Annotated in this window: 49 protein-coding genes, 1 tRNA gene, 1 pseudogene and 1 riboswitch (1 of these 52 running past the window's edge); of the genes and pseudogenes, 10 read left to right on the top strand and 41 right to left on the bottom strand. The window is 73.2% G+C overall.

What is annotated here, in order from left to right:
• Nucleotides 1–534, top strand: the end of a protein-coding gene (locus tag IO29_RS26330; protein ID WP_030380242.1) for a catalase. Its footprint begins 1740 nt before the window's first position; only the last 534 of its 2274 coding nucleotides appear in the window; its start codon lies beyond the left edge, outside the window; its stop codon occupies nt 532–534.
• A gap of 88 nt (nt 535–622) precedes the next feature.
• Here IO29_RS26330 and IO29_RS26325 read toward each other — a convergent pair whose 3' ends face one another.
• The 16 genes from IO29_RS26325 to IO29_RS40405 form a co-directional block, all read right to left on the bottom strand.
• Nucleotides 623–1891, bottom strand: coding sequence for a multidrug effflux MFS transporter (locus IO29_RS26325; RefSeq protein ID WP_030994059.1), 1269 nt, complete (start codon nt 1889–1891; stop codon nt 623–625).
• Between the two features lie 4 nt (nt 1892–1895).
• Nucleotides 1896–2753, bottom strand: a complete 858-nt coding sequence (locus IO29_RS26320) for an NAD(P)H-binding protein (protein WP_234307539.1) — start codon at nt 2751–2753, stop codon at nt 1896–1898.
• 110 nt (nt 2754–2863) lie between these two features.
• Nucleotides 2864–3499 (bottom strand): ANTAR domain-containing protein, encoded by a 636-nt coding sequence (locus IO29_RS26315; RefSeq protein WP_051707907.1) that lies wholly within the window; start codon nt 3497–3499, stop codon nt 2864–2866.
• Between the two features lie 227 nt (nt 3500–3726).
• On the bottom strand, nt 3727–3909 hold the full coding sequence (locus IO29_RS26310; RefSeq protein WP_033226444.1) for a hypothetical protein: 183 nt from the start codon (nt 3907–3909) through the stop codon (nt 3727–3729).
• Between the two features lie 89 nt (nt 3910–3998).
• Complete coding sequence (locus IO29_RS26305; RefSeq protein ID WP_030380246.1) at nt 3999–5528, bottom strand: FAD-dependent oxidoreductase; 1530 nt, start codon at nt 5526–5528, stop codon at nt 3999–4001.
• A gap of 59 nt (nt 5529–5587) precedes the next feature.
• On the bottom strand, nt 5588–7477 hold the full coding sequence (locus IO29_RS26300; RefSeq protein ID WP_030380247.1) for an ABC transporter ATP-binding protein: 1890 nt from the start codon (nt 7475–7477) through the stop codon (nt 5588–5590).
• A gap of 268 nt (nt 7478–7745) precedes the next feature.
• Nucleotides 7746–7819 (bottom strand) — tRNA-Pro (locus IO29_RS26295).
• A gap of 167 nt (nt 7820–7986) precedes the next feature.
• Nucleotides 7987–8346, bottom strand: coding sequence for an MmcQ/YjbR family DNA-binding protein (locus tag IO29_RS26290; RefSeq protein WP_030380248.1), 360 nt, complete (start codon nt 8344–8346; stop codon nt 7987–7989).
• A gap of 79 nt (nt 8347–8425) precedes the next feature.
• Complete coding sequence (locus tag IO29_RS26285) at nt 8426–9331, bottom strand: LysR family transcriptional regulator (RefSeq protein WP_030380249.1); 906 nt, start codon at nt 9329–9331, stop codon at nt 8426–8428.
• 171 nt (nt 9332–9502) lie between these two features.
• Complete coding sequence (locus IO29_RS26280; protein ID WP_030380250.1) at nt 9503–10696, bottom strand: glycine C-acetyltransferase; 1194 nt, start codon at nt 10694–10696, stop codon at nt 9503–9505.
• Between the two features lie 37 nt (nt 10697–10733).
• Nucleotides 10734–11762, bottom strand: a complete 1029-nt coding sequence (tdh, locus tag IO29_RS26275) for an L-threonine 3-dehydrogenase (protein WP_030380251.1) — start codon at nt 11760–11762, stop codon at nt 10734–10736.
• A 128-nt stretch (nt 11763–11890) separates the two neighbouring features.
• A complete protein-coding gene (locus IO29_RS26270; RefSeq protein ID WP_051707908.1) occupies nt 11891–12517 on the bottom strand; it encodes a GAF domain-containing protein in 627 nt (208 codons plus the stop codon).
• Complete coding sequence (locus IO29_RS26265; RefSeq protein ID WP_030380253.1) at nt 12514–13116, bottom strand: GTP-binding protein; 603 nt, start codon at nt 13114–13116, stop codon at nt 12514–12516. Before IO29_RS26265 ends, IO29_RS26270 begins: the two co-directional genes overlap by 4 nt.
• Complete coding sequence (locus IO29_RS26260; protein WP_030380254.1) at nt 13094–13471, bottom strand: DUF742 domain-containing protein; 378 nt, start codon at nt 13469–13471, stop codon at nt 13094–13096. The genes IO29_RS26265 and IO29_RS26260 overlap by 23 nt, the downstream gene beginning before the upstream one ends.
• Complete coding sequence (locus tag IO29_RS26255; protein ID WP_030380255.1) at nt 13468–13902, bottom strand: roadblock/LC7 domain-containing protein; 435 nt, start codon at nt 13900–13902, stop codon at nt 13468–13470. The genes IO29_RS26260 and IO29_RS26255 overlap by 4 nt, the downstream gene beginning before the upstream one ends.
• Before the next feature lie 62 nt (nt 13903–13964).
• Nucleotides 13965–17282 carry an ATP-binding protein gene (locus IO29_RS40405; RefSeq protein ID WP_234316392.1) on the bottom strand — a complete coding sequence of 1106 codons (3318 nt, stop codon included), beginning with the start codon at nt 17280–17282 and terminating at the stop codon, nt 13965–13967.
• A 621-nt stretch (nt 17283–17903) separates the two neighbouring features.
• Between IO29_RS40405 and IO29_RS26245 the strand changes: the two genes are divergently transcribed.
• Nucleotides 17904–20192 carry a SpoIIE family protein phosphatase gene (locus IO29_RS26245; RefSeq protein WP_051707909.1) on the top strand — a complete coding sequence of 763 codons (2289 nt, stop codon included), beginning with the start codon at nt 17904–17906 and terminating at the stop codon, nt 20190–20192.
• Between the two features lie 60 nt (nt 20193–20252).
• On the opposite strand, the gene IO29_RS26240 is transcribed toward IO29_RS26245, so the two are convergent.
• From IO29_RS26240 to IO29_RS26225, 4 genes are all read right to left on the bottom strand, one after another.
• On the bottom strand, nt 20253–21134 hold the full coding sequence (locus IO29_RS26240) for an SGNH/GDSL hydrolase family protein (RefSeq protein ID WP_030994054.1): 882 nt from the start codon (nt 21132–21134) through the stop codon (nt 20253–20255).
• Nucleotides 21135–21442: 308 nt separating this feature from the next.
• Complete coding sequence (locus IO29_RS26235; protein WP_030380259.1) at nt 21443–22636, bottom strand: MBL fold metallo-hydrolase; 1194 nt, start codon at nt 22634–22636, stop codon at nt 21443–21445.
• Nucleotides 22637–22932: 296 nt separating this feature from the next.
• Complete coding sequence (locus tag IO29_RS26230; RefSeq protein WP_030380260.1) at nt 22933–23718, bottom strand: SGNH/GDSL hydrolase family protein; 786 nt, start codon at nt 23716–23718, stop codon at nt 22933–22935.
• Between the two features lie 222 nt (nt 23719–23940).
• Nucleotides 23941–24879, bottom strand: a complete 939-nt coding sequence (locus tag IO29_RS26225) for a M23 family metallopeptidase (protein ID WP_030380261.1) — start codon at nt 24877–24879, stop codon at nt 23941–23943.
• A gap of 4 nt (nt 24880–24883) precedes the next feature.
• Nucleotides 24884–25046: riboswitch (cyclic di-AMP (ydaO/yuaA leader) on the bottom strand.
• A 478-nt stretch (nt 25047–25524) separates the two neighbouring features.
• Between IO29_RS26225 and IO29_RS26220 the strand changes: the two genes are divergently transcribed.
• The gene (locus IO29_RS26220) at nt 25525–26322 is read left to right on the top strand and encodes a tyrosine-protein phosphatase (protein WP_030380262.1); all 798 of its coding nucleotides are present in this window, start codon (nt 25525–25527) and stop codon (nt 26320–26322) included.
• 18 nt (nt 26323–26340) lie between these two features.
• Here IO29_RS26220 and IO29_RS26215 read toward each other — a convergent pair whose 3' ends face one another.
• The 20 genes and pseudogenes from IO29_RS26215 to IO29_RS26120 all read right to left on the bottom strand — a co-directional run bounded on the left by IO29_RS26215 (nt 26341) and on the right by IO29_RS26120 (nt 47973).
• A complete protein-coding gene (locus IO29_RS26215; protein WP_033226447.1) occupies nt 26341–26460 on the bottom strand; it encodes a DUF6126 family protein in 120 nt (39 codons plus the stop codon).
• Nucleotides 26457–27080 (bottom strand): helix-turn-helix domain-containing protein, encoded by a 624-nt coding sequence (locus IO29_RS26210; protein WP_030380263.1) that lies wholly within the window; start codon nt 27078–27080, stop codon nt 26457–26459. Before IO29_RS26210 ends, IO29_RS26215 begins: the two co-directional genes overlap by 4 nt.
• Before the next feature lie 260 nt (nt 27081–27340).
• Entirely contained in the window at nt 27341–28762 is a 1422-nt protein-coding gene (locus IO29_RS26205; protein WP_030380264.1) for an aspartate aminotransferase family protein, read from the bottom strand.
• Nucleotides 28759–30702, bottom strand: coding sequence for a 1-deoxy-D-xylulose-5-phosphate synthase (dxs, locus tag IO29_RS26200; RefSeq protein ID WP_030380265.1), 1944 nt, complete (start codon nt 30700–30702; stop codon nt 28759–28761). Before dxs ends, IO29_RS26205 begins: the two co-directional genes overlap by 4 nt.
• Before the next feature lie 28 nt (nt 30703–30730).
• Nucleotides 30731–31827 (bottom strand): annotated as a pseudogene (ispG, locus tag IO29_RS26195) (flavodoxin-dependent (E)-4-hydroxy-3-methylbut-2-enyl-diphosphate synthase).
• Between the two features lie 4 nt (nt 31828–31831).
• Nucleotides 31832–32881, bottom strand: a complete 1050-nt coding sequence (hpnH, locus tag IO29_RS26190; RefSeq protein WP_030382740.1) for an adenosyl-hopene transferase HpnH — start codon at nt 32879–32881, stop codon at nt 31832–31834.
• A gap of 5 nt (nt 32882–32886) precedes the next feature.
• The gene (locus IO29_RS26185) at nt 32887–33546 is read right to left on the bottom strand and encodes a 5'-methylthioadenosine/S-adenosylhomocysteine nucleosidase family protein (RefSeq protein ID WP_030382741.1); all 660 of its coding nucleotides are present in this window, start codon (nt 33544–33546) and stop codon (nt 32887–32889) included.
• Nucleotides 33543–35651, bottom strand: a complete 2109-nt coding sequence (gene shc, locus IO29_RS26180; RefSeq protein ID WP_030382742.1) for a squalene--hopene cyclase — start codon at nt 35649–35651, stop codon at nt 33543–33545. The genes IO29_RS26185 and shc overlap by 4 nt, the downstream gene beginning before the upstream one ends.
• A 102-nt stretch (nt 35652–35753) precedes the next feature.
• Entirely contained in the window at nt 35754–36890 is a 1137-nt protein-coding gene (locus IO29_RS26175; RefSeq protein WP_030382743.1) for a polyprenyl synthetase family protein, read from the bottom strand.
• Complete coding sequence (hpnE, locus tag IO29_RS26170; RefSeq protein ID WP_030382744.1) at nt 36887–38320, bottom strand: hydroxysqualene dehydroxylase HpnE; 1434 nt, start codon at nt 38318–38320, stop codon at nt 36887–36889. The genes IO29_RS26175 and hpnE overlap by 4 nt, the downstream gene beginning before the upstream one ends.
• Entirely contained in the window at nt 38317–38673 is a 357-nt protein-coding gene (locus IO29_RS26165) for a DUF6380 family protein (protein WP_030382745.1), read from the bottom strand. The genes hpnE and IO29_RS26165 overlap by 4 nt, the downstream gene beginning before the upstream one ends.
• On the bottom strand, nt 38670–39620 hold the full coding sequence (gene hpnD / locus IO29_RS26160; protein WP_030382746.1) for a presqualene diphosphate synthase HpnD: 951 nt from the start codon (nt 39618–39620) through the stop codon (nt 38670–38672). Before hpnD ends, IO29_RS26165 begins: the two co-directional genes overlap by 4 nt.
• A complete protein-coding gene (hpnC, locus tag IO29_RS26155; RefSeq protein ID WP_199806954.1) occupies nt 39617–40549 on the bottom strand; it encodes a squalene synthase HpnC in 933 nt (310 codons plus the stop codon). Before hpnC ends, hpnD begins: the two co-directional genes overlap by 4 nt.
• Before the next feature lie 347 nt (nt 40550–40896).
• Nucleotides 40897–41667 (bottom strand): ABC transporter ATP-binding protein, encoded by a 771-nt coding sequence (locus tag IO29_RS26150; RefSeq protein WP_030382748.1) that lies wholly within the window; start codon nt 41665–41667, stop codon nt 40897–40899.
• Nucleotides 41660–42589: an ABC transporter permease gene (locus IO29_RS26145; RefSeq protein WP_030382749.1), complete on the bottom strand. Its 930-nt coding sequence runs from the start codon at nt 42587–42589 to the stop codon at nt 41660–41662. Before IO29_RS26145 ends, IO29_RS26150 begins: the two co-directional genes overlap by 8 nt.
• A 97-nt stretch (nt 42590–42686) precedes the next feature.
• Nucleotides 42687–43532 (bottom strand): glycosyltransferase family 2 protein, encoded by an 846-nt coding sequence (locus IO29_RS26140; protein WP_051707912.1) that lies wholly within the window; start codon nt 43530–43532, stop codon nt 42687–42689.
• 53 nt (nt 43533–43585) lie between these two features.
• Nucleotides 43586–44365, bottom strand: a complete 780-nt coding sequence (locus IO29_RS26135; protein ID WP_078618522.1) for a CDP-alcohol phosphatidyltransferase family protein — start codon at nt 44363–44365, stop codon at nt 43586–43588.
• Complete coding sequence (locus tag IO29_RS26130) at nt 44343–45404, bottom strand: iron-containing alcohol dehydrogenase family protein (protein ID WP_030382752.1); 1062 nt, start codon at nt 45402–45404, stop codon at nt 44343–44345. Before IO29_RS26130 ends, IO29_RS26135 begins: the two co-directional genes overlap by 23 nt.
• A complete protein-coding gene (locus IO29_RS26125; protein ID WP_030382753.1) occupies nt 45392–46144 on the bottom strand; it encodes a phosphocholine cytidylyltransferase family protein in 753 nt (250 codons plus the stop codon). The genes IO29_RS26130 and IO29_RS26125 overlap by 13 nt, the downstream gene beginning before the upstream one ends.
• Nucleotides 46141–47973: a DUF5941 domain-containing protein gene (locus IO29_RS26120; RefSeq protein WP_030382754.1), complete on the bottom strand. Its 1833-nt coding sequence runs from the start codon at nt 47971–47973 to the stop codon at nt 46141–46143. The genes IO29_RS26125 and IO29_RS26120 overlap by 4 nt, the downstream gene beginning before the upstream one ends.
• Nucleotides 47974–48583: 610 nt before the next feature.
• Between IO29_RS26120 and galE the strand changes: the two genes are divergently transcribed.
• Together galE and idi are read left to right on the top strand one after the other, a co-directional pair.
• Entirely contained in the window at nt 48584–49567 is a 984-nt protein-coding gene (galE, locus tag IO29_RS26115) for a UDP-glucose 4-epimerase GalE (RefSeq protein WP_030382755.1), read from the top strand.
• Nucleotides 49568–49797: 230 nt separating this feature from the next.
• Nucleotides 49798–50391: an isopentenyl-diphosphate Delta-isomerase gene (gene idi, locus IO29_RS26110; protein ID WP_030382756.1), complete on the top strand. Its 594-nt coding sequence runs from the start codon at nt 49798–49800 to the stop codon at nt 50389–50391.
• 11 nt (nt 50392–50402) lie between these two features.
• On the opposite strand, the gene IO29_RS26105 is transcribed toward idi, so the two are convergent.
• Nucleotides 50403–50906 (bottom strand): ATP-binding protein, encoded by a 504-nt coding sequence (locus IO29_RS26105; RefSeq protein ID WP_030382757.1) that lies wholly within the window; start codon nt 50904–50906, stop codon nt 50403–50405.
• Between the two features lie 189 nt (nt 50907–51095).
• On the opposite strand from IO29_RS26105, the gene IO29_RS26100 reads away from it, so the two are divergent.
• The 5 genes from IO29_RS26100 (at nt 51096) to IO29_RS26085 (ending at nt 57519) form a co-directional block, all read left to right on the top strand.
• On the top strand, nt 51096–51881 hold the full coding sequence (locus IO29_RS26100; protein ID WP_030994049.1) for an enoyl-CoA hydratase/isomerase family protein: 786 nt from the start codon (nt 51096–51098) through the stop codon (nt 51879–51881).
• 296 nt (nt 51882–52177) lie between these two features.
• Nucleotides 52178–53044, top strand: a complete 867-nt coding sequence (locus tag IO29_RS26095; RefSeq protein WP_030382759.1) for an SCO6745 family protein — start codon at nt 52178–52180, stop codon at nt 53042–53044.
• Nucleotides 53045–53098: 54 nt separating this feature from the next.
• Complete coding sequence (locus IO29_RS40100) at nt 53099–53224, top strand: LPFR motif small protein (RefSeq protein WP_259297165.1); 126 nt, start codon at nt 53099–53101, stop codon at nt 53222–53224.
• Nucleotides 53225–53463: 239 nt separating this feature from the next.
• A complete protein-coding gene (locus tag IO29_RS26090; RefSeq protein WP_030382760.1) occupies nt 53464–55830 on the top strand; it encodes a Tex family protein in 2367 nt (788 codons plus the stop codon).
• Between the two features lie 210 nt (nt 55831–56040).
• Nucleotides 56041–57519, top strand: a complete 1479-nt coding sequence (locus IO29_RS26085) for a M1 family metallopeptidase (RefSeq protein WP_030382761.1) — start codon at nt 56041–56043, stop codon at nt 57517–57519.
• The last annotated feature ends 152 nt before the right edge of the window (nt 57520–57671 follow it).

Genomic DNA, 57671 nt, shown 5'->3' with positions numbered 1-57671 from the left:
GCCCTGTCCCAGGTGGGGCGGAGCTGGCCGACGGACGGCCGGATGATCGCCGTCGTCACCGACGGGCAGGGCGACCTGGACGGTGTGCGCGCGGTGCGGCAGGCCGTGCTCGACGGCGGCATGGTGCCGCTGGTCGTCGCCCCGGCGGGCGGCAGGCTGGACGCCGGGGGCGCCGAACCGGTCACCGTGCAGCGCACGTTCGCCACGGCGCGGTCGATCGAGTTCGACGCGGTGCTGGTGGCCGGGGTGCCGGGGGTGGGCGCCGACGCCTTCGGCGCCCGGGACGCGAAGGCGGCGGAGCCGGCCGCCGGGGCGGCGACGGATCCCCGGGTGCTGCTGTTGCTGGACGAGGCGTTCCGGCACGGGAAGGCGATCGCCGTCTGGGGCGGCGGGCAGGCCGTGCTGGAGGCGGCGGGCATCCCCGCCGGGGCGGCCGGCGTGGTGACGGCCGCCGACGGCCCCGCGGCCCTCGCCGAGGTGACGCGACTCCTGGCCACCCACCGCGTCTGGGACCGCTTCGCGGTCGCGGAGTAGGTCCGCGGAACAGGTTCGCGGAGCAAGTCCGCGGAACAGGTCCGCGGAACAGGTCCGTGCAGGAGGTCTCTCCGCCCCCGCCGCCCCTTCAGGGCAGGTCGCCGCTCGTCCCGATGAGCGGCTCTGTCGTGGCGGCGGGGGTCACGGTGACGAACACGGTCAGGGCGGCCAGGGCGAGGACGGCCATGACCGTGGCCATGGGGACGGCGTCGTGCGCGTCCGAGAGCCCCACGAGCGGTGCGGCGAGTCCGCCGAACAGGAACTGGCCGCAGCCGAGGAGCGCCGCCGCCGCTCCGGCGTGGGAGCCGCGCTGCCGCAGCACCAGCGCTGGCGCGTTCGGCAGCACCAGTCCGACGTGGGCGATCGTGACGAACAGCGCCGCGAGGACCGGCCACAGCCCCGCGCCGGCGAGCGCGAGGACCAGCAGGACGACGCTCGCGGCGGCCGAACCGGTCACCCCGGCACGCAGCAGGGACCGGGCACCGAGGCGGCCGACGAGGACGCCGCTCACCCCCGCGGCGGCGACGAGCCCGCACGCGTTCACCGCGAACACCAGGCTGTACTGCCGGGCACCGAGTCCGTACAGGCTCTCCAGGACGAACGGGGAGCCCGCGATGTAGGCGAACATCACCGCGAACGACAGGGCGTTGGCGAGCACGGGGCCCAGCAGGGAACGGTCGCGCAGCAGGCGGCCGTAGACCGGGCCCGCCCGGCGCCAGGCCCGCTCCTGGCGCAGGTGCGGCGGGTGGCTCTCCGGCAGCGCCCCCGCACCCGCGGCGAGCACGACGGCGCTGAGCACGGAGGTCGCCACGAACACCGCCCGCCAGCCCCACGCCTGGAGGAGCTGCGCCCCGGCGAGCGGGGCGAGCACCGGGGCCAGGCCGGTGACGAGCGTCAGCAGGGAGAAGTAGCGCGCCGCCGCCTTCCCCTCGTGCAGATCGCTGACGTACGCGTAGGCGATCACCAGGGCGAAGGCCCCGCCGAGCCCCTGCGCCGCGCGCAGCACGACGAGGAGCCAGACCGTCGGGGCGAGGCCGCACAGCAGTCCGGCCCCGGTGTAGAGGCTCAGCCCCCACAGCAGGGGCCGCCGCCGGCCCAGCGCGTCGCTCAGCGGACCGGCCACCAACTGGCCGACGGCCAGGCCCGCCAGGCATGCGGTGACGGTGAGCTGGACCGCCCATGCCGGACTGTGCAGCGTCTCGGCGAGCCGGGGCAGACCGGGGATGTACGCGTCGATGGAGACCGGGCCGAGGGCACTGAGGCTCGCGAGGATCACCAGCACCCGGACCCTGTGCCCCGCCCCGCCTCCGCCCCCGCCGCCGCCGGTCCGGTGGACCACCGCGTTCTCCGTCGTCATCGGGTCAGGCGCTCCGGGCCTGGCGCACCACGTCCGCGAGGGAGCGCGGCTCGCGGCCGGTCACGTCGGCCGCCACCCCGCTGACCCCGGCGAGGAACCCGCCGCGCGTGGCCGCGCCGAACGAGGTCACGAGCTCCGCGACCGGCTCGGGCAGGCCCGCTTCTTCCAGCGCGGCGGCGAACGTGTGGTCGTCGACGTTCACGAGTTCGACGTCACGGCCGCCGAGGTCACGGGCGAGACGCAGCAGATCGGGGGCGCCGACCGGCTCGGGGCCGGTGACGTCCACGGCCTCGTTCTCGTACCCGCCCCGGGTGAGGATCCCGGCGGCCACCGCCGCGCAGTCCTCCCGGGTGACGTACGCCGCCGCGCCGCTGCCGCTGTTGGTCGTCAGGCGGCCCGTGGCGGCGGCCTGTTCGACGACGGAGACCTGCATGTGCGCGTACAGGTTGTTGCGCAGGGCGGTCCAGCGCAGTCCGCTCTCCCGCAGCGCCCGCTCCGTTCCGGCGTGGTCGGCCACCACCACCGCGGGGTTGGCGGGCACCGGCTCGGGCACGGAGGTGTAGGCGACGTACGAGACCCCGGCCCCGGCCGCCGCCGCGAGGGCGGCCCGCTGCTGGTCGAGGCGGGAGCCCACCGCGTCGGTGGAGATGAGCAGCAGCCGTTCGACGCCGGCGAACGCGGCCTCGAGAGTGCGCGGGTCGCCGAAATCGGCCGGCCGCACCTGCGCCCCGCGGGCGGCGAGGTCGGCGAGCGCCTGTGGCGTGCGCGTGGTGAGGACCACCTCGCGGGGGTCGACGGTACGCAGCACCAGCTCGGCGGTGGCACGTCCGAGGGGACCGGACGCACCCGTGATGCCGATCATGATCACACCAATCTGTAGCAATGATGATTACAGTGAAGGACTGTAATCACCACGACTACGAATTGGCAAGGCGCTCCCGGTGAGCAACAGGAACATCCGGGATCAACACGTCATTTCCGGCGGTGCCGCAGCAGCGCGCACCGCAGGGCCGACAGCACCGGCTCCTCCGGCGGAGGGCCGTCCACGCTGTCGACCACCGCCCGCGCCACCAGCCGCAGCTTCACGTTCGCCCGCTGCGAGGTCTCGCGCAGGATCTCCCACGCCTGCTCCGCCGTGCACACCTCCGCCGCCATCAGCACCCCCGTCGCCCGGTCGATCAACGGCCGTGACACCAGGGCCTGTCGCAGCTGATCGACCTCTTCCTCCAGCCGCCGGGCAAGCTCTTCCCGCTCCCTGGCGGCCGCCGACGGTCCGGGCGCCGGCGCCTCGTCGCCGTCGAGCGCGGTGAACTCCAGCACTCTGCGTGGCTGGCCGCTCCAGTGGACGGTCCGTACCGGGATGCCCGTACGCCGCTGGAAGTCGCCGACGGCCCGGAGGAAGGCGAGGCCGGCGGAGTCCATGTAGGTGACACCGGCCATGTCGAGCGTCACGCCCCCGGCGCCGGCGGAGACGCGCGCCAGGACGTCGGTCAGCGGCTCGACGGTTCCGTGGACGATCTCCCCGCGCAGGGTGAGCAGCACACCGCCGTCACCACGCCCTTCGTCGACGACGATGCCCACGGGTATGTCCGTGCCGGTGCGCAGCATCTCCCAACCCCCGACGGGATCTCTCGGCGGCCCTTGGGATCACCCCTGCCCGGGGCGGGGCGTTCCACGCGTGCGGCACCCCGCGCAGTCGGCAAGAGGCCGGTAAAGGGACGGGATCCGGGGGGCGGCGCACGCACCGAGGGGCCGGAGTGACGGTCCGCCAACCGTCGCTCCGGCCCCTCCACCTACCCCTGTTTCCGGTAGTGGTCTCTGCCCCCGTGGCTGTCTCAGTCCTCGCCCCGGACGATGTTGCCCTCGGAGTCCCGCACCGCTTCCGTCCCGCGCAGTTCGCCGCGCTCCTCGACCGCCGGCACGCAGGTGCGTACGCCCTTCCCCCGGGCCTGCCTGGCCTTGGCCCAGCCGGTCTCCGGTCGGTCGGCGACGCAGGTGTCAGGTATGTGCGCGGTCACAGCGAGTCATCTTCCTTCTTCATCCTGGAGAATCGGGACGTTCCGGTGCCCGCAGCTCCGGGTGCCCAGCGGCCCACGGCCGAAACACCTCACAGCTCCCGGGGTTCCAGCGGCCGCAGGGCCGGGCCCTGGACGACCGCGCCGTCCGGGTCGAAGCGGGAGCCGTGGCACGGGCACTCCCAGGCGCGTTCGGCGCGGTTGAAGGCGACCAGACAGCCCAGGTGGGTGCAGCGCGCGGAGACGGCGTGCAGGGCTCCGGCCTCGTCGCGGTGGACGGCGGTGCGCTTGCCGTCGACGTGGACGATCGCGCCGTCGCCCGGGGCGATCTCGTCGACGCCGGGGCCACTCATCGAGGTGAGCCGGTCGCCGACGAAGTGCTTGGCGACCTTGGCCTGGTTCTTGAGGAACTCCCCGCCCTCGCGGACGACCGAGCCGAGCCGCCGGGGGTCGTACAGTCCGCTCCACTCGGGCGTGCGCCCGCCGATCAGATCGGCGAGCAGCCTGCCCGCCATGATGCCGCCGCTCAGCCCCCAGCCGCCGAACCCGGTGGCCACATAGGCGTGACGGCTGCCCTGGTGCAGGGGGCCGACGAGCGGGACGGTGTCCGTGGAGTCGTTGTCCTGGGTGGCCCAGCGGTGGCTGAGGCGAAGGTCGCCGAAGTGGCGTCCGGCCCATTCGGTGAGCCGGCCGAACCGCTCCTCGACGTCCTCCCCGGCGCCCGGGGTGAAGTGCTCGCCGGTGATGACGAGGAGCCGTTTGCCGTCCGTGTACGGGGCCGTCCGCACCGAACGGGTGTTCTCGTCGGGCGTGATGTACATGCCGCGCGGGGCGGCCTCGGCCTCGATGGGCGCGGCGATCACGAGTTCGCGGCGCGGGGAGAGCCGGGTGAACAGCAGCGCGCGGTCGAAGACGGGGTAGTGCGTGGCGACGACGACCGCCCCCGCCTTCACCTCCGTCCCCGCCTCCGTGGTGAGCACGCAGGGCTCGCCCTCGGTGAGTCCGGTGACGCGGGTGTTCTCGTGCAGGGTGCCGCCCCGGCGGCGGATGTCCTCGGCGAGCGCCCTGAGGTACTTGACGGGGTGGAACTGTGCCTGGTCGGTGACCTTGACGGCGCCCGCGACGGGGAAGGGCAGGTCGGTGTCGGTGGTGAACTCGGCGGGCAGCCCGGCCTCGCGGGCGGCCTCGGCCTCGGCGCGCAGCTCGTCGACGCGGCCGGCCTTCCGCGTGAAGGTGTAGGCCGCGCTCTCCTCCCACTCGCACTCGATGCCGAGCTCGGCGGCGATCTCCCCGGCGTGCCGGACGGCCTCGTACTGGGAGCGGGCGTACAGCCGGGCGGCCTCGGCGTCGCGGGTGCGGCGCAGCTTGTCGTAGATCAGGGTGTGCTGGGCGGTCAGCTTCGCCGTGGTGTAGCCGGTGACCCCGGCGGCGAGCCGGCCTGCCTCCAGGACGGCGACGCGGTGGCCGTCGCGGGCCAGTTCCCAGGCGGTGCTGAGCCCGGCGATGCCGCCGCCGACGACGGCGACGTCCACGGTGAGGCCGTCGGCCGGGGGCGGTCCGGGTTCCCCCGCGGGGGCCGTCTCGAGCCAGTACGACCGGTGAAGTGCTGCCTGCTCGTCCATGTGGCCCCGGGTTCCCCCGGGGCCCGGGGCCACACCGTGCGACCGCTCGCGTCGCGCGTTCAGACCAGGTCGGCCCCCAGGACGGGGCGGCCCAGGGCGCGGCCACCGGCACCGGCGTCCCCTCCGCCGTCGCCGTCGGCCGCGTCGACGTCGTCGAGGAAGCCGCCCGACTGGTGCTGCCACAGCTTGGCGTAGGCCCCCTCGGAGGCGAGGAGCTGCTGGTGGGTGCCCTGCTCGATGATCCGGCCGCGGTCGAGGACGACGAGCCGGTCCATGCCGGCGACCGTGCTCAGCCGGTGGGCGACGACGAGCGCCGTGCGCCCCTCCATGAGCCGCCACAGCGCCTCCTGGATCAGCACCTCGCTCTCGGAGTCCAGGGCGCTGGTCGCCTCGTCGAGCAGCAGGATCGGCGCGTCGCGCAGGATCGCGCGGGCGAGGGCGACCCGCTGGCGCTGGCCGCCGGAGAGCTTGACTCCGCGCTCGCCGACCATGGTGTCGAAGCCGTCCGGCAGCCCGTCGGCGAACTCGGTGACGTGCGCCGCCTCGGCCGCGCGGCGGATCTCGGCCTCGGTGGCGTCCGGCCGGGCGAACGCGATGTTCTCGCGCAGGGTGCGGTGGAACATCGCCGGGTCCTGCGGCACGTACGCCATCAGGCTGCGCAGGTCGGCCTGGCGGAGCCGGGTGATGTCCTGGCCGCCGACCAGGATGCGGCCGGCGTCGATGTCCGTCATCCGCAGCAGCAGCCGGGTGAGGGTGGTCTTGCCGCCGCCGGAGCGCCCGACCAGGCCGATCTTCGCCCCGTCGGGCACGGTCAGCTCCAGGCCCCGGAAGAGCGGTGTGCCGCCGCCGTGGGCGAAGGTCACCCGCTCGAAGCGGATGCCGGCGGGCCCGGGCCGCAGCGGCTCGGGGGACGGCGGGTCCAGCACGGTCGGCGGCCGCAACAGCAGGTCGGTGAATTGCGCGGCCTCCGTCATCGCGCTCTCCAGCCGCCGGTAGATCTGGTTGAACTCGAACATGATGCGGGTGGCGTTGCCGTAGTAGGTGAACGCCACCACGATCGCCTCCACGCCGTGCGCGCCGCCGCCGAGGACGACGGCGAGCAGCAGGCCGAGCGCGTTGGTCAGCACCGACATCGGTGCGACGAAGGTGTCGATGCGCAGGTTGCCGTAGTCCCACGAGCGCAGCGTCAGCCGCCGGGAGTGGGCGACGCGGTCGCGGTGTTCGGCGGCCTCGCGCTCCTCGGCGGCGAACGCGCGGACGGTGTCCATGTTCATCAGACTGTCGGCGACGTGCCCCGCGACCCGGGCGATGGCCTCCTCACGCCGGCGCACCAGGGCCTGCCTGCGCCGGATGAGGGGCGCCACGCAAACCGTCGTGGTCAGGAGCATCGCCAGCAGGCCGACGACGAGCAGCGGCTCGTAGCGCCACAGCACCACCGCCCCGAAGGCCAGGGGCACGATCCGGCCGATGACCTGGAACGTCATCGTGTCGACGCAGTCCTCGAAGCGGGAGGCGAAGCTGAGGACCCGTTTGGTCAGCGCCCCGGCGAAGTTGTCGTGGAAGAACGCGGCGTCCTTCGCGAACAGTTCGTCCATCCCGGTGATGTACAGGCGTTCGATGCCGCGGGCGGCGAGGCGGTTGAGGCAGTGCAGACCGAGGCGCCAGAGCAACTCTGCGAGGAGCAGGACCCCGGCGAAGCCGAGGACGTACGGCAGCGAGCTGCCGAGGCGGAGATCGGCGTGGTCGGCGATACGGCCGACGAGCTTGGCGACGACCAGCGGGGCGATGTAGTTGATGCCGATGTTGCCCAGTGCGGGCAGCAGCATCGCGCCCGCGGTCAGCCACTTGCGCCGGGCGAGTTCCCGGCCGTAGTGGCGCAGCGCGAGGAGGACGGGGCCGGTGCGTTTGGAGCGGCCCGGCGGGGAATCGTGCACCTGTTGTGACGACATGGAAACCCTCCGTAGTCATGAGGGGGCGCACCGCACGGCGGTCGTGTGTGAGGGGCCCGGTGGAAGAGGGCAGTTTCCCGCGCGGGGACCGGCGCGGTCCAAGAGTTTTCTCGCCGGCCGTACGGTGTGCGAACAGGTTCGGCCACGGGCCCGCGCACGTCCGGGAATTCCGTGCACGCGGGAAATCGGGAATTCCGTGGACGCGGGAATGACGAAGGCCGGTTTCGGATGCCTTCCGAAACCGGCCCTGAACGGCGACTCTCACGAGTCGGGACGACAGGATTTGAACCTGCGACCCCTTGACCCCCAGTCAAGTGCGCTACCAAGCTGCGCCACGTCCCGTTGCCCGTCTGACCTGGGGTTTCCCCCGGGTGAACGCGCACGGAAACCATACCGCACTCCGGGCGGTCGCCGCGCACGGCTTTCCGCGCGGTGCCCGGGCCGACGGGGCGCCGGTGGCCGGTCAGCCGGTGGCCGGGGCGCCGGTCAGCCGGTGGCCGGGGCGCCGGTCAGCCGGTGGCCGGGAGGCCGAGCGTCGGGTGGGCCTCCAGGAGGCGGGGCGGGGCCGCCTGCCGCCAGGAGTCGGCGAGGATGTCGCGCAGTTCCGCCTCGTCCTCCAGGGCCGCGAGCCGTGCGCGCACCCAGGCGAAGGACGCCTCGTGGCCCGCGATCCAGAACTTGTCGGGCTCGGCGAGCACGAGTTCGTCGCGCTCCACCTTCGGGCAGCGCACGGCGAGGGACGTCTCGTCCTCGGGCAGGGTGGCGAACATCTTTCCCGCGACGCGGAACGTGGGCATGCTCCAGGCGGTCTTCTCCGCCGTGTCCGGCAGGGAGAGGGCGATACGGCGTACGTCTTCGGCATCCGGCATGCCCGCACGCTAACCAACGCCACTGACACCGGGGCGCCGGCGTCGGGGTGCCGGCGCCGGGGCACACGCCGGGGCGCTCTCAGTGCGCCGTCGCGGCCCCGGTCAGCGCGTCCAGTACGGGGCGGATCAGCGGGTGCTCCTCCGCGCCCCGGCGTACCGCCGCGAACACCCGGCGCGTGGGGGCCACGCCGTCCACCGGCCGGACCACGACCCCGCTGAGGTCCATTCCGCGCAGCGCCGAGCGCGGCACGAGCGCCACGCCGACCCCGGCGGACGCCAGCGAGATGACGGCGCTGAAGTCGTCGGAGGAGTGTTCGAGACGGGGCTGGAAGCCGGCGTGCTCGCAGGCCAGGACGACCACGTCGTGGCAGGGGTTGCCCGGGTAGGGGCCGATCCACGGGTCCTTGGCGAGCTCGGCGAGCGGCACGACCTCCGCCCCGGCCAGCCGGTGGGCGACGGGGACGACCGCCTCGAACGGTTCGGCGTACAGCGCGATGTGGGTGAGCCGGGGGTCGTCGGCGCCCGGGGCGCCCCGGTACTCGACGGCGACCGCCACGTCCACCTGCCGGTCCAGGACCATCGGCAGGCTGGCGTCGCCCTCGGCGTCCTGGACGCGGACGCGGATGCCGGGTGCGGTACGGGCCAGGGTGGCCAGTGCGGGGGCGACGACCAGGCCGATTCCGGTGGCGAACGCGGCGAGCGTGACCGTGCCGGCCGAGCCCCCGCTGTATGCCGCGAGCTCGGCCTCCGCACGCTCCAGCTGGGCGAGGACGGCGTGGGTGTGGCCGAGCAGGATCTCCCCGGCCGCCGTCAGCCGCACGCCCCTGGCGCCGCGCTCCACGAGGCGGTGCCCGGTCTCCTGCTCCAGTGCGGCCAGCTGCTGCGAGACGGCGGAGGGCGTGAGATACAACGCGGCAGCGGCCGCGGTCACCGTGCGGTGATCCGCCACCGCACGAAGGATGTGCAACCGCCGTGCCTCAATCACACGCCCGATTATCGCAGGCCAGGGTTGTGCCCCCGCCGCGCCTGCCCTTCCCGTCCCTTCACGGGGCTTGAAAAGCTGGGGGGCGCCCCCCAACCTTTCAGGGGCGCGGGGAACTGCGCGACCAGCCACATCCGGCCCGCACCCGCCGACGCACCCCGCCCGCCCGAGTTCTCAGGCGCCCAGCTCGGCTCGCGCCGCGACGAACGCCGCCACCGCCCGCTCCACGTCCTCCGTCGAGTGCGCGGCGGACAGCTGGACCCGGATGCGCGCCGCGCCCTCCGGCACCACCGGGTACGAGAACCCGATCACGTACACGCCCCGCTCCAGCAGCAGCTCGGCCATCCGGCCCGCCTCCGCCGCGTCGCCGATCATCACCGGGGCGATCGCGTGGTCGCCGGGGAGGACGTCGAACCCCTCCTCCCCCATCCGCCGCCGGAACAGCTCCGTGTTGGCGGCCAGCCGCTCCCGCAGCTCCCCCGCCGACTCCAGCAGATCCAGCACCTTCAGCGACGCCGCCGCGATCACCGGCGCGAGCGTGTTGGAGAACAGGTACGGCCGCGACCGCTGCCGCAGCAGCGCGACGATCTCGGCGCGCGCGGCGACGTACCCGCCCGACGCGCCCCCGAGCGCCTTGCCCAGCGTGCCGGTGAGGATGTCGACCCGGTCCATGACGCCGTGCAGCTCGGGCGTGCCCCGGCCGCCGGGGCCGACGAAGCCGACGGCGTGCGAGTCGTCGACCATGACCATGGCGTCGTACCGGTCGGCGAGGTCGCAGATCTCGGCGAGCGGCGCCACGTAGCCGTCCATCGAGAAGACGCCGTCGGTGACGATCAGCCTGCGCCGGGCGTCCCCGGCCGCCTTGAGCTGCGCCTCCAGGTCGGCCATGTCCCGGTTGGCGTAGCGGAAGCGGCGGGCCTTGGACAGCCGGATGCCGTCGATGATCGAGGCGTGGTTCAGCGCGTCGGAGATCACCGCGTCCTCGGTGCCGAGCAGCGTCTCGAAGACGCCGCCGTTGGCGTCGAAGCAGGAGGAGTACAGGATCGTGTCCTCCTGGCCGAGGAAGGCGGAGAGCCGGGCCTCCAGCTCCTTGTGCACCTCCTGCGTGCCGCAGATGAAACGGACGGAGGCCATGCCGTAGCCCCAGCGGTCCAGCGCCTCGTGGGCGGCGGCGACCACCTCGGGGTGGTCGGCGAGACCGAGGTAGTTGTTGGCGCAGAAGTTGAGGACCTCGCCGGGCCGGCCGCCGGCGGTGACGGCGACGGTCGCGGACTGCGGGGTGCCGAGGACGCGCTCGGGCTTGTGCAGCCCGGCGGCGCGGATCTCGTCGAGGGTGGCGCGAAGGTCGTCGCGTACGGAGGCGAACATGTCAGAAACTCCTGGGGATACGGGAGAGGAGGGTGGCTCACGCGGTCCAGTCGAGGATGACCTTGCCGCCCCGGCCGCTCGCGGCGTCGGCGAACGCGGCCTCGTACTCGGCGTAGCCGTACCGGCCGGTGATGACGGGGGCGAGGTCGAGACCGCCCTCCAGCAGGACGGACATCGCGTACCAGGTCTCGAACATCTCCCGGCCGTAGATGCCCTTGAGGGTGAGCATCGACGTGACGATCCGGGCGAAGTCGACGGGGAACTCCTCGGCGGGCAGGCCGAGCATGGCGATCCGGCCGCCGTGCGTCATGTTGGCGATCATGTCGCGCAGTGCCTCGGGGCGGCCGGACATCTCCAGGCCGACGTCGAAGCCCTCGCGCAGCCCCAGCTCGCGCTGTCCGTCGGCGATCGTGGCGGCGGAGACGTCGAGGGCCAGGCTGACGCCGATCTTGCGGGCCAGCTCGAGGCGCTCCTCGCTCACGTCGGTGACGACGACATGGCGGGCGCCGGCGTGCCGGGCCACGGCGGCGGCCATCAGGCCGATGGGTCCGGCGCCGGTGATCAGCACGTCCTCGCCGACCAGCGGGAAGGACAGCGCGGTGTGCACGGCGTTGCCGAACGGGTCGAAGATGGCGGCCACGTCGAGATCGACGGGAACGCGGTGCACCCACACGTTGGACGCGGGCAGGGCGACGTACTCGGCGAACGCGCCGTCGCGCCCGACGCCGAGGCCGACGGTGGCCCGGCACAGGTGGCGGCGCCCGGCCAGGCAGTTGCGGCACGTGCCGCACACCAGGTGGCCCTCGCCGCTGACCCGGTCGCCCGCCTTGATCTCGGTGACGTCGCGGCCGGTGTCGACGACCTCGCCGACGAACTCGTGCCCGAGCACCAGCGGGGTGGTGATGGTCTGCCGCGCCCACCCGTCCCAGGAGCGGATGTGCAGATCGGTGCCGCAGATCCCGGTGCGCAGCACCTTGATCAGTACATCACCGGGGCCGATGGTCGGTTCGGGTACGTCCCGGAGCCACAGACCGGGCTCCGCCTTCTGCTTGACCAGCGCTTTCACGCGTACGGCTCCTGTGGTTCGACGGCTCTACGGCTCGGTCCCCCGGTGGGGAGATCCCGGAAGGAATCTGCCGTACGGCCGGGCCGGCGGTCCATCGAGACTTTCTTAAGCGCGCCCGCAGCTTTCCTTCACGCGCTGTCGCGGTGGGGGTCGCGCCGGCCGCCGTCCTCGTCCGTCCCGGGCGCCTCACGGCTCTCGTGCCCCTCGCGCCCCACGAGCCGTTCGGTCAGCTCCGCGGCGAGCCCCTTGATGGTCTCCAGCCCCTCCCGGCCCCAGCGGCGCGGGATGACGTCGGCGACGCAGACCGTGCCGAGCGCGATGCCGGAGGGGTCGGGCAGCGGGGCGCCGAGGTAGGCGTGGACGCCGGTCTCGTCGACGATCGGGTTGCCGGCGAAGCGGGGGTAGTCGCGGACGTCCTCCAGGGCGAGCGCCCGGCGGCGGACCACGACGTGTGGGCAGAAGCCGTGGTCGCGGGCGAGCAGCCGGGCCCGTCCGGTGCCGTCCGCGCCGGTGGCCGCGGGCAGCGGGAGGCCGCCCGGGGTGTGCAGTCCGGCGAGGAACTGCCGTTGCTCACCGACGAAGTTGACCATCGCGTACGGCGCCGCCAGCACCTGGGCGAGCCGGTCCGCGAAGGCGTCCAGGGCGGGGTCGGCGCACTCCTGCGGGCCGAGGGCGAGGCCGAGGGCGCGCAGCCGTCGTACGCGGGCGGGGGCGTCCTCGTCCTGGGGCGTCAGCAGCAGTCGGCGGGGGCTCATGTGCGGGCTCCGTGGTGCGGCGCCGGGGCGGCCGGGGTGTGGGCGAGGAGATGGGTGACGAGGGCGAGCAGGGTCTGCACGCCGGAGCTGGAGATGCGGGCGTCGCAGCGGACGACGGGGACGCGGCGGTCGAGGTCGAGGGCGGCGCGCACCTCCTCGGGGTCGTAGCGGTGGGCGCCGTCGAACTCGTTGATCGCGACGATGAAGCCGAGGCCGCGTTCCTCGAAGAAGTCGACGGCGGCGAAGCACTCCTGGAGCCGGCGGGTGTCGGCGAGGATCACCGCGCCGAGGGCGCCCTCGGACAGTTCGTCCCACATGAACCAGAACCGTTCCTGGCCGGGTGTGCCGAACAGGTAGAGGACGTGGCGCGGGTCGAGGGTGATCCGGCCGAAGTCCATCGCCACGGTCGTCTCGACTTTGTTCTCGATGCCGTCGAGGTTGTCGGTGGCGGCGCTGACCGTGGTGAGGAGTTCCTCCGTGCTGAGCGGCGCGATCTCGCTGACCGCGCCCACGAAGGTGGTCTTGCCGACTCCGAATCCGCCCGCCACGAGGATCTTCAGGGCGGTGGGGAAGGGGTCAGAGCTGTCGTCGTAGTCCATCGAGCACTGCCTCCAGAAGGGACCGGTCCGTGGGGTTGTGGTGGTAGGCCGGGGGCCTGGTGGTGAGCGCCCCGCTGTCGACGAGGTCGGACAGCAGCACCTTGGCGACCGCGACCGGCAGCCGGAGCTGTCCGGCGACCTCGGCGACGGAGACCGGGCCCCGGCAGAGGTCGAGCGCCTGGGCGTACTCGGGGGCGAGGTGGCCTAGGGGGGTGGCCCCGGTGGCTCTCACCTGGGTGAGCAGGTCGAACGCGGCGGTCGGCCGGGTCCGCCCGTTGCTGACCTGGTAGGGGCGGACCAGCCGGCCGGCCGCGTCGTCGAGCCAGGGTCCGTCGCCGGCGGTGGCCGCGCTCAAGGCCTGAGCGCCGGGGGCCGGCCGGCGGGCTGCCGGGGCGCGGTGACCAGGTACGGGCGGACGCTCTTGACCAGCATCGCCATCTCGTAGCCGAGCACGGCGGCGTCGGCCTCGCGGTCGGCGAGGACGGCGAGGCAGGTGCCGGAGCCGGCGGTGGAGACGAACAGCAGCGAGGAGTCGAGTTCGACGACGACCTGGCGGACGTCGCCGCCGCCCCCGAACCGGACGCCGGCGCTGCGGCCGAGCGAGTACAGCCCGGAGGCGAGTGCGGCCATGTGGTCGGCGCTGTCCTTCTCCAGCCCGTGGACGGACTTGACCAGCCCGTCGCAGGAGAGCAGCACCGCGCTCCTGGTGTGCGGCACGCGCTGCACGAGACCGCTCATCAGCCAGTCGAGGTCGGACGCGTGCCCGGTCGGCGCTTCACTCGCCATGGTGGATCGACTCCTTGGTGTACGGGGGGTGGGGGTAGTGGGGTTGCTGCGAGACGTCCTGCTCACCCGGCGGAAGCACTCCCGTCACGCCACCCGGCGCCCTCGGAAGCGGCTCGCCCGCCGGCTATGGCGTCGCCACCGGTGCCGACGGAGCCATGCGGCTCGGCAGCCGGAGCGGGGGCCGCGTGCGACGGTTCGTCCGGCGCGCCGGACGCCGGGCGGTGCGGCTCCGCGGGCACGCCGACCGGGTGAAGGGTGGGGGCCGGGTGCGACGGCTCGCCCGGCAGGGCGGAAGCGGGAGGCGAGGGCTCGACGAGTCCGCCGACCGCCGGGCGGAGCGGCTCGACCGGCCCACCGACCACCAGGTGGAACGGCTCGCCCGACCCCGTGGGCGCCTGGCGTGGCGGCTCACCCGACCCCGTGGGCGCCTGGCGTGGCAGCTCGCCCGGCAGGGCGGAGGCCGGACGCGACGGCCCGGCGAGTCCGCCGACCGCCGGGCGGAGCGGCTCAGCCGACCCACCGACCGCCCGACGGGACGGCTCGCTCCACTCGGGAGGAGCCTGGCGCGACGACTCACCCAGCGCGGCGGACGCGGGACGCGACGGCTCGACGAGTCCGCCGGACGCCGGGTAGAACGGCTCGCCTGACCCGGTGGGGATCTGGTGCAACGGCTCGCCCGGCGCGGCGGACACGGGACGCGACGACTCGGCAGATCCGCCGAGCACCGGGTAGAACGGCTCGCCTGACCCGGTGGGGACCTGGGGCAACGGCTCACCCAGCGCGGCGGACGCAGGACGCGACAACTCGGCAGGTCCGCCGGACGCCGGGTGGAACGACTCGCCTGCCCCCGTGGGGGCCTGGGGCAACGGCTCACCCAGCGCGGCGGACGCAGGACGCGACAACTCGGCAGGTCCGCCGGACGCCGGGCGGAGCGGCTCAGCCGACCCACCGACCGCCCGACGGGACGGCTCGCTCCACTCGGGAGGAGCCTGGCGCGACGACTCACCCGGCACGGCGGACGCCGGACGCGACGACTCGACGAGCCCACCGGACGCCAGGTCGAACGGCTCGCCCGGCGCGGGAGGAGCCTGATGTGGCGGCTCGGCCGGCAGGGCGGGCGCCGGACGCGACGACTCGACGAGCCCACCGGACGCCAGGTCGAACGGCTCGCCCGGCGCGGGAGGAGCCTGATGTGGCGGTTCGGCCGGCAGGGCGGACGCCGGGTGCGAGGGCTCGGCGGGTCCGCCGGGCGTCGGGCGGGGCGGCTCGGCCGGACGCGGCGGCTCCAGCGGCTCCGACGGCTCCGTGGATGGCGCTTGGGCCTCGGCGAGGCCGATGCCGCGTTGGAACGCGGCCATCAGGCCGGGGTCGTGCTCGGCGTACTCCCCGGTGTCCTCGCGGGGCCCGGGTACGGGGCCGCCGCGGAGCTGGGGTGCGAGGTGCTCCTGGGCACGGCGGCGGGGCAGTTTCGGCTTGCCCATGGTGCCGCGGACGGGGCCGACGCGGGGGGTGGGCAGCACCGTGTTCTCCGCGAGCAGCCGTCGGTGCCCGGCGCCGATGCCGGGCTGCGCGTCGGCGGGGTTCGGCCGCGCGGCGCGCTGCCCCCGCACGGGCAGCGGCGGCGCCGCCCCGAGCGGAGTGCCGGGCCCGGCGTGGGACACGTCGGCACCGGCGCCCATGGGTGTCGCGCCGGGGGCGGATCCGTGGCTCCCGGTCACGCCCGGCTCCGGGGCGCCGAAGCCGGGGGCGTCGGGGCGGAACGCGGACGGCGCCGGCATCCCGCGTCCGCCCGAGCCGGATGCGTCGACGGGCGGCCCCTCGTCCGGGGTGCCCGGTGCGGGTGCCCCCGTACCGACGGCTCCGGGTCCCGGCGGGGTCCCGCCGACGCCGGGCACGCCGGCGTCCGGACCGTCCGGTTCCACGGCCCGCCGTCCGGCCGGCGGAGCCGCCGTCGGCGCCGGTTCCCCCGGATGCGTCGGCTCCGTGGACCCCTGGCCCGCCCAGCCCTCCGGACGCGCCGCACCCGGCACCCGGCCGGACGCCCCGCCCGGCGCGGGCATCCCGTCGGGCGACGGCGCCCCACCCGAGTCCCCGGCCTCGACGGAGCCGGGCGCCCCGCCCACCGCCGGTGCCGCCGGCTGCGCCGTCGGCGACAGCTCCGGCCGAGGTGCGCCCAGCACCTCCGCGGGCAGGACCAGGACCGCCTGGACGCCGCCGTAGATGTTGGTGCCCAGACGCACCTGGATGCCGTGCCTGCGGGCCAGTTGGGAGACGACGTACAGGCCGATCCGGCCGTCCTGCAACAGGCTGGCGACGTTCACCTGGTCGGGGTCGGCGAGCAGCGCGTTCATCCGGTGCTGCTCGGCGAGCGGCATGCCCAGGCCCCGGTCCTCGACCTCGACCGCGAGCCCGGCGGTGACCAGGTTGGCGCGGAGCAGCACCTGGGTGTGCGGCGCGGAGAACACCGTCGCGTTCTCGACGAGTTCGGCCAGCAGATGGATGACGTCGGCGACGGCGTGCCCGCGCAGCCGGCCGTCGACCGGCGGCACCAGCCGCACCCGCGAGTACTGCTCGACCTCCGCGATGGCCGAGCGCAGCACCTCGGTCATCTCCACCGGGTTGCTCCACTGCCGGCGGGAGACCGCGCCGCCGAGCACCGCCAGATTCTCCGCGTGGCGGCGGATCCGGGTGGAGAGGTGGTCGACGTGGAAGAGGCCCTTGAGGAGGTCGGGGTCCTCGATCTCGTTCTCCAGCTCGTCCAGGGTGGAGATCTCCCGGTGGACGAGGGACTGCAACCGCCGGGCCAGGTTGAGGAAGACCTCGAGCTTCTGCTCGATGCCGGCCCGGCTGGAGAGCTGCGCGGCCCGCACGACCGCCGCGACCGCCCCGTCGCGCGCCCGGGCGAGGTCGGCGGCGAGGAGCTCGAAGTCGTCGGCCCCGGAGGTGTCGGCCGCGGGCCGCCCCCGCCCGCCCCGCTTCGGCACGGTCTCGCCGCGCCGCAGCGCCTCGACGAGGGCGCGCAGCTCGGCCTCGCCGCGGGTGGCCGTGCGCCGCAGCGTGTCCACCCGCTCCTTGACGGAGTCCGCCGCGCGGCCCGCGGCCACCGCCGCGGTCAGCACACCCGCGACGGCCACCCCGAGCGCGCCGGCGAGCACACCCCACAGCGTCGGCGTGGGCAGCGTGCCGGTGGAGCGGACGGTGAAGAGCACGGCGGCGCAGCCGGCGAGCGCCACCGCGACGGGGGGCAGCACCGCCAGCCGCAGCAGCTGCGGCCGCAGGGGCGTCTCGGCCGGGGTGGAGGCGGTGCGGGGGGCCGGTCGCCCGTGCCGCCCGCCCTCACGGCGGTCCGCACGGGCGGCCGGTGCGCGTAGGTGAGACATCGGTGTCCTCGTACCTGGGGGCCTGGGGGCCTCGGGAACACGGGGCTCCCGCGGTCGGCGCGACGTGGACGTGCGCCCTCGCTGTGCCGGCCGGGAGGCCCGCGAAATGCGGTCCCGCGCCGTCCGGCGGCCACTCACAGTAGTCGGGGTGAAGTCGTGCGTGGTGGGCAGTTGGCAAAGTCCTCCGGGGAGCATCCCGCTCTGGTATGAGGCGTCGTACGACAGACCGATAACCGTCTCGAACGCATGGTCCCTCGATCGGGTGAACCGATCAGAGCTGGTCAGAACCGGTCACGAGTGGGCGACGGGTGGGGCGGGGCCGAGCCCCGGCCTCTCGCCGCCGGCCCGCTCTCGTGCCCCGCCGGCCGGTCCCCGGGGATCCTGCGGGGTCCCGGCGGCCCACCCCGTCGTCTCCCTCCGACGTCACGGGGCGTGTCCGCCCCGGCCGTGGGCCCGCCGCGTCCCCGATCGGCCCGGAAAGGCGTCAGGAACTACTGTTGACAGCAGCGGGCCCCACGGGTCCAGCGGTGGCACGGCCCCTGGCCTCCGGGCCCGGGGCGTCCGGGACGCCACCGCGCGGCCCCGGCCGCGGCCCGACGCGCGAGGCAAGCGGGAGGCGACGTGGCGGCTGAGGGTGCCGCCGGCGGTGCCGGACACGGGCACCCGGCCGGCGAGCCGGACGGCCCCGGCCGCCCCGGGGAAGTCGACCGCCCGGCCGGAGCCGACGGCCGCGGCGGCCCCGGCCGCTACGGCGTCCCCGGCGCCCCGGCGGAGGAACACGACGCCCGCACCGGCACCGGCACCCCCGCCCAGGCCACTCCCCCGGAGAGCCTCGCCCCCCACGCCGCTCCCCCAGAGACCCCCGCTCCTGAAGCCACTCCCCACCACACCCCCCGCCACACCGTCCTCCACGCCCTCTCCGACATGAGCGAAGGCTTCCTCGCCCTCGACGACGCCTGGCGGATCTCCTTCGCCAACCGGGAGGCCGTCCGCATCCTGGGCGCCGAGCGGGTCCGGCCGGGCACCAGCCTCTGGGACGTGGCCGCGCTCGGTGTGCCCGGCCTGGAGGGCCAGTGCCGCCGCGCCGCCGCCGAGGGCCGGCCGATCGGCTTCGACCTCACCCACCCGATCGGCGGACGCCTGTACCTCCTCCGTCTGGTCCCCGTCCCGGACGGCGGCCTCGGCATCTCCTTCGTCGACGTCACCGAGCGCCGCCTGCGGGAGGCCGGCCACGCCCCCGGCGAACCGGCCGGCGAGCGTGCCGCACGCATGTCCGAACTGACCCTGGCCCTCGCCGAGGCCGTCACCTCCAAGGACGTCGTACGGGCCGTCGCCGAACACGTACTGCCTCCCGTCGGCGCCGACGGACTGGTCGTGGAGACCCTGGAGGCCGGCCGGATCCGCGTCGTGGACTCCGTGGGGTACGACCAGCGGTTCCTGGACCGGATCGACGGCATCCCGCTCGCCGACCACATGGCCGTCGCCGACGTGCTCCGCGACCGCACACCCCTGTTCGTCGGATCGGCCGCCGAGTTCGTGGGGCTGTACCCGAAGCTGGAGTACCTGTCGGACAACTCGCCGTCCAAGGCCTGGGCCTTTCTGCCGCTGATCGTGTCCGGCCGGGCCACCGGCTCCTTCGTCATCTCCTTCTCCGAACCGCGCACCTTCAGCGAGGACGACCGCACCCTGCTCACCGCGCTCAGCGGCCTGGTCGCCCAGGCGCTGGAGCGGGCCCGGCTGTTCGACGTCGAGCACACCCGCGCACAGGGCCTCCAGCGCGGCCTGCTCCCCCGTACGCTGCCGTCACTGCCCGCGGTCTCGGCGGCGGCGCGGTATCTGCCGGCCGGCCGGGGCGACGAGGTGGGCGGGGACTGGTACGACGTCATCCCGCTCTCCGGCGACCGGGTCGCCATGGTGATCGGCGACGTCATGGGACACGGCATCACCGAGGCCGCCACCATGGGCCGGCTGCGCACGGCCGTGCGCACCCTGGCCGACCTGGACATGGACCCGGACGAGCTGCTGACCCACCTCAGCGAGATCGTCGGCGACCTCGGCTACGACTACTACGCGACCTGTCTGTACGCGGTGTTCGACCCGGTCACCCGGATCTGCTCGTACGCGCTCGCCGGTCATCTGCCGCCGGTGCTGGTCCATCCCGACGGCACGGTCCACTCCCCCGACGTCGACATCGACCCGCCGCTGGGCGCCGCCGACCCGCCGTTCGACGTGCACGAGCTGCGGCTGCCGGACGAGAGCCTGCTGGTGTTCTGCACCGACGGGCTGGTCGAGTCCCCGGACCGGGACGCCGACCAGGGGATGGCGCTGCTGCGCCAGACCCTGGCCTCGGCGGTGGCCCGCACGGGGTACTTCGCCCTGCGGGAGGCCGGGCCCCCGGGAGCGGGCACCGCCGACCGGCTGGACGAACTGTGCGACCTCGTCGTCTCGACGCTCCTGCCGGACCACGCCGGCATCAACGACGACGCGGCCCTGCTGATCGCCCACACCCGCTGCACGCCCACCGGCAACGTCGCCTCGTGCAGCCTCCCCGAGGACCCCCGGGCGGCCGGCCAGGCCCGGGAGTACGTGCGCAGCCAGCTCGACGTATGGGGCCTGGACGACCTGGTGATGAGCACGGAGCTGCTGGTCAGCGAGCTGATCGGCAACGTCGTACGGCACGCCCGGGGGCCGATCCGGCTCCGTCTGATGCGCAGCCGGTCACTGATCTGCGAGGTCTACGACGGCAGCCTCACCACACCCCGCATCCGCCGCGTCGGCCAGACCGACGAGGGCGGCCGCGGCCTGCATCTGGTGGCCGCCCTCTCCCGCCGCTGGGGCACCCGCTTCCTGCCCGACGGCAAGTGCATCTGGACGGAGCAGGACCTGCCGGGGCCGCCGGAGGCCGGCTGACCACCGCCCGTGGACGGCACTCCCGTCACCGCCGCCGCGGGCGGTGACGGGGCGCGACGGCTACTTCTCGATCCGCTCGCGCACCGCGGCGGCGGTCGCCAGGTGGCCGGCCGCGTTGGGGTGGGCGGAGCCGGACGTCACCGGCAGCAGCGGGTTGATCCACCGCGTGGACGCGGGCCCGCACATGTCCTTGCCCTCGAACGCCTTCGACGTGTCGACGAAGTCGGCGTGCTTGTCGACGGCCGACGCCTCCAGCAGGGAGTTCAGCCGGTCGGTGGTCTGGTGGAGCCAGGTGACGTCCCCCTTGGCCAGCGGCACGGACGAGCCGCAGCCGCTCCCCTCGGCGGGGAACGGGTTGGGGTAACCGACCACGACGACACGGGCCTCGGGGCTGCGCTGCTCGATGTCCGCGACCATCTCGGGCAGCCGGTCGGCCAGCTCGGTGAAGGCGGCATCCACGTCACCGGAGACCGTGTCGCGGCAGGGAGCCCCCTCCCGGGTGCCGAGCCCGGCCAGCACGCACTTGACGAGTACGTCGGTGAAGCCGAGGTCGTTGCCGCCGAGCGTCACGGTCACCAGGTCGGTGTCCTGAGTGAGGGCGTCGAGCTGGGGTGCGGCCGGGCCGTCACTGTCGCGCAGCGAGTGGGTGGTGGCCCCGCTGCACGTGACGTCCTTGAACACCTCCGGCTTGAACGTGTCGGCCAGCAACCAGGGGTAACTGCCCTTGCCGCGTTCGCAGTCGGCGTCCGTCTGTTCGGCCAGGCCGGTGCCGGCGGCGTAGGAGTCACCGAGCGCGACATAGTGCTCGTACTCTCCCTGCGGTAAGTCGCCGGCCGCCGAGGCCGGGGCGGCCCCGCAGGTCAGCAGCGCGGCCGCGGCCGCGGTGACGGCGAGCGCGGCCACCCCTGCGCGGGCGTTCGGGAGCGGACGGAGATGAACCATGTGGTCCCCTTGAGACGGAGCGGGGCCGGACGGAACGCCGGCCTGCCCCGCGCGCGGCGTCGCGCACGGGCATGTCGTCCGTCCAGACGGTGAGGGTCCCCTTCCGGTTCACTCCCCGCCCGCACCAAAAGATCCCAACTCCCGTACGGCGAGGCCGAGATGGCTACGAGTACGAGCGGCGACGCCGGTCCGTCCTCCGTCCCCGTCGCCGTCACCGGCCCGCCCTCCGTCCCCGTCGCCGTCGCCGGCCCGTCCTCCGGTCCCCGTCGCCGCCCCGGGCCGCCCCGCCGACCGGGTCCCGACCGGTGTCAGCGCTCGCCCGCGAGGTCGAGGTCCTCCCTCGTCGTCCCGGCCGCGCCCTCAGCGGTCCGGGTACGCCGCCACGGGCGCGGGATCGGGCGGGACACCGCCCGCCACCACGTCTCCACCGGCAGCTCCCCCGCCGGCTCGAAGGGCTCGCCCGGCCGGGGGAAGGCCACCGCCTGCCCCGCCTCCCCGGCGGCGTCCCTCGTCCACTCGGCCGGCTCGGCCCAGGCGTGGGGCGCCAGGTTGAACGTGCCCCAGTGGATCGGCAGCAGCACTCCGCCCGGAGCGCCGCCCTGAAGATCGAGGTGGGCGCGCACGGCCTCCTCGGGGGTCATGTGGATGTCCGGCCACATGTCGCTGTACGCGCCGAGCTGGATCATCGTCGCGTCGAACGGGCCGTGTTCCGTGCCGATGTCCTTGAAGCCGAAGAAGTAGCCGGTGTCACCGCTGTGATAGATCCGGTGGTTCTCGCCGGCGACCGCCCAGGACGCCCACAGGGTGTGCTGTCTGTTGCGGATGCCCCGGCCGCAGAAGTGGCGGGCGGGGGTGGCGGTCAGGGTGAGGCCGCCGACCTTCGTCGACTCGTTCCAGTCGAGCTCGCGCAGCCGGTCCGGGGAGACGCCCCAGCGTTCCAGGTGGGCGCCGACGCCGAGCGGCACCGCGAAGAGCGTGTCCGTCCCGGCCAGGGCCTTGATCGTGGGCAGGTCGAGGTGGTCGTAGTGGTCGTGCGAGATGACGACGACGTCGACCGGGCCGAGCGCGGCCAGAGGCAGCGGGACGGGGTGCAGCCGCTTGGGGCCGGCGAAGTCGAACGGCGAGCAGCGCTTGCCCCACACCGGGTCGAACAGCACCCGGTGGCCGTCGATCTCGGCGAGGATGCTGGAGTGGCCCGTCCAGGTGAGCCGGAGGCCGGTCTTCGAGGGGCGGGCGAGGTCGGCGACGGTCGTGGCGTGCACGGGGATCGTGCCGGTGGGGGCGCGGCGGGCGCGGGCTTCCTTCTGGAAGTACTGCTTGGCCATCTCCAGGGCGGAGCCGCCGGACTCGCGGGTGCGGGTGCCGTCGGGGTTGACGAAGACGCCGTTCGAGAAGTTGGGGGAGCGGCGGATGCGGGCCAGGCGTTCGCCCGTCGGATCCGCGCCGAAGGAAAGGGGCCGTATCGGGCGCGGCCCGGGGGTGGGGGTACGTAGGCCGGTCACGGCGTCTCCAGTGGTGTACGCGGGGCGGTTCGTTCTCCGCGTCAACGGTTGTGGGGCGGCTGTGGGTTCCCGTGGAGGGCGGGTGCGCGGGGATTGTTCTCGCCCCCGCCGCCCCTGCCCTTCCCGTCCCCGGGGGCTGCGCCCCCGGGACCCCCAAAAGATTGCGCCCACGCGGCGGAGCCGCACATCGACACAGCCCCGCGCCCCTTCGAGAGGCGCGGGGAACCGCGCGAGCGAGCACAGCGCGCCCGCGGTCGCCCGACGGCTGAAGCCCCGAGCCACTGGGCGTCCCGCGCTCAGACCGCCGTCCCGATCCGCATCCTGATGTCCTCGGGGGACAGGGGACCCTTGGCCACCGCCTCGTCTCCGGAGGACTGGCCGCGCAGGCGGCGGCCTATCCACGGCACGAGATGCTCCCGCGCCCAGTGGATGTCGTCGCGGCGGATCTCCAGCGTGCCGCGCGGCGGCAGCGGCGGCCAGGGCTGGTCGGGGTCGGCCGGGACGTCCAGGCCGAGCAGCTGGCCGGCGCGCAGGGCGACCCGGGTGTGGCCCTCGGGCGAGAGGTGCAGCCGGTCGGTGTCCCAGGCCCGCCGGTCCTGCACCGTCCGCAGCGACCACAGGTCGAGCACGGGGCAGCCGTACCGGTCGGCGATGGCCCGCACGTGCCCGTTGTACGTCGCGATCTTGCCGCGCAGATGCTTGAGCACGGGGACGCCGCGGGTGTCGAAGCCGGTGGTGACCATCACCGTGCCGACCGTGCCGGTGAGGCGGGCCACCGCGCGTTCGAACCGTTCGGCGACCTCGTCCGGATCGGTGCCGGGCCGGATGATGTCGTTGCCGCCCGCACAGAAGGAGACCAGGTCGGGGGCGAGCTCCAGGGCCCGCGGGAGCTGGTCCTCGACGATCTGGTCGAGCAGCTTCCCGCGTACGGCGAGGTTGGTGTACCGGAAGTCGCCCTCGGGCCGCCGGTCGGCGAGGAGGACCGCGAAGCGGTCGGCCCAGCCGACGAAGGCCCCGTCCGGGCCGGGGTCGCCGACGCCCTCGGTGAAGCTGTCCCCCACCGCCACGTACGACCCGATCACTGATCTGTTGTCACTCTTCGAATCGTCTGCCACGTCGGCCCATCCTTCCTCCTGGGATGTGAGCTACGCGACCGTAGGGAGGGGTTGACGTGCGGTGAGATACCCCACGGGTCAAGGCTTGGTCAACAGCGGAATAAGACACGGCCGGCGGGCGGGGTCCGGACACGGCCGAAGGCCGGACCCCGGGGATCGGGGGGTCCGGCCTTCGGGGAGGCGGGGCCGTCAGACGGTGACGCCGTGGGCGCGCAGGTAGGCGACCGGGTCCACGTCCGAGCCGTAGTCCGGGGTGGTGCGGATCTCGAAGTGCAGGTGCGGCCCGGTGACGTTGCCGGTGGCACCGGAGAGGCCGAGCTGCTGGCCCTCGGTCACGGTCTGGCCGGCCGAGACGGAGAGCTGCGAGAGGTGGGCGTACTGGGCGTAGTAGCCGTCGGCGAGCTTGAGGACGACCTGGTTGCCGTACGCGCCGCCCCAGCCGGCGGAGACGACGGTGGCGTTGGCTATGGCCTTGACGCTGGTGCCGGTCGGGACGACGAAGTCGGTGCCGGTGTGGTAGCCGCTGGACCACATGCTGCCCGCGGTGTGGTAGGCGGTGCCGATGGTGGCGCCCTGGACCGGGAGCGTGTAGCCGGAGCCGCTGCTCGCGGCGGGCTTCGCGGCGGCGGAGTCGCCCTCGGCGGCGGACTGGCTACCCTGGGCGGCCTCGGACTTCTGCGCGGTCGCGGACTTCTCGGCGGGCGCGGACTTCTCGGCGGAGCCGCTCTTGGCCGGGGACTCGTCCGAGGAGGAGGAGCTGCCGGCGTGCGCGGGGGCCTTGGCGCCCAGCGTGAGCTTCAGGCCGGGGTGGATGAGCGACGGGTCGCTGCCGACGGCCTCGCGGTTGTCGTCGTAGAGCTTGTGCCAGCCGCCGGCGACGTGCTGCTCACCGGCGATCTTGGCGAGCCAGTCGCCGGACTTCACGGTGTACGTCCGCGCGGCGTCCTCGTGCGCGCTCGCGGCGACGGAGGTGGCGCTGTGCTCGGGCGCGGCGGCCGGGGTGGCGGCGTGGGCGCCGGTGGCGCTCAGGAGGGGCAGCGCGAGCGCGGCGCCTCCGGTTCCGGCGGCGGCGAGGGTCGTGGTGATGAACCGGGCCTTGGTACGGCGGTGCTTACCCTTCGCGGGCATGTCGAATTCCTCTCCGGCGCCTGCGAGGTGAGCTGTCGGGTGCGAGCTGGAGATGCCCGGCCGCGAACTGTGCGCGGCTTTACCCCGAGCCTGTACCGGAAGACCGGCCCAGGCGATGTACCTGTGGGTCCCCCGCTCCTGCCAGTACGGGTGGGTGAGTGCGGATTCCGGGCGGCGGCAGGATTCGGCGTTCCGCTCGGAACGTTGGGGAACGTAAGCGAAATGGCGCCGCGACCACAAGCTTTGGCTTTCCCCGGCGTCGCTTTCCCTTGATCGATTCACAGAATTCACAGCGCGGCACAGGAATGGACGATCTTCCGTTCCCGCCGAATTCCCCGGCGCGACAGGTGAATTACGTGAACATGACGTTCGACGCCCCGTCACGAATATGACCCTGCTCACGCGCCGCTCGTCGATGCGGCGCATTACCGGGCCACTTGGAGCGAAGGAGTCAATTCGGACAGAAAGGCATCGATGCGGATCGGCCGGATAATCGAGTGGTCCGTTTCGCGGCATTCACGACGGTACGGGGTGCGGGTGAGATGTGTGTACGGAGCACGGTTGCCGGGGCACCCGTGCCGTATCGTCGTCGGCGAACGCGCCCCGCCGACGAGCCGCGTCGGCGGACGGATGGGAGGAGCACCCGTGACACAGCAGGTCCCGTCGACCGAACCCGAGCTGGCCGGAGTGCGCAACTTCCGCGATCTGGGCGGGCTGCCGACCGCGGACGGCCGGCGTGTGGCGTACGGCAGGCTGTTCCGCAGCGGCCACCTCGCCCATGCGACGGCCGAGGACGCGGTGTTCCTCGCCTCCCTGAACCTGCGCACGGTCTTCGACTTCCGCAACGCCGCGGACCACAGGCTGGAGGGTCCGGACGTGGAACTGCCGGGGGTGCGCAATGTCGGCCTGCCGCTGTCCGACCCGGCCGACGGGGCGGAGTTCTGGCGGATGGTGCGCGAGGGGAACCTGGAGCAGCTGCGGGAACTGCTGTCCGACGGCCGCGCCGAGGAACGCATGCTCACCTCGTACCGGGCGATCGTGCGCGGGCGTACGGCGGAGCACGCGCGGGTGCTGGGCGCGCTGGCCGACGGCGGCGCGCCCGCGCTGATGCACTGTTCGGCGGGGAAGGACCGGGCGGGCCTGTCGATCGCCGTGACCCTGCTCGCGCTGGGCGTGGAGCGGGACGCGATCGTCGCCGACTATCTGGAGTCCAACGCGAAGCACCGCCGGTACAAGGTGCGGCGCAGCGCCTCCTCGGGGGACGCGTACGCCCCCGAGGTGATGGAGCTGCTCGCCCCGCTGTTCGACGCGCGGGCCGAGTACCTCCAGGCGGCGTTCGCCGCGATCGAGGAGACCTGGGGCGGGGTGGACGCCTATCTGGAGCGGGGGCTCGGGGTCACCCCCGAGGTGCGCGCACGGCTGCGCGAGCACCTGCTGGGCTGAAGTGTTCCGCGCAAGCGGCTACTTGGCGCCCACCTCGAACAGCAGCCAGATGAACGCGGCGAAGAGATGCCCGACGGCCAGGTACACGAGCAGCCTGACCCACAGGGCACGCGGGAACTTGGTCTCGAAGTCGCTCATGGGGTGTCTCCGGTGAGGGGGCCGAGGCAGAGCGCGGTGCTGGGGCTCTGCAAGAGGGTGTGGACGAACAGCAGATCGCAGCCGGCCCGGTCGGCGGCGGCGAGGCGGTGCGGGGTGAGCGAGTCGAAGTGCGCGCTGTCCCCGGCGTCGAGAAGGTGCGCGGTGTCGCCGAGGCGGAGGCGGAGGCGGCCCTTCAGGACGTACAGCCACTCCTCGCCCGGGTGGACGCGGACGATGTCGCCCTGCGCGCCGTGCGGGACGTGGACACGCAGGGCCTGCATGCCGCGGGCGGGGGCGCCGGCCTGCCAGTACGTCCAGCCGCCGGCGCGGGTCGGTTCCGCGTCGGCGGCGCGGACGACGGCGTCGCGTTCGGTGACCGTCTCGCCGAGCAGTTCGGAGACGGTCGTACCGTAGACGCGGGCGAGGGTGAGGAGGACGGGGAGGGAGGGGTGACGGTGGCCGGTCTCCAGGCGGGAGAGGTGGGCCGGGGAGAGGTTCGCGGCCCGGGCCGCGGTCTCCAGGGTCATCCCTGTGCGGTGGCGGAGGGCGCGGAGGTGGGGGGCGACGGTGGGGAGACCCGCGCCGGGCTCCGCCGGAGGCGACGGATCGGAAGGGCTCATACCCCCGATTGAGCCAGACTTTTGCCCGGCGGGCAATTTTCTTGCCTGGGAGGCAAAGGAGGGCTCCTGCTCGCAGTTTTCTCGCCCCCGCCGCCCCTACCCTTCCCGTCCCTTCAAAGGGGCTCCGCCCCTTGGACCCCGGCACGGGGCTTCGCCCCGTTGTGCGCAGTTCCCCGCGCCCCTGATAGGGGCGCGGGGAGCCCCCGGGGGACGGGAAGGGTAGGGGCGGCGGGGGCGAGGAAACCCTCCCGGGCGACCCCCTACCTCGTCGCCACCGCCTGCTTCACCAGTGTCTTGCCGAAGTCCCACATGAGACCCCCGTCATGCGCGTCGTCCATCACCGCGGTGAACGCCTCCACGAACCGGTCGACATCCGCCTCGTCCACCACCAGCGGCGGAATCAGCTTGATCACCTCCAGGTGATCCCCCGACACCTGCGTCAGGATCCGGTGCCGCTGCAACAACGGCACCACCACCATCTGCGCGAACAACCCCTTCCGCGCCGCCTGTAGCATCGCCCACCGGCTCCGCAGCTTCAGCGACTTCGGCCGGCCGAACTCGATGCCGATCATCAGCCCGCGCCCCCGCACCTCGGAGAGCAGCTCGTACCGCTCCGTCAGCGCCGCGAGCCCCGACTTCAGCCGCTCCCCCATCGCCCGGGCGTGCGCGACGATCTGCTCGTTCTCCATGACGTGCAGCACCGCGAGACCCGCCGCCATCGCCTGCGCGTTGGCACCGAAGCTGGCGGAGTGGACGAGCACGCGGTCCATGGACGAGTAGACCTTCTTGAAGATCCAGTCCTTGCCGAGCGTCGCCGACACCGGCACGTACCCGCCCGACAGGGACTTCGCCACGCACACCAGGTCCGGCTCGACGCCGTCCTCGTGCTGGTAGGCGTAGAAGTCGCCGGTGCGGCCGAGCCCGGTCTGCACCTCGTCGGCGATGAGCAGCGCCTTGTGCTTGTGGAGCAGCTCCTGCGCGGCGCGCAGATAGCCGGGCGGGGCCTCGTGCACGCCCTTGCCCTGGATCGGTTCGACGATGAGCGCGGCGACGTCGCCCTTCTTCAGCTCCCGGGCCAGCGCGTCGAGGTCGCCGAGCGGCACCGCGGTGTCGGGGAGCAGCGGGGCGAAGCCGTCACGGAAGCCGTCCTCGCCGTTGACGGAGAGGGAGCCGGTGGTCAGCCCGTGGAAGGCGTGGGCGCAGTACAGGACGCGGCGCCGCCCGGTGGCGTACCGGGCGAACTTCAGCGCGGTCTCGACCGCCTCGGTGCCGCTGTTGCCGAAGAAGACGCGGTCCAGGTGCGGGCTGTGGGAGAGCAGCTTCTCGGCGAGCAGTCCGGGCAGCGGCGGACAGTCGAACCGGGTCAGGTCGGCGAGGTCGGCGTCGAGGACGTCGTGCAGGGCCTTGCGGACCACCGGGTGGTGGCGGCCGAGGCCCATGACGCCGAACCCGGCGAGCATGTCCAGGTAGTCGTTGCCGTCGGCGTCCCAGAAGTGGGCGCCCTCGGCCCGTTCGTAGACCTTGTCGAAGCCGATGGTGTGCAGCATGCGCGGCAGCTGGTGGTTGACGTAGCGGCCGTGCAGGTCGTAGCGCTCGCCCCCGCGCGCGGCGAGCAGCCCCGCGAGGTCGAACTCCTCGCCCTTCGCGGCCTCCTGGCTCGGGGCGGATTCCGCGGTGGTCATACGTGGCTCTCCTCGGACGTCTTCGCTTGCGGTTCGGTCTGCTGCCCCGGCCGGGCGCCGGCGGTGCCCTCGGGACCCGCCGTGAGGCATCCGCTGATCCGCCCGGCGATCTCGACAGGGGTCAGCCCGATGTCGGCGAGCACCTCGCCGCGTTTGGCGTGCGCGAGGAACTGCTCCGGGATGCCGAAGCGGCGTACGGGTACGTCCACGTCGGCGTCGCCGAGGGCGAGCGCGACGGCGGAACCGACTCCGGCGGCCCGGCTGTTGTCCTCGACGACGGCGACCATGCGGTGCCGGGCGGCGAGGCCGGGCAGGGCGGGGTCGACGGGTTTGACCCAGCGCGGGTCGACGACGGTGCAGCCGGTGCCGCGCGCTTCGAGGAGTTCGGCGGCCTGGAGGCAGACGGGCGCCATGACGCCGACGGCGACGAGGAGTACCTCGGGGGCCTCCGCCCGGTGCAGTACGTCCATCCCGCCGATCCGCTCCAGGGCCGGGATCGCGGGGCCGACCGACTCCTTGGGGAAGCGGACCAGCGTGGGCGCGTCGTCCACGGCGAGGGCCTCGCGCAGTTCGGCACGGAGCTGGTCGGCGTCGCGCGGCGCGGCGATCCGCAGTCCGGGGACGACCTGGAGCATCGACATGTCCCACATGCCGTTGTGCGAGGGGCCGTCGACGCCGGTGACGCCGGCCCGGTCCAGGACGAAGGTGACCCCGCAGCGGTGCAGGGCCACGTCCATCAGGAGCTGGTCGAAGGCGCGGTTGAGGAAGGTGGCGTAGACGGCGACGACGGGGTGCAGTCCCCCGGTGGCGAGTCCGGCCGCGCTGACGGCGGCGTGCTGTTCGGCGATGCCGACGTCCCACACCCGGTCGGGGAACCGTTCGGCGAACTTCCCCAGGCCCACGGGGTGCAGCATGGCGGCCGTGATCGCGACGACGTCCTCGCGTTCCTCGCCGATGGCCGCGATCTCCTCGCCGAACACCGAGGTCCAGGAGGGGCCCCCGGCCGGGGCGAGGGGTGCGCAGGTGAGCGGGTCCATGACGCCGACGGTGTGGAAGTGGTCCTCCTCGTGGGCGAGCGCGGGTTCGTAGCCGCGGCCCTTCTCCGTGAGGCAGTGGACCAGGACGGGGCCGTGGAAGCGTTTCGCGCGGCGCAGCGCGGACTCGACGGCCCCGATGTCGTGTCCGTCGATGGGGCCGACGTACTTCAGGCCCAGGTCCTCGAACATGCCCTGCGGGGCGAAGGCGTCCTTGAACCCCTTCTTGGCGCCGTGCAGGGCTTCGTAGACGGTGTTGCCGACGACGGGGGTGCGCTGGAGCATGCCCTTGCCCCAGGCGAGCGCCTTCTCGTAGCCGTCGGTGGTGCGCAGGGTGGCCAGGTGGTTGGCGAGGCCGCCGATGGTGGGCGCGTAGGAGCGTTCGTTGTCGTTGACGACGATGATCAGCGGTCGGTCCTTGGCGGCGGCGATGTTGTTCAGCGCCTCCCAGGCCATGCCGCCGGTGAGCGCGCCGTCGCCGATGACGGCGACGACGTGCCCCTCCTCGCCGCGCACCTCGCGGGCCTTGGCGAGGCCGTCGGCCCAGCCGAGCGCGGTGGAGGCGTGGCTGTTCTCGATGACGTCGTGCTCGGACTCCTCGCGCGAGGGGTAGCCGGACAGTCCGCCCTTGCCGCGCAGTTTGGAGAAGTCCTGACGGCCGGTCAGGAGCTTGTGCACGTAGCTCTGGTGGCCGGTGTCCCACAGGATGCGGTCGGCCGGCGACTCGAAGACCCGGTGGAGCGCGACGGTCAGTTCCACCACGCCCAGATTGGGCCCGAGGTGTCCGCCGGTCCTGGCGACGGCGTGGATGAGGAACTGCCGTATCTCTTCGGACAGTTCGCCGAGTTCCGCCTCGGACAGCGCCTTCAGGTCGCGTGGTCCCCGGATGTTCTCCAGCTTGGTCACGCTCGGGCCCCCTCTCGGTCCGTGCTGTTCAGCTCACGGTGACGGCCGGCTCCCCCGAACCGGTGCCGTCCTTCTCCATCTGCTCCGCGATCTTCATCGCCTCGTCGATGAGGGTCTCCACGATCTTCGACTCGGGGACGGTCTTGATGACCTCGCCCTTGACGAAGATCTGCCCCTTGCCGTTGCCGGAGGCCACCCCGAGGTCGGCCTCCCGGGCCTCGCCGGGGCCGTTGACGACGCAGCCCATGACCGCGACGCGCAGCGGCACCTCCATTCCCTCGAGGCCCGCCGTGACCTCCTCGGCCAGCTTGTACACGTCGACCTGGGCCCGGCCGCAGGACGGGCAGGAGACGATCTCCAGCCGGCGCTCCCGCAGCCCCAGCGACTGAAGGATCTGGATGCCGACCTTGACCTCCTCGGCCGGCGGCGCGGACAGCGACACCCGGATGGTGTCGCCGATGCCCTGGGAGAGCAGCGCGCCGAAGGCGACGGCCGACTTGATGGTGCCCTGGACCGGTAGGCCTCGATCATCACGACCGGGTCGTTGTGCTTGACCGAGATCTTGATGTCCCGGAAGTCGTGCTCCTCGAAGAGGGACGCCTCCCACAGCGCCGACTCCACGAGGGCCTCCGGCGTCGCCCTGCCGTACTTCTGGAGCAGCCGCCGGTCCAGGGAGCCCGCGTTCACACCGATACGGATCGGCGTGCCGTGGTCCTTCGCCGCCCTGGCGATCTCCCTGACCTTGTCGTCGAACTGCTTGATGTTGCCCGGGTTGACCCGGACCGCCGCGCACCCGGCCTCGATGGCGGCGAACACGTACTTGGGCTGGAAGTGGATGTCCGCGATGACCGGGATCTGCGACTTGCGCGCGATGGTCGCCAGCGCGTCCGCGTCGTCCTGCGTGGGGCAGGCGACACGGACGATCTGGCAGCCGGACGCGGTCAGCTCCGCGATCTGCTGCAGCGTGGCACCGATGTCCGACGTACGGGTCGTCGTCATCGACTGCACCGACACCGGGGCACCGCCCCCGACCGCCACGGGACCGACGTGGATCTGCCGCGACACGCGCCGCGGCGCCACCGGCCTCATGGGCACTTCGGGGACGCCCAGGGAAACGGCGGTCATGGCCTCACCTGGTGCTTCCCGCGTTCGCGGTGTTCCCCGAGTTGCCCGCGACCGTCTCCCGCATGGCGCGCAGGGACTCCTTGAGCGAGCCCATGGTGGCCATGACGGCGGTCGGCTCGTAGCCGCAGTGCGCCATGCAGTTGTCGCAGCGCGGGTCCTTGCCGCGGCCGTACTTGTCCCAGTCGGTCTTCTCGATCAGCTCCCGGTACGTCGGCACATAGCCGTCCGCCATCAGGTAGCAGGGGCGCTGCCAGCCGAAGAGCGAGTAGTTGGGGATCGCCCAGGCGGTGCACGGGAAGTCGACCTTGCCCTCGAGGAAGTCGAGGAACAGCGGCGAGTGGTTGAGCCGCCACTTGCGGCGGTTGCCGCCCGCGAAGCTCTTCTTGAACAGCTCGCGGGTCTGCTCCACGCCCAGGAAGTGGTCCTGGTCGGGCGCCTTCTCGTAGGCGTAGGCGGGCGAGATCATCATCTCGTCGACCTTGAGGTCGTCGTTGAGGTAGTTGAGCACCTCGATGATGGTCTGCGGGGTGTCGGTGTTGAAGAACGTCGAGTTGGTGGTGACCCGGAAGCCGCGCCGCTTGGCCTCCTTGATGGCCTCCACCGCCTCGTCGAACACACCCTCCTTGGCCACCGACTCGTCGTGGCGCTCGCGCAGTCCGTCGATGTGCACGGTGAACGCGAAGTAGGGGGAGGGCGTGAACTTGTCCATCTTCTTGCGCAGCAGCATGGCGTTGGTGCACAGGAAGACGTACTTCCGCTTCGCCACCAGCTGACGCACGATCTCGTCGATCTGGGGGTGCATCAGCGGTTCGCCGCCGGCGATCGACACCATCGGCGCGCCGGACTCCAGCACCGCGCCGACGGCCTGGGCCACCGGCATGCGCTGCTTGAGCACCCCGGCCGGGTGCTGGATCTTGCCGCAGCCCTCGCACTTCAGATTGCAGGCATAGAGGGGTTCCAGCTCCACGATGAGCGGAAACTTCTCCCGCTTGCGGAGCTTCTGTTCAGCCAGATACGTAGCGACCTTGATGGACTGGCGCAACGGCATGGCCATCGGGCTCACCTCCGGGGGAGCAGCAAGGATCGGTGCCATTCGAAAAATGCGGGAAGTACGGCACGAAGAACGCGGAAAGCAGATATTCCACCGCGCACCGTGCCGATTCGGACGAGTTCATGTTCTGGAGCGTCCACGACCACTCGGACGGCCGCAACCGGGCGCGCGCCCGTACGCACGGCGCTGTGGAGCGTGGCGGCGGACTCCATGTCCACCGCGATCGCGCCGGTGGCGAGCAGGTCGGCGCGTTCGTGGCCGCGCACGACGTGGTCGGAGCCGGTGAGCGGGCCGGTGTGCACGGTACGGCCGGGGACCGCCCGTACCAGCTCCTTGACCAGCAGTTCGGTGCCGACGCAGGGGGTGGCCCCGCGTGGATCGCGGGTCTCCTCCGCGACGACGAGGTCGCCGGGGTGCATGCCGGGGGCGAGCCCGGCGCAGAACCCGGTGGCCACCACGGCGGCGTCGCGCAGCTCCGGGCCGGCGAGCATCCGGGTGACCGCGCGTTCGGCGGCCTGGGGGCCCATGCCGGTGCGCAGTACGGTGACCGGCCCGCTCCCGGCGCCGGGGCGGCCGGCGCCGCGCCCGCCGCCGCTGCGCAGCGCGAGGCGCTCGATGCCGAGCGCGCAGGCGACGAGCAGCGGGGTGGGAGCGGGCCGGGTGGTCATCCGCGCCCCTCGGTGGCGGCGAGGGCGCCGCCCGTGCGCCCGGTGAGCTTGGTGAAGGGCTCGCCGTGGACGTAGCGGCCGAGTGCGGTCAGCGGGAAGACCTGCCGGTAGAGGTGGTAGTTGATGGAGAAGTCCCAGGGGAAGCCGGTGCCGGTGAACTGGGGTTCGTCCCAGGAGCCGTCCTCGCGCTGGGTGGCGGCCAGCCAGGCGATGCCCCGCTCGACGGCCTTGGAGTCCTGCTCCCCGGCCGCGAGGAGCGCCATCAGGGCCCAGGCGGTCTGGGAGGCGGTGGAGTCGCCGCGCCCGCTCCACTTGGCGACCTCGTGGTAGGAGCGCAGGTCCTCGCCCCAGCCGCCGTCGTCGTTCTGCACGGACTCCAGCCAGGCCACCGCGCGGCGGATGGCGGGGTGGGAGGCGGGCAGTCCGGCGGCGGTCAGCGCGGGCACCACCGACCCGGTGCCGTAGATGTAGTTGACGCCCCAGCGCCCGAACCAGGAGCCGTCCTCCTCCTGTTCGGCGAGCAGCCAGTCGACGCCGCGGCGGGTGCGCGGGTCGTGGGCGAGGCCCTCGACGGCGAGCATCTCCACCACGTGCGCGGTGACGTCGGCGGAGGGCGGGTCGATGACCTCGCCGAAGTCGCAGAACGGCAGCCGGTTGGGGAACCTGCTGGTGTTGTCGACGTCGAAGGCGCCCCAGGCGCCGTTCTTCGACTGCATCCCCAGGTTCCAGACGACGCCGCGGCCGATCGCCTTCTCCACCCGCTGGGGGTCGTGGTGGCCGACCCGGCGCAGGGCGAGGACGACCTCGGCGGTGTCGTCGATGTCGGGGTAGTTGTCGTTGTGGAACTCGAACGCCCAGCCGCCGGGCGGCAGTCCGGGGCGCTTCACCGACCAGTCGCCGGGGCGCACGATCTGCTCGCCGAGCATCCAGTCGGCCGCCTTGACCAACTGCGGGTGGTCGGCGGGCAGTCCGGCGTCGGCGAGGGCGATGGTGGCGAGACAGGTGTCCCAGACCGGGGACTGGCAGGCCTCGATCATGCGGGCGCCGTCCTCGCGCCAGACGGCGAAACGGTCCAGCGATTCCAGGCCCGCGCGCATCACGGGGTGCTGGAGGTCGTAGCCGAGCAGGTAGAGGGCGATGACGGAGTAGACGGCGGGCGGCTGGATGCCGCCCCAGCAGCCGTCGTTCTCCTGCCGTTCGACGATCCACCGGGCGGCACTGTTCATGGCGGCCCGGCGCAGCCGGCGCGGTGCCACCTTGCGGAAGCGGTGCAGGGCCTTGTCCAGGCGCTGGAAGACGCCGTCCCAGGTGCCCAGGGGCGCGAAGGGGCGGGGCGGGTTGGGGCGGTCGGGGTCGACGTGGAGCTCGTCCAGCGGGAAGGGCGCCGGACGCACCGGGCGCTTGGCGGAGACGATGGTCAGGGGCACGATCGTCTGCCGTGCCCAGCAGCCGAAGTCATAAATGTTGAGCGGGAACCAAGTAGGGAAGTAAATGAGCTCGGGCGGAAGTTCGGGCAGGTCCTCCCATTTCCACCAGCCGAACAGGGCCAGCCAGATCCGGGTGAAGACGCGGGACGCGGCGATGCCGCCCTGTGCGCGGACCCAGGCGGAGGCCTTCGCCATGTGCGGGGCGTCCGGGGCGTCGCCGGCCAGCCGCAGGGCGACGTAGGCCTCGATGGTGGTGGACAGTTCGGCGGGGCCGCCGTGGAAGGTGGCCCAGGTGCCGTCCGCGCGCTGCTCGCCGCGGATGAAGAGGGCGGCGGCCTGCGTGGTGCGGTCGTCGCGGATACCGAGGAACTGGCGGAGCAGGAGATCCTCGGCGTCCATGGTGACGTTGGTCTCCAGGTCGCCCTTCCACCAGCCCTGGGCGTCCTGGCGGGCGAGCAGGAAGTCGGTGGCGCGCAGCATGGCGCGGGTGGCGACGTCGCGGGTGCCGGCCGCGACGGGGGCCTTGGGGGTGCCGGTCGTACTGGCCGGCCCGATGTCGCCGGTGGTGCTGATGTTGCCGGTGGTGCTGATGGTGCTGTTGTTGCCGATGGCGCTTTCGCTGGCCGAGGCAGCGCGGGGCGGGAGGGCCCCGGTACTTCCGTCGGTCGTCGCTGTCATGGCTTCCCCTTCGTGCAGTGGTGTCTCTCTGCTGGGTCCGCCGTCGACCGGTGCTCGCGGCACCGGCCGGCGACTACGCGAGGCTCGTTGAACCGATAGTGATCATCTCTTCCGTACGACGACGAAGTCGGCGAGCGCGGTGAGCTGCGCCCGCACCTGGTCCGGCATCCGGACCGAGTCCAGTGCCCGCACGGCCACCTCGTGCTGGCGGCGGGCCTCCTGCTCGGTCCACTCGCGGCCGCCCGCCTCCTCGATCAGGGCGGCGCGCGCGGCGAACTCCTCCTCGGTGAAGTTCTCGAAGTCGCTGTTCTTGGCGTCCTCGGCGAGGATCCGCCCGAGCTTCTCGGAGGCGGGTCCGCCGGCGGCGAGCGCGGCGACGACGGGCAGGGACTTCTTGCGCTGGCGCAGATCGCTCCAGGCCTGTTTGCCGGTGGCGTCCGGGTCGCCCCAGATGCCGAGGAGGTCGTCGACGGCCTGGAAGGCCAGGCCGAGGTGGTGGCCGTACGTCTCGAGCGTGTCGGCCGTTGCGTCGTCGGCACCGCCGAGCACGGCGCCGATGGAGCAGGCGCAGGCGAGCAGGGCGCCGGTCTTGTTGCCCTCCATCTCCAGGCACTCCTCGACGCTGACGCGGTCGCGGTGCTCGTAGGAGATGTCCTGGGCCTGACCGTCGATCAGGGCGCGGCTCGCGGCGGTGAGCCGGCGGGTGGCGCGGCCGGCCTCGACGGTGCCGAGTTCCAGCAGCACCTCGTTGGCCAGCGCGAACAGGGCGTCGCCGACCAGGATGGCCTGGGCGGGGCCGTGCACCTTCCACACCGTGTCGCGGTGCCGGCGCTGCTCGTCGCCGTCCATCAGGTCGTCGTGCAGCAGGGAGAAGTTGTGCACCAGCTCGACGGCGACGGCGCCGGGGACGCCGACCTCGGGGGCGGCGCCGGCGGCCTGCGCGGAGAGCAGGGCGAGGGCGGGGCGCACGGCCTTGCCGCCGTCGCCGTCGGCGGGGTTGCCGGCCGCGTCGATCCAGCCGAAGTGGTAGGCGGCGACGGTGTCCATCGGCGGCGCCAAGCGGTCGACGGCCGCCCGGAGCACCGGGGTGGCCAGGGTGCGGCCGCGCTCCAGGAGCGCGGTCACGTCCACCGCGGTCGCTGACGCGGCCGGGGACGCCGGGGGCACGGTGGGCACAGTCTCTCCTCTTGTCGCATGAGCGGGAGCCCGGGTGGCAGTTCCCCGCTGATCGGCTTTCATGCCGCCTCCTCGTGCAGGGCGAGGAGATGGTCCCGGGGCCGGCCCAGCGCGCCGAGCGCCGCGTCCGCGGCGGCGGCGCCGCTGCGGACCGCGCCCTCCATGGTCGCGGGCCATCCGGTGGCGGTCCACGCGCCGGCCAGGTAGAGGCCGGGGGCGTGAGTGCGGGCGCCGGGCCTGAGCCCTGCGGTGCCCGGGGCGGGGGCGAAGGTGGCGGTGCGTTCCCGCGTGACGAAGAAGTCGCGCACGCGGGCCTCGCGGGCGGCGGGCAGCAGCCGTTCCAGCTCGGGCAGGAACCGCTCCCGCAGGGCGGCGACGGGCTCGTCGATCAGGTCCTGGGCGGCCGACTGGGACAGCGCCAGGTACTGGCCCTCGCGCAGCCCGGAGGCCTCGGTGCGGTCGAAGACCCACTGCACCGGGGAGCCGAGGGCGGCGAAGAAGGGCCGGGTCAGCACCCGGCGGTCGTAGACGACGTGGACGTTGAGGATCGGTGCGGTGCCGAGCTCCAGCAGCCGCTCCGGTTCCTCCAGCGCCCCCTCGGGCAGCAGGGCGTGGGCCTCGCGCTGGGGCACGGCGAGGACGACGGTGTCGGCCTCGAGGGTCTCGCCGGGAACCGAGACGCTCCAACGCCCGTTCTCGTAAGGGGAAACGGAGGTGACTCGTGTACGGACTTCGGTACGCACGCCCGCGGAGTCGAGCGCCTTGCGGGCCAGGGTGTCGTGCAGTTCGCCCAGCGGGACGCGCGCCCAGCCGATGTCGGCGGCTCCCGGGTCGGACAGCAGACCGGTCTTGAACACCATCGCGGCGAGCGCCAGGGAGGCGTCCTGGGCCACCGCGTTGAGGGTGGCGACCCCCACGAGGTCCCACAGTGCCTCGACGGCACGCTCCGACTGACCGTGCGCGGCCAGCCAGCTGCCGAAGTCCTGCGCGTCCAGCGCCGGGTCGTCGAGGTCCAGGGCACGGAGGGCCAGGGCGGCTCTGCCCACCTTCGCGCGCTCGGCCAGCGAGAGGTGCGGGTAGGTGGCGAGGCTGCGCCCGAGGTGCAGGGGCACGGGCAGCGCGTCGCGCCGCAGCGTGCCGAGTCTGCGTCCCGGTTTCCGCCGCGGGTCGACGACGGGCACGTCGAGCCGGTCCTGCAACGGGGCGAGGGAGGCGGCGTCGATGCGGTCGAGGAACCAGCGGTAGGCGGTGCAGCAGCGCAGATAGACGTGCTGGCCGTTGTCGACGGTGAGGTCGCCCCGGTGGAACGAGAAGGCGAGCCCGCCAAGGCGCGGTCTGCCCTCGAGAAGCGTGACCCGCACCCCGGCGTCGGCGAGCGCGAGCGCGGCGGTCACGCCGGCGAGCCCGCCGCCGACCACGACGGCGGTGGCCGGTCCCCCGGCGCCGCCGGCCGGATCCGTCCCCGGCTCGCCCGGCAGCGTGGCCTCGCTCATCGCACATCCTCCCCTGCGGCGCCACCGCGCGGGCGCGCCACCGCTGTCAGGGACGCGGCGCACCGCCGGAGGGTTGCCTGCCGGTTTCCGCCGGTCACCGCAGGCGGCCGCGGGCGGACGGGGCCGTCCGGGCCGGTGGCCGCCGACTCCGGCGGGCGGGCGGAGCCGCCGCCCCTCGCGGGCGCGCTCCCGGCGGCGCGTGCGCCGCGCACGCCGGTGACCGGCGAGGCCGGCAGGCGGTGAGAGCCGTCCAGGGCGGGCAGGCCGACGGCCGCCGGCGGCAGCGGGCGGGCGAGGTCGCCCGCGCCGGGTACGGGCGGCGGCCCGTACGTCGTTGCCCGGGTGCGCGTCACGCGCGCCTCCTGACCGTGCGGCGGGTGACGTTGCGGGCGTCGAGGCCGGAGAGGCCGCGGACCGCGACGTAGGCCTTCTCGTGGCCGGGCAGCGAGACCCGGCCGCGCAGCACGGCCTCCGGTTCGCGTGCGATGCGGTCCAGGAGCCGGCGGTAGATGCCCGCCATCGCGGCGACGCACGCGCCGCTGCGCCGGTCGAGCATGGGCAGCAGCCGGTAGCCCTCGGCGAAAAGAGCGCGGGCCCGACGCACTTCGAAGTGCACGAGGCCCGCGAAGTCGGAGCCCTCCGGTGGAGTGGGTCCGTCGAACCCGGCCGAGCAGCCGAATTTGGCGAGGTCGTCGGCGGGCAGGTAGGTACGGCCGGTCCCGGCGTCCTCCCGTACGTCCCGCAGGATGTTGGTGAGCTGGAGGGCGAGCCCCAGGGTGTCGGCGTACTCGGCGGCGCGGTCGGCGCCGCGCGCCCCCGGCTCGGTGCCGAACACGCCGAGCGAGAGCCGTCCGATCGCGCCGGCGACACAGCGGCAGTACGCCTTGAGGTCGTCCCACGTCTCGTAGGTCTCGCCGCCGACGTCCATCAGCACGCCGTCGATGAGCTCGTCGAGCCCGCCGAGCGGGATCGGGAACCGGTCGGCGGCGTGCGCGAGGGCGACGGCCACCGGGTCGGTGTCGTCCTCGCCGACCTCTCCCCCGCGCACCCGGGCGAGCAGCGCCCGGGTGTCCTCGAGGCGGGCCTTCTTGACGTCGTCCGCCAGCTCGCCGTCACCGATGTCGTCCACCCGCCGGGAGAACGCGTACAGCGCGGACATCGCCCGGCGCTTCGGCGCCGGCAGCAGTCTGATGCCGTAGGCGAAGTTGCGGGCCTGCTGCCCGGTGACGGTCTCGCAGTAGCGGTACGCGGCGAGTACCGGTGGGGACACGTGCTGTTCCGACTCCACGGTCCGGATCACCCCTCTCCTCGCAGAGTCACGCCCACCTCGCGCAGCAACCGGAGCTTGCCGGGTTTGGGCGGGCCGGGAAGTACGTCGAAATCGGCGGCGGCGATCGCCCGGACCGCCGCCCTTCCTCCTGCCACGAACCCCGCGAGCAGCAGTCTGAGTCTGCCGTGGACGCTACCCACCAGGGGGGCGCCTTCATTCAGCAGGCCGAGGGCGCGTTCTGCTTCGTATGCAACCAGTGCGCGCACCGATGCGCCTGCTGAGGGGGTGGCGAGGTCCGCCTCCTGGACGTGAAAGCGTTTCATGTCCTCGGCGGGGAGGTAGATGCGGTCGCGGCCCAGGTCCTCGGCGACGTCCTGGAGGTGCTCGACGATCTGCAATGCGGTGCAGATGAGATCGGAGCGGCGGACGCGCTCGGGGGTCGTGGTGCCGGTGACGGCGAGTACGAGCCGGCCGACGGGGTTGGCCGACAGCTCGCAGTAGGCGAGCAGGTCGTCGTAGGTCTCGTAGCGGGTGACGAGCTGGTCCTGGCGGTTGGCGGCGATCAGCCCGAGGAAGGGTTCGGGGGTCAGCTCGCGGCGCCGGACCGTCGGCTGAAGCCGGCGCAGCAGGGGGTGGCGCGGGGTGGCGTCGAAGACGCGGCGCAGATCGGCCTCGAAGGCGTCGAGCAGGGCGAGCCGGTCGTCCGCCTGTTCGGGTGCGACGCCGAGGAGCCGGGCGTCGGCCCCGCCGGGGGCGAGGTCGCCGTCACCGATGTCGTCGACGAGGCGGGCGAAGCCGTAGACGGCCATCAGGTCGTCCCGCCAGGGGCGGGGCAGGAAGAACGGGGCCACGGGGAAGTTCTCGTCCGCGGCCTTGTCGAGGGTGTCGCGCTCGGGATCGCCGGCCCGCGTCGCGCCGGCGTCGGTCACCATGTGCCGCCCGGCCCGGGGACGGCGCATGCCTCGCGGAGGAGGAAATCATCCGTAGCCATTGCCGTCACATCTCCCGTTCTACCCTGCGGACCGAATACATCCTATTTAGAACACGCCGCCCGGATGTCCGCGCCGCGCGGCGTTCGTGCGGAAGGCGCGCGTTATCGACCCAGTTGCCGCGAAATCAGCACTCAGCTCAGCTTACGTTGTACAACTCAGCGTGCCGCGCGGGGGTGTCCTGCACATCACAACAACACACCGATTGCCGTCAAGATTCCTAACGACCGCAGGAGTTGACGTTTCTTTTGCGAATGAACAGGGGCCCTGCCGGATCACTCCGGCGGGGCCCCTGCGCACGAACGGGTCGTTGTGGGCTATTTGCCCGTGAACTTCTCGTACTCCTTGAGGACCTCGGCGGTCGGGCCGTCCATGCGCAGCTCCCCGCGTTCCAGCCACAGCACCCGGTCGCAGGTGTCCCGGATCGACTTGTTGTTGTGGCTGACGAGGAAGACGGTGCCGGCCTGCTTGCGCAGTTCCCGGATGCGTTCCTCGGAGCGCTTCTGGAACTTGCGGTCGCCGGTGGCGAGCGCCTCGTCGATCATGAGGACGTCGTGGTCCTTGGCGGCGGCGATGGAGAACCGCAGCCGGGCCGCCATGCCGGAGGAGTACGTCCGCATCGGCAGCGTGATGAAGTCGCCCTTCTCGTTGATGCCGGAGAAGTCGACGATGTCCTGGTAGCGCTCCCTGATCTGCTCGCGGGACATGCCCATGGCGAGACCGCCGAGGATGACGTTGCGCTCGCCGGTGAGGTCGTTCATCAGGGCCGCGTTGACGCCGAGCAGCGAGGGCTGGCCGTCGGTGTAGACCTTGCCGCTCTCGGCGGGGAGCAGTCCGGCGATGGCCCGCAGCAGGGTGGACTTGCCGGAGCCGTTGGAGCCGATCAGGCCGATGGCCTCGCCCCGGTAGGAGGTGAAGGAGACCCCGCGCACGGCGTGCACCTTGCGCACGCCCCGCTCCTCGCCCCGCTTCAGGATGCGGCTGAGGGCGGAGGTGGCGCTGCCCTTGCCGGTGCGGGCGCCGTTGACCCGGTAGACGATGTGCAGCTCGTCCGCGATCACGGTGGGGCGGTCGGAAACCTCAGCCACGGCCGTACCTCTCTTCCGCCTTCCAGAAGAACACGAACCCGCCCACGAAGAGGACGACGGCCCAGAACGCCGCGATCGCCCACACGTGCGACGGCAGATTGGAGGAACCGTACTCGTCGATCAGCGCGAAGCGCATCAGGTCCATGTAGACGGCGGCCGGGTTCACCTGGAGCACGTCGGCGATCCACCCCGGCTTGCCCTTGAGCATGTGCGTGATGGAGAACATCACGCCGGACGCGTACATCCAGGTGCGCATCACGAACGGCATCAGCTGGGCGAGGTCCGGGGTCTTGGAACCCAGCCGGGCCATGATCAGCGCGAGCCCGGTGTTGAAGAGGAACTGCAACACCAGGACGGGCACGACCAGCACCCAGGACAGCCCCGGCAGGCTGCCGAAGCCGACCACCACGAGCACCATGACGATCATCGAGAACAGCAGCTGCTGGAGCTGCTGGAGGGCGAACGAGATGGGGAGCGAGGCGCGCGGGAAGTGCAGCGCCCGCACCAGCCCCAGGTTGCCGGAGATCGCCCGCACGCCCGACATGACCGAGCTCTGGGTGAACGTGAAGGTGAAGACACCCGTCACCAGGAACGGGATGTACACGTCGTGGGACATGCCCCGGCTGGCGTTCAGGATCAGTCCGAAGATCAGGTAGTAGACGGCCGCGTTGAGCAGCGGCGTCGCCACCTGCCACAGCTGGCCCAGCTTGGCCTGGCTGTACTGGGCGGTGAGCTTCGCCTGCGAGAAGGCGAGGATGAAGTGGCGCCGCCCCCACAGCTGGCGGACGTACTCGACGAGCCCGGGCCGGGCGCCGCTGACGCTCAGTCCGTACTTGGCGGCCAGGTCGGCCGCGCTCATCCCGTCATCGGGCGACGGCCGGGCGCTCACCGCGACTCCGCCGTCATGCGTGGTCTCACTCACAGGTAGGAAGCTTTCGTCCTCAAGGAAGCGCGCCGGATCGGGCAGGGAAGAGCCCGGGGCGTGGTGTCGTCCCGCATGCTCTCAGATATCGAGCTTGTCAGATGACCGGAGGCCGGCCCAGTCGGGTCAGCCGCCACACCGTACGCCACTTCATGGGCCGGCGGGGTCCGCACGGGGACGCCCAGCCCTCGCGGAAGCCGCCGAACCACGCCTTGAGCGCGGCCCCCGAAGGACGCCGGGCCAGCGTCAGGAGCAGCCAGACCCCGAGGTAGACGGGGACGAGCGGGGCGGGCAGGTTGCGGCGGGCGAGCCAGACCCGGTTGCGGGCGACCATGCGGTGGTAGACCGCGTGCCGGGAGGGCGCCGTCGTCGGGTGGTACAGCACCATGTCGGAGCGGTAGTCGATCATCCAGCCGGCGTTCAGCGCCCGCCAGGCCAGATCGGTCTCCTCGTGGGCGTAGAAGAACTCGTCGGGCAGCCCGCCGACCTCGGCGAACACCTTGGTGCGGACGGCGTTGGCGCCGCCGAGGAAGGTGGTCACCCGCGAGGAGCGCATCGGGTCCGAGGCGCGCAGCCGGGGCACGTGGCGGCGCTGGGTGACGCCGGTCTCGGGGTCGGCGATGCGGAAGCTGACGATGCCGAGCTCCGGGTCGGCGGCGAACGCCTGCCGGCACAGCTCGGCGGTGTCGGTGCGGGCGAGCAGGCCGTCGTCGTCCAGGAAGAGCAGGATGTCGACGTCCTGGCCGCCCGGTCCGAAGGCCTCGATGCCGACGTTGCGGCCGCCGGGGATGCCGAGGTTCTCCGGCAGCTCCACCGTCCGCACGCCGTCCGGGACCTCGGGCACCGGCGAGCCGTTGCCGACCACGACCGCCGCGACCGGGTCGCCGTCCTGCTTGGCGACCGAGTCGAGCAGGGCGCGCAGCTCGTCGGGGCGGTTGCCCATGGTGATGATGACCGCGCCGACCTTCAGAGCGGTCTCCCCGCCGGTGCCGGTGCTCACTTCAGCCTGCTCGACGCGAGGATGGACACCAGGTGCAGCAGGGTCTGGAGCAGCGCGATGCCCGCGAGGACGGCGACCCCGAGCCGGGAGAAGAACAGGTCGCCGCGGATCTGGTCGACGATCGCGAGGACCAGGATCAGCAGGGACGCCTCGATGCCCAGCACGAGCCGGTGGAACTTGAACGCCGCGGCGGCCCGGCGGGCCAGCGCCATGCCCGAGGAGCGCGGCTCGGACGCCGACTCCTTGACGGGCTCCTTGCCGGTCTGGTGGCGGGCGACGCCGACCAGGTCGGTCTCCGCCTTGATCAGGATGGCGCCGAGCGCGGCGAGCGTGCCGAGGAACGCCCACAGCCAGTCGATCCGCCCGCTGCCGAACAGATCGGCGGCGCGCAGCCCGAAGCCGACCAGGACGGCGGCGTCGGTGAGGTAGGCGCCGACCCGGTCGAGGTAGACCCCGCCGAGCGAGAACTGCTTCTTCCAGCGGGCGACCTCGCCGTCCACGCAGTCCAGCAGCAGATAGAGCTGGACGGCGACGACGCCGAGGACGGCGCCCGGGATGCCGGGCACCAGCAGCGCCGGAGCGGCGAGGACGCCGCAGACGGTCATCAGGTACGTCAGCTGGTTGGGCGTGACCCGGGTGTTCACCAGGTGCCGGTCTATGCGCAGCGAGATCTCGCGCATGTAGAGGCGGCCGCCCCAGTGCTCCCCGCTGCGCCGGTCCTTGACCCCGGCGGGGTGGACGACCGGGCGGAGCTCAGCTACCGATGGCTTTTGCATAGTCGGCGTATGCGTCCCTGATCTGGTCGGTGGACAGGTCGAGGTGTTCGAGGATGGTGTAGCGGCCGGGGCGGGTGCTGGGGGCGAACTCCACGACCTGGACGAACTCCTCCGGGGTGAAGCCGATCTCCTCCGGCAGCACCGGCAGTCCGTGGCGGCGCAGCACCGAGGCCATGTACGCCGCCTCCTCGCGCGCCCCGCGCAGATGCATCGCGAAGCCCGCGCCCAGGCCGCACTGCTCGCCGTGGCTGGCGGCGCGGCGCGGGAAGAGCAGGTCGAAGGCGTGGTTGATCTCGTGGCAGGCGCCGGAGGCGGGGCGGGAGTCGCCCGCGACCGACATGGAGATGCCAGTGAGCACCAGGCCCTCGGCGAGCACCTGGAGGAAGCCGTCGTCGCCGACGCCGCCGGGGTGGCGCAGCACGGCCTCGCCGGCCTGGCGGGCCATCGCGGCGGCGAGGCCGTCTATGGACTCGCCCTTCTCGCGGTTGGCCAGCTCCCAGTCCGCCACCGCGGAGATGTTGGACAGGGCGTCGCCGATGCCGGAGCGCACATAGCGGACCGGGGCCTCGCGGATGACGTCGAGGTCGATGACGACCGCGATCGGGTTCGGCACGCCGTACGAGCCGCGGCCGGCGTCGTTGTCGAGGGTGGCGACCGGCGAGCACAGGCCGTCGTGCGACAGATTGGTCGCGACGGCGACCAGCGGCAGGCCGACGCGCGCCGCGGCGAACTTGGCGCAGTCGATGATCTTGCCGCCGCCGAGGCCCACGACCGCGTCGTAGTGGCCGCGCTTCATGGCCTCGGCGAGCTTGATCGCGTTGTCCAGGGTGCCGCCGCCGACCTCGAACCAGTCGGCGTCGGGCAGCGCGGGCGAGATCCGCTCGCGCAGCCGGGCGCCGGAGCCGCCGCTGATGGCGACGGCGAGCTTGCCGGAGGAGGAGATCCGCTGGTCGGCCAGGACCGTGGCCAGATCGTCGAGGGCACCCGGACGGATGTCCACGACGATCGGCGAGGGGATGAGCCTGGTCAGTACCGGCACGCGATTTCACGTCCCTTGGCGAGGTCGTCGTGGTTGTCGATCTCGACCCACTGGACGTCACCGATGGGCGCGACGTCGATCCGGAAACCCCGGTTGACGAGCTCCTGGTAGCCGTGCTCGTAGAACTGCTGCGGGTCCGTCTCCCAGACCGTCTTCAGCGCGTCGCCGAGCTCGTCGGCGGCCTCGCCCTCGATGAGGGTGACGCCGATGTACTCGCCGGACGCCTCGGCCGGGTCCATCAGCTTGGTGATCTTCGTCATGCCCTTGGCGGGGTCGACGACGACCTTCATCTCCTCGTCGGCCAGCGACTTCACCGTGTCGACGGCGAGGATGATCTTCTTGCCGTCGCCGCGGGCGGCCAGCAGGGTCTTCTCGACGGAGACCGGGTGCACGGTGTCGCCGTTGGCGAGGATCACCGAGTGCTTGATGGCGTCACGCCCGCACCACAGGGAGTAGGCGTTGTTCCACTCCTCGGCCTTGTCGTTGTCGATCAGGGTGATCTTCAGGCCGTACTTCTGCTCGAGGGCCTCACGGCGCTCGTAGATGGCCTCCTTGGCGTACCCGACGATGATCGCGACCTCGGACAGGCCGATCTCGGCGAAGTTGCCGAGGGCGATGTCCAGCACGGTGATGCTGTCCTCCGCGCCCTCGGGTCCTACCGGCACCAGCGCCTTGGGCAGGGTGTCGGTGTAGGGGCGCAGACGCCGTCCGGCGCCGGCCGCCAGCACGAGGCCGATCATGCGGGTTCTCCTTCATCGTGTACGGCGGGTGCTCCTGCGGAGACCCAGAAGCGGATGCTCTCGGCGAGCACCACGAGTGCCACGGCCACGGCGAGGACCGTGAGCGCGACGGGGAAAGCGGTGGCGGTGAGGGCCGCGGCGAGGACGGCGACGAGCAGGGTCCTGCCGTCGTGCCCCCCGATCGCCCGCACCAGACCGCGTGGGGGCGCCCCGGCGTTGCCGCGGATGCGGTACACCGTGTCGTAGTGATGGTAGGCGACCGCCGCAACCAGCCCGAAAGCCGCCGGCAGCGCCCCGTTCACCTCGGATTTGGCCGCGAGCACGAGGATCGTGCCGTATTCGGCGGCGCGGAAGAAGGGCGGTACGAGCCAGTCGAGCGCGCCGGTGAGGGGGCGTGCGACGGCGGCGGCGGAGGTGAGCACGTAGACGGCGGCGCACACCGCGGTGGCCCAGCTCGCGCCCCACACGGCGGCGGCGATCACGACGAGGGCACCGCCGAGGGCGGCGAGGAACGGGGCGGCGCCGCCGGGGACCCGGCGCACGGCCGGGGTCAGCGCCTCGGTGAGCGGTCCGGCGTCGGCGAGGTCGGCCAGCGCGCGGGCGGCGCGCGCGGTCCTGCGGGCCCTGCGGGTCAGCGAGCGCAGGACGCGTCCTGACGTGGTGTAGAGGGCGGCGAGGGCGCAGCCGATCAGCAGCACGACGAAGGTGATGCGGGGGGTGGTGACCGCGGTGAGGACGGCGATCATGGCCCAGCGCTCGCCGATCGGCAGCACGATCATGCGGCGCAGCCAGACGGTCCAGCCGACGCTGTCGAGCTTGCCGGAGAGAGCGGCGGTGGGGCTGGTGTTGGCCTCGGCGTCGTGGTTGGCCTCGTTGAAGGAGAAGTCGACGACGTGCCGGCAGGTCTGTAGCACCATCGCGCCGAGCGCGAGCGCCCATACGTCGTCGTGGCCGCCGGAGCGGGCGGCGCCGAGGGCGAGGCCGGCGTAGTAGGCGTACTCCTTGGCGCGGTCGAAGGTGGCGTCGAGCCAGGCGCCGAGCGTGGAGTACTGCAAGGAGTAGCGGGCGAGCTGGCCGTCGGTGCAGTCCAGGACGAACGAGGCGATCAGCAGGACGCCGGCGGCGACGAAGCCGGCGCGGGTGCCGGTGGCCGCGCAGCCGGCCGCGATCAGCGCGGTGAGCAGGGAGGCGGTGGTGACCTGGTTGGGGGTCAGCCCGCGGCGGGCGCACCAGCGGGCGATGTAGCGGGAGTAGGGGCTGATGAAGTGCGTGGTGAAGAACCCGTCGCGGGACTTCACGGCGGACTTCAGCCGGATCGCCTCGTCGTCCACGGCGGCGACGGCCTGCCGGGCCTCGTTGCGGGTCTGCGGGTCGGTGGGGACGGTGGCGACGAGCGAGCCGAGCTCGGGGCGGTGCACGGGGACGCCGTCGGCGTCGAGGGCGGCGGCCAGGCGGCCGGGGAGGTCGGGCAGCTCCTCCAGTACGGCGGTGACGGTGGCGCCGCCGTTGTCGGTGGCCCCGGCGGTGGCCGCGCGGGCGCCGGCCATGGCCCGGGCGAGCGCCTGGCGGGCGGCGGGGCGCGCGGTGACGGCGCCGGGGAGGGCGGCGGCGTCGAAGCGGGGGTCGGTGAGGCCGAGCCGCAGGGCGTGCGGGTGGCCGACGAAGCGGGCGTCGACGAGGGCGACGCGCCGGTCGGCGGGGAGAGTGGTGAGCAGGGCCTCGGCGTCACCGATGTCCGAGGCGACCCGCACGTCGAAGCCGAGGGACCGCAGATCGCCCTCGAGCGACGATCCGGGTACCGGCTGACCGGTGAGGATGGCGGTCGACAGCGAACTCACTCCCTGGGCCGACGCGGGCACGCGGCGGGCGTGCGCGATGAAAGGGGACGCCGTACGTCCCTGGGCGTGCTGCCCGGTGGGGCGACGTGTCGGCAGAGGTTATCGGATGACCGGAAGCGCGAGTTCACCGCGTGTTCACGCGGGACTCAACCCACCGGCCCACCGCCTCTGACCGCGATCATCTTGCGGGATGCGGGGGGTGGGCTCCAAACCGGGGGGTTGCCCCACGGGGCGAACCGTACGAAATGGCTCCGCCGGTGCGCTGTGGAGTGGGCGAGCCCGGGGTTCGGTTCCTGCGCGGGAGAGCTCGGGGGGTGCGGTGGGTCGGCGGGTGCGGGTGGGATGTGGCTGGTCGCGCAGTTCCCCGCGCCCCTTCAGGGGGGCGGGGAACTGCGCGAAACGGGGCGGAGTGCCGTGCGGGGGTGCAGGGGGCGGAGCCCACGCCGGGGTGCTGGGGCGAAGCCCCGCGTCCCGCTCCACCCTGGGGCTGAAGGGGCGGAGCCCCTGGGGACGTGGGGGTCCCCCCTGCTCGAGCGAAGCCGAGAGCTCGGGGGAGGGTAGGGGCGGCGGGGGCGGGACTCCCGGCGTAAGGTGAGGCGTCATGACCTGGCTGATCACCGGCGGAGCCGGTTACATCGGGGCGCACGTGGTCCGGGCCATGACCACCGCGGACGAGCCCGTCGTCGTCCTCGACGACCTCTCCGCCGGCGTCCCCGACCGCCTCCCCCCCGACGTCCCCCTCGTCTCCGGTTCCTCCCTCGACGCCCCCCTCCTCAAGCGCGTGCTCTCCGAGCACGCCGTCACCGGCATCGTCCACCTCGCCGCCCGCAAGCAGGTCGGCGAATCCGTCGCCGAGCCGGCCCGCTACTACCAGGAGAACATCGGCGGCCTCGCCACCCTCCTGGACGCCGCCGCGGGCGCCGGCGTCGAGCGGTTCCTCTTCTCCTCCTCCGCCGCCGTCTACGGCAACCCCGACGTGGACCTCATCACGGAGGACACCCCCTGCGCCCCCGTGAACCCCTACGGCGAGACGAAGCTCGCCGGTGAGTGGCTGGTCCGGGCCGCCGGCCGGGCGCACGGCATCGCGACGGCCTGCCTGCGCTACTTCAACGTCGCCGGCGCCGGCGACCCCGCCCTCTCGGACACCGGCGTCTTCAACATCGTCCCCATGGTCTTCGACCGCCTCACCCGCGGCGAGGCCCCCCGGATCTTCGGCGACGACTACCCGACTCCGGACGGCACCTGCGTCCGTGACTACATCCATGTGGCGGACCTCGCCGAGGCGCACCTCGCCGCCGTCCGCCGGCTTTCCTCCGGCACCGCGACCGGCGACCTGACGCTGAACATCGGCCGCGGCGAGGGCGTCTCGGTGCGCGAGCTGGTCACCCTCATCGGCGAGGTCACCGGCGACACCACCCCGGCGCGCGTGGAACCGCGCCGCCCCGGCGACGCACCGCGCGCCGTCGCGTCCGCCGCGCGCTCCGCGCGCGAACTGGACTGGCGCGCCCGGCGCGGGATGCGCGAGATGGTGGAGTCGGCCTGGCAGGGCTGGCAGTTGCACCACCCGGCGGCGGCACGCCGGTGAGCGCGTCCCGGCGGGACGGTTCCCGGCCGCCGCCACCGGGCACGATCAGAACTCACGGCGACAACCGGTGACCCTCCGGTCACGTTCCGGTGGCCGCCGGGGTGACCGTCCGCGAGGCCCCCGCCGCCGGTTCCCCCCGGCGGCGACGGGACATGCGGGGCAGTGAAGTGCCGGGAGTGCCGGATTCGTACGGCAGACTTGGGGCTGGAAGACCGAGGCGAAGGATGGGTATGGCGATCACACCTGCCACCGCGACGCACAGTGCGTCGAACGGCACCGCGGAAGCGATCATGCTGGAGCTGGTGGACGAGGACGGCACCACGATCGGCACCGCGGAGAAGCTCGCCGCCCATCAACCGCCGGGGCAGTTGCACCGGGCGTTCTCGGTGTTCCTCTTCGACGAACGGGGCCGGCTGCTGCTCCAGCAGCGCGCGCTCGGCAAGTACCACTCCCCCGGCGTGTGGTCCAACACCTGCTGCGGCCACCCGTACCCCGACGAGTCCCCCTTCGCGGCGGCGGCCCGGCGCACGTACGAGGAGCTCGGCGTCTCCCCGACGCTGCTCGCCGAGGCGGGCACCGTCCGCTACAACCACCCGGACCCCGACTCCGGGCTGGTCGAGCAGGAGTACAACCATCTCTTCGTCGGCCTGGTGCAGTCGCCGCTGCGGCCGGATCCGGAGGAGGTCGGCGCGACCGCGTTCGTGACGCCCGAGGAACTGGCGGAGCGCCACGCGCGGGACCGTTTCTCCTCCTGGTTCATGACCGTGCTCGACGCGGCCCGCCCGGCGGTCAGGGAGCTGACGGGCGACTCGGCGGGCTGGTAGCCCCGCACGGACTACGGCAGCGGGCGCAGCGGCAGGGTGGCCCAGATCACCTTGCCGCCGCTCGCCGTGTGCGCCATGTCGCACACCCCGCCCGCCTCCCGGGCGATCTCGCGCACCAGCAGCAGTCCGCGTCCGCCGGTGCGTCCGTGGTCGGTCTCCAGGGCGGTGGGCCGGTAGGGGTGCTCGTCCTCGACGGAGACGCGCACCCAGTCCGCGCCGACGGCCACCTCGACGGCGAGCATCGGGGAGAGCACCGCCGCGTGCCGGACCGCGTTGGTGGCCAGTTCGGAGACGATCAGCAGCAGCCCGTCGACCACGTCCTCGGCGGCGGGCACGCGTTGCCGGGTCAGCAGGTCCCGCACGGCCCGCCGGGCCTGCGGCACGGAGGCGTCCACGGCGGGCGCGGTGAACCGCCACACTCCCTCGTAGGGCAGCGCGCCCGGCGGTCTGCCGCCCTCGGGGGCCTCTCCGCCGTCGGGGCGTGGGCCGCCGGCCTCGCGCCCCTCGTCGTCCATCGTCCGGTCGCCGTCCTCGCGCTCGATTGTCACCACGGGTCGAGTGTTGGGAACGTACCGCGCCCCGCTGAGAAGCTGAACACAAGTCAGCACGTATCGACGGCTTTCGACCGGTCGCGCATGCCCCGTGCACCCTCCCGACCGCTTCCGATCGCGTCGCGGCCGGGTGGATACCATCCGGTCATGCTCATGGAGCCCCAGCTGCTGCACCGGGTGACCGGCTCGGTCGCCACCGTCGTCCTCCACCATCCGGCCCGGCGCAACGCCATGACGGCCGGGATGTGGCGGGCGCTGCCGCCGCTGCTCGAGCACCTGGCCGCCGATCCCGCCGTACGGGTGCTGGTGCTGACCGGCGCGGGCGGCACGTTCTGCGCGGGCGCCGACCTCACCGGGCTGCGGGACTCCCCGGAGGAGGCGCAGGGGCTCGCTGTCGAGGCCGAGGAAGCGCTGGCCGCCTTCCCCGGGCCGACGCTGGCCGCCGTGCGGGGGTACTGCGTGGGCGGCGGGGCGCAGCTGGCGGCCGCCTGCGATCTGCGGTTCGCCGAGGAGGGCGCGCGGTTCGGGGTGACACCGGCCAAGCTGGGCATCGTCTACCCGTCCTCCGCGACCCGGCGGCTGACCGCGCTGGTGGGTCCGGCCACCGCCAAGTACCTGCTGTTCTCGGGCGAGTTGATCGACACCGGGCGGGCGCTGCGCACCGGTCTGGTCGACGAGGTGCTGCCGGCCGGCGCGCTCGACGCGCGGGTTGCGGAGTTCACCGCCGTCCTGGCCGCCCGCGCGCGGCTCACCCAGGCCGCGGCGAAGGAGTTCGCGGACGGCCGCACGGACCGGGACGCGTACTGGACCGCGCAGGCGCGCGCGAGCGGCGACGCCGCGGAGGGCGTCGCCGCGTTCCTGGAGCGCCGCGAGCCGCACTTCGCGTGGGTTCCGGACCGGGCGGCCGGACCCCCGAGGGCCGTGCCCGCGCCTGAGTGAAGCGGCTCCGTGCCCGCAGCCGCTCGCCGAGGCGGGCGGGGGCCGTCTCCGGCGAGCCGGCGTCGTGGGGCGGCCGCGGGCCGTACGCGGTCATCGGCCGGACGGCCCGGGCCGTGCTCGTCGCCCGCGGTCCGGCCGAGCGGGGTGGGGCCCATGCCGATGCCGGAGGAGACGCCGACGGCGGTGACGCACGTGCCGTCGGGGACCAGCAGGGTGTGCGACCTTTCCCGCCCTCGGTTCCGGCTTCGGGTACCTGTCGGCTTCCGTACGTACTGACCAGTCGGTAACCTCCGGGCATGACCTCTTCTCTGCCGGAGCGCGCCGGGCGGCGCTGCCACAACGTGCTCAACCCGCTGCACTCGACGCACTACTTCTCGCCCGACCTGGGGCGGGAGCTGGCCGCGGTGGGGGTCGGGGACCCGGCGGCCGCCTATCTCGCGGCGCGCGCGGCGGCGATGGGGGCGGTGGGGGCCGGGGTGGTGACCGCCGCGTTCTACAACTTCCGGCCCGCTCTGGTGGCACGGCACGTGCCGGCCGTCTGGGAGGCCGCCTCCCCCGCCGTGGTGCTGGCGGCACGCCTGCGTGCCGTCGACGCGACACTGCGGCGGCTGCTGGGCGAGGAGGTGCGCACCGCGAAGGAGGTGGCCGAGGCGGCGGAGCTGGCGCTGCGGGCCACGGAGGCGTGCACGCCGGTCGCGCGCCCCCTGTACGCGGCGCACGCCGGGCTGCCGGTGCCGGAGGAGCCGCATCTCGCGCTCTGGCACGCGGCGACGCTGCTGCGCGAGCACCGCGGTGACGGTCATCTGGCGGTGCTGCTGGCCGCGGAGCTGGACCCGGTCGAGGCCCTGGTCAGCCACACCGCGACCGGCAAGGGCATGGCGCCGAAGTGGGCGCTGGGCACGCGGGGCTGGAAGCGGGAGGACTGGGAGGCGGCGGTCGAACGGCTGCGCGGGCGGGGGCTGCTCGACGGGGACGGGGAGCTGACTGAGGCCGGGGTCGCCCTGCGGCGGGAGATCGAGGTGGAGACGGACCGGCTGGACCGGGGGCCGTACGAGCACCTGGGGGCGGCGGGGGTCGGGCGGTTGACCGAGCTGGCCGGGGAGTTGGCGGGACGGGTGCTGGCGGCGGGGGCGTTTCCCCCGGGCATGGTGGGGAGGGGCTGAGGGTACCCGGATATCTCCCGGCGGGCCTGCCGGGAGAGTGGAAGGGGAAGTGCTGTGTTCCGAGCGATTGCGGATGTGCTGCGGCAGATCGGTGGGGCCGTGGCGACGGTGGTGACGTTGCCGTTCCGTGCGGTGGCGCGGTTGTTCGGGGGTGCGTCGAGCAGTACGCGGAGGGCTTGACCGGGGCGGGCGGGGTTCGCCTGGGGGGTTCGCCCCCGCCGCCCCTGCCCTGCCCGTCCCTTCAAGGGGCGCTGCCCCTTGAACCCCGGGGGCGTTGTCGGCCGACCGCCGGTGGGGACTTCTCGCACCCCGCGGCGGAGCCGCGCAGACAACACGGCCCCGCGCCCCTGGAGGGGCGCTGTCGGTACCGGCTGTAAGAATTGCCCGGCAAGCCGGAACTGAGAAGGCGGTACGGGAACGTGACGACAGCCGGGGTCAATGGGGCAGGGTCGATCGAGGGCAGGATCGCCGAGGAGCTCGGCGTGCGGGAGCGGCAGGTGAAGGCCGCGGTGGAGCTGCTCGACGGCGGTTCGACCGTGCCGTTCATCGCCCGCTACCGCAAGGAAGCGACCGAGATGCTCGACGACGCGCAGCTGCGCACGCTCGAGGAGCGGCTGCGCTATCTGCGCGAGCTGGAGGAGCGCCGCACGGCGGTCCTGGAGTCGGTGCGCGAGCAGGGCAAGCTCACCGACGAGCTTCAGGCGCGGATCCACGGCGCCGAGACGAAGGCGCGGCTGGAGGACATCTACCTCCCCTACAAGCCCAAGCGCCGCACCAAGGCGCAGATCGCGCGCGAGGCCGGTCTGGAGCCGCTGGCGGAGGGGCTGCTCCGGGACCCGTCGGTCGAGCCGCTCGCCGCGGCCGCCGCGTTCGTGGACGCGGACAAGGGCGTCGCCGACCCGCAGGCCGCGCTGGACGGCGCCCGGGCGATTCTGGCCGAGCGGTTCTCGGAGGACGCCGACCTCATCGGCGAGCTGCGCGAGCGCATGTGGGTACGGGGCCGGCTGGCCGCGAAGGTGCGGGACGGCAAGGAGGAGGCGGGCGCCAAGTTCGCCGACTACTTCGACTTCGCGGAGCCGTTCACGGAGCTGCCCTCGCACCGGATCCTGGCGATGCTGCGCGGCGAGAAGGAGGAGGTCCTCGACCTCGTCCTGGAGCCGGAGGAGCCGGTGGAGGGGCCGTCGTCGTACGAGGGCATCGTCGCCGGCCGGTTCGGGATCTCCGCCCAGGGGCGTCCGGCGGACAAGTGGCTGGCGGACACGGTCCGCTGGGCCTGGCGCACCCGCATCCTCGTCCACCTCGGCATCGACCTGCGGCTGCGGCTGCGGACGGCCGCCGAGGACGAGGCGGTACGGGTGTTCGCGGCCAACCTGCGCGACCTGCTGCTCGCCGCCCCGGCCGGCACGCGGGCGACGCTGGGCCTGGACCCCGGGTTCCGTACGGGCGTGAAGGTGGCGGTGGTGGACGCGACGGGCAAGGTGGTCGCGACCGACGTCATCCACCCGCACGTGCCGGCCAACCGGTGGGACGAGGCGCTGGCCAAGCTGGCACGGCTGGCGAAGGAGCACGCGGTCGAGCTGATCGCGATCGGCAACGGCACGGCGTCCCGCGAGACGGACAAGCTCGCCGGTGAACTGATCACCAAGCACCCGGAGTTGAAGCTCACCAAGGTGATGGTGTCGGAGGCGGGCGCGTCGGTGTACTCGGCCTCGGCCTTCGCCTCCCAGGAGCTGCCGGACATGGACGTGTCGCTGCGCGGCGCCGTCTCGATCGCGCGCCGGCTCCAGGACCCGCTGGCCGAGCTGGTGAAGATCGACCCGAAGTCGATCGGCGTCGGCCAGTACCAGCACGACCTGTCCGAGGTGAAGCTGTCGCGGTCGCTGGACGCGGTGGTGGAGGACTGCGTGAACGGCGTGGGCGTGGACGTCAACACCGCCTCCGCGCCGCTGCTGGCCCGCGTCTCCGGCATCACCTCCGGGCTCGCCGAGAACATCGTCACGCACCGGGACACCAACGGCCCGTTCACCTCCCGCGCGCAGCTCAAGAACGTGGCGCGGCTGGGTCCGAAGGCGTACGAGCAGTGCGCGGGCTTCCTGCGCATCCGCGGCGGCGAGGACCCGCTGGACGCGTCCAGCGTGCACCCGGAGGCGTACCCCGTGGTGCGGCGGATGGTGAAGACGGCGGGCAGCGAGGTGGCCGCGCTGATCGGCAACACGGGGGTGCTGCGGTCGCTGCGGCCGCAGGAGTTCGTCGACGACACGTTCGGGCTGCCGACGGTGACCGACATCCTCAAGGAGCTGGAGAAGCCGGGCCGCGACCCGCGTCCGGCCTTCAAGACGGCCGTCTTCAAGGAGGGCGTGGAGAAGATCTCCGACCTCTCCTCCGGGATGGTCCTGGAGGGTGTGGTGACGAACGTGGCGGCGTTCGGGGCGTTCGTGGACGTCGGTGTGCACCAGGACGGTCTGGTGCATGTGTCGGCGATGTCGAAGACGTTCGTGAAGGACCCGCGGGACGTGGTGAAGCCGGGGGACATCGTGAAGGTGAAGGTGCTGGACGTCGACATCCCGCGCAAGCGGATCTCGTTGACGCTGCGGCTGGACGACGAGGCGGGGGCGCCGTCGTCCGCGGGTGGGGGGCGCCCGCAGCGGGGCGGCGGGCGGGCGCCGCAGCCGCGGCAGGGGGGCGGGCGTGGTGCCGGTGCCCCTCGGCAGGCGCCGGCCCCGGCCAACAGCGCGATGGCGGACGCCTTGCGGCGGGCCGGGCTGGTGAACCCGAAGGGGCGGTGACGGAGGGGTCTCGGCCGACGGCCGGTGGGGGTACGCCGCGCGGTTCCCCCACCGGCCGCCCACGCACAGGTGCCCCGAGCCGCTAGGTACCGTAACGGCCGGATGGCGATCGTGTGGCGAGGGGCGCCATGGACATGGCGGGCCCATCAGGGGCTGAATACGCTCCGAAGGGTTTCACCGGAACCGGTTCCCCCACCCCTTGGAGTTCCCGTGCACCGCAGACTCATCGTTCCGGGCGCGCTCGCGGCCGCCTCCCTGCTGCTGGCGATCCCGGCATCGGCGGCCGGCGCCTCGCCCGGAGCGCCGGGTATCGGCGACCCCTACTACCCGTACTACGGCAACGGCGGCTACGACGTCTCCCACTACGACCTGCGGCTGACGTACCAACCGACGACCGACGAACTGTCCGGCACCGCGACGATCCAGGCCCGGACGACCCAGGACCTCTCCCGTTTCGACCTCGACTTCCTGCTCGACGTGAGCGAGGTACGCGTCAACGGCGCGAAGGCGCAGTTCACGACCTCCGGCGAGCACGAGCTGGAGATCACGCCGAGGAGCCCGCTGGCCGCGGGCACGGCCGTGACCGTCGTCGTCCGCTACAGCGGCGTGCCGTCGACGAAGAGCGCGTACGGCTTCACGACCTGGCACCGCACCCCGGACGGCGCGGTCGCGGCGGACGAGCCGGAGTCGGCGTGGTGGTGGTTCCCCAGCAACGACCACCCCAGCGACAAGGCCACCTACGACGTCTCGGTCGCCGTTCCCGACGGCACCCAGGCGATCTCCAACGGCACGTTGCAGTCGAGCAGTTCGCAGCGCGGCTGGACCCGCTACAACTGGCGGCAGAACAAACCCCAGGCGACATATCTGGCCACTCTCGCGCTCGGCCGCTTCGACATCACCACGGGCACCTCCGACGGCGGTGTCCCCGTCGTCAACGCCTACAGCAAGGATCTCGGCGACAACGACGGGGCGGCCCGGGCGAGCGTCGAGCGGACCGGGGAGATCGTCGACTGGCTGAGCGGCTACTTCGGCGCGTACCCGTTCTCCTCGGCGGGCGGGTACGTGCCGAACACGACGACCGGGTACGCGCTGGAGACCCAGACGCGGGTCTACTACTCCCCCAAGCAGTTCGCGAACGGGTCCAACACGTCGGTCGTGGTGCATGAGCTGGCCCACCAGTGGTACGGCGACGACGTGTCGCTCGCCGGATGGAAGGACATCTGGCTGAACGAGGGCTTCGCCCGGTACGCGCAGTGGCTGTGGTCGGAGCACGAGGGCGAGGGGACGGCGCAGGAACTGGCGGACTATGTGTACGCCTCGCATCCGGCGGACGATCCGTTCTGGACGGTCGCGCCCGGCGATCCGGGGGCGGAGAACCAGTTCGACACGGCGGTGTACGACCGGGGGGCGCTGGCGGTGCAGGCGTTGCGGAACGCGGTGGGGGACGAGGCGTTCTTCGCGATTCTGAAGGGGTGGCCGAAGGAGCGGGCGTACGGGAACGCGTCCGTGGGTGACTTCCGGCGGTACGCGGAGGGAGTGTCCGGGCGGTCGCTGGGCGACCTGTTCGACACGTGGCTGTACGACACGGTGAAGCCGGCGGAGCCGACGGTCGCGGGGCATGGAGTTGCCCCCGCGCGCCCCAAGTCCTGGACCAGGATCCAGGCCACGAACGGGGTGCACGCCGGATAGTTCCTCGCCCCCGCCGCCCCTGCCCTTCCCGTCCCTTCAAGGGGCTCCGCCCCTTGAACCCCGGACGTGCGGGTGGGTGGGGAGGGCGCGGGAGAACTCGGGTGGGTGGGGTTCGTCGGCGAGTGCGGGTGGGTGGGGGCTTCTCGCGCAGG

Source organism: Streptomyces sp. NRRL F-6676, from assembly GCF_000725625.1.
GTDB lineage: Bacteria > Actinomycetota > Actinomycetes > Streptomycetales > Streptomycetaceae > Streptomyces.
This window is presented reverse-complemented; position numbering and strand designations above follow the sequence as displayed.

What these genes read in the sequence shown, in the direction of transcription:
- IO29_RS26135 (WP_078618522.1), bottom strand. Translation starts at nt 44,365, where the DNA reads ATGCAAAAGCCATCGGTAGCTGAGCTCCGCCCGGTCGTCCACCCCGCC.
- IO29_RS26125 (WP_030382753.1), bottom strand. Translation starts at nt 46,144, where the DNA reads ATGATCGGCCTCGTGCTGGCGGCCGGCGCCGGACGGCGTCTGCGCCCC.
- IO29_RS26205 (WP_030380264.1), bottom strand. Translation starts at nt 28,762, where the DNA reads ATGACCACCGCGGAATCCGCCCCGAGCCAGGAGGCCGCGAAGGGCGAG.
- hpnH (WP_030382740.1), bottom strand. Translation starts at nt 32,881, where the DNA reads ATGGCCATGCCGTTGCGCCAGTCCATCAAGGTCGCTACGTATCTGGCT.
- galE (WP_030382755.1), top strand. Translation starts at nt 48,584, where the DNA reads ATGACCTGGCTGATCACCGGCGGAGCCGGTTACATCGGGGCGCACGTG.
- IO29_RS26265 (WP_030380253.1), bottom strand. Translation starts at nt 13,116, where the DNA reads ATGGACTACGACGACAGCTCTGACCCCTTCCCCACCGCCCTGAAGATC.
- hpnE (WP_030382744.1), bottom strand. Translation starts at nt 38,320, where the DNA reads ATGAGCGAGGCCACGCTGCCGGGCGAGCCGGGGACGGATCCGGCCGGC.
- shc (WP_030382742.1), bottom strand. Translation starts at nt 35,651, where the DNA reads ATGACAGCGACGACCGACGGAAGTACCGGGGCCCTCCCGCCCCGCGCT.
- IO29_RS26270 (WP_051707908.1), bottom strand. Translation starts at nt 12,517, where the DNA reads ATGAGCCCCCGCCGACTGCTGCTGACGCCCCAGGACGAGGACGCCCCC.
- IO29_RS26320 (WP_234307539.1), bottom strand. Translation starts at nt 2,753, where the DNA reads ATGATCGGCATCACGGGTGCGTCCGGTCCCCTCGGACGTGCCACCGCC.
- IO29_RS26210 (WP_030380263.1), bottom strand. Translation starts at nt 27,080, where the DNA reads ATGAGCCCTTCCGATCCGTCGCCTCCGGCGGAGCCCGGCGCGGGTCTC.
- IO29_RS26225 (WP_030380261.1), bottom strand. Translation starts at nt 24,879, where the DNA reads ATGCCCGCGAAGGGTAAGCACCGCCGTACCAAGGCCCGGTTCATCACC.
- IO29_RS26300 (WP_030380247.1), bottom strand. Translation starts at nt 7,477, where the DNA reads ATGTCGTCACAACAGGTGCACGATTCCCCGCCGGGCCGCTCCAAACGC.
- IO29_RS40405 (WP_234316392.1), bottom strand. Translation starts at nt 17,282, where the DNA reads ATGTCTCACCTACGCGCACCGGCCGCCCGTGCGGACCGCCGTGAGGGC.
- IO29_RS26240 (WP_030994054.1), bottom strand. Translation starts at nt 21,134, where the DNA reads ATGGTTCATCTCCGTCCGCTCCCGAACGCCCGCGCAGGGGTGGCCGCG.
- IO29_RS26100 (WP_030994049.1), top strand. Translation starts at nt 51,096, where the DNA reads ATGGAGCCCCAGCTGCTGCACCGGGTGACCGGCTCGGTCGCCACCGTC.
- idi (WP_030382756.1), top strand. Translation starts at nt 49,798, where the DNA reads ATGGCGATCACACCTGCCACCGCGACGCACAGTGCGTCGAACGGCACC.
- IO29_RS26095 (WP_030382759.1), top strand. Translation starts at nt 52,178, where the DNA reads ATGACCTCTTCTCTGCCGGAGCGCGCCGGGCGGCGCTGCCACAACGTG.
- IO29_RS26105 (WP_030382757.1), bottom strand. Translation starts at nt 50,906, where the DNA reads ATGGACGACGAGGGGCGCGAGGCCGGCGGCCCACGCCCCGACGGCGGA.
- IO29_RS26280 (WP_030380250.1), bottom strand. Translation starts at nt 10,696, where the DNA reads ATGTTCGCCTCCGTACGCGACGACCTTCGCGCCACCCTCGACGAGATC.
- IO29_RS26175 (WP_030382743.1), bottom strand. Translation starts at nt 36,890, where the DNA reads ATGAAAGCCGATCAGCGGGGAACTGCCACCCGGGCTCCCGCTCATGCG.
- IO29_RS26325 (WP_030994059.1), bottom strand. Translation starts at nt 1,891, where the DNA reads ATGACGACGGAGAACGCGGTGGTCCACCGGACCGGCGGCGGCGGGGGC.
- IO29_RS26185 (WP_030382741.1), bottom strand. Translation starts at nt 33,546, where the DNA reads ATGACCACCCGGCCCGCTCCCACCCCGCTGCTCGTCGCCTGCGCGCTC.
- IO29_RS26140 (WP_051707912.1), bottom strand. Translation starts at nt 43,532, where the DNA reads ATGGGCAACCGCCCCGACGAGCTGCGCGCCCTGCTCGACTCGGTCGCC.
- IO29_RS26290 (WP_030380248.1), bottom strand. Translation starts at nt 8,346, where the DNA reads ATGCCGGATGCCGAAGACGTACGCCGTATCGCCCTCTCCCTGCCGGAC.
- IO29_RS26315 (WP_051707907.1), bottom strand. Translation starts at nt 3,499, where the DNA reads ATGCTGCGCACCGGCACGGACATACCCGTGGGCATCGTCGTCGACGAA.
- IO29_RS26305 (WP_030380246.1), bottom strand. Translation starts at nt 5,528, where the DNA reads ATGGACGAGCAGGCAGCACTTCACCGGTCGTACTGGCTCGAGACGGCC.
- hpnC (WP_199806954.1), bottom strand. Translation starts at nt 40,549, where the DNA reads ATGCGCCGTCCCCGGGCCGGGCGGCACATGGTGACCGACGCCGGCGCG.
- IO29_RS26255 (WP_030380255.1), bottom strand. Translation starts at nt 13,902, where the DNA reads ATGGCGAGTGAAGCGCCGACCGGGCACGCGTCCGACCTCGACTGGCTG.
- IO29_RS26215 (WP_033226447.1), bottom strand. Translation starts at nt 26,460, where the DNA reads ATGAGCGACTTCGAGACCAAGTTCCCGCGTGCCCTGTGGGTCAGGCTG.